General features: G+C 69.7%; 48 protein-coding genes (1 of these 48 running past the window's edge). 22 read left to right on the top strand and 26 right to left on the bottom strand.

Annotated elements, in window-relative coordinates:
- Positions 1-445, bottom strand: partial view of a hypothetical protein gene (locus MZC64_RS11505; protein ID WP_247757362.1) — the 5' portion only. 212 nt of this gene lie to the left of the window's left edge; 445 of the gene's 657 nt are visible here — the first part of the coding sequence; the start codon lies at positions 443-445; the stop codon falls past the left edge of the window.
- Between the two features lie 65 nt (positions 446-510).
- Between MZC64_RS11505 and MZC64_RS11500 the strand changes: the two genes are divergently transcribed.
- Positions 511-1044, top strand: coding sequence for a GNAT family N-acetyltransferase (locus MZC64_RS11500; protein WP_247757363.1), 534 nt, complete (start codon positions 511-513; stop codon positions 1042-1044).
- 25 nt (positions 1045-1069) lie between these two features.
- On the top strand, positions 1070-2926 hold the full coding sequence (locus MZC64_RS11495) for a hypothetical protein (RefSeq protein WP_247757365.1): 1857 nt from the start codon (positions 1070-1072) through the stop codon (positions 2924-2926).
- Positions 2927-3085: 159 nt separating this feature from the next.
- Here the strand turns inward: MZC64_RS11495 and MZC64_RS11490 are convergent, their stop codons facing one another.
- Positions 3086-3835, bottom strand: coding sequence for an IclR family transcriptional regulator (locus MZC64_RS11490; RefSeq protein WP_247757367.1), 750 nt, complete (start codon positions 3833-3835; stop codon positions 3086-3088).
- 101 nt (positions 3836-3936) lie between these two features.
- Here MZC64_RS11490 and MZC64_RS11485 point away from each other — a divergent pair, with 101 nt between their 5' ends.
- From MZC64_RS11485 to MZC64_RS11465, 5 genes are all read left to right on the top strand, one after another.
- Entirely contained in the window at positions 3937-5136 is a 1200-nt protein-coding gene (locus tag MZC64_RS11485; RefSeq protein ID WP_247757368.1) for a CaiB/BaiF CoA-transferase family protein, read from the top strand.
- Positions 5133-5879, top strand: coding sequence for an acetoacetate decarboxylase (locus tag MZC64_RS11480; RefSeq protein ID WP_247757370.1), 747 nt, complete (start codon positions 5133-5135; stop codon positions 5877-5879). Before MZC64_RS11485 ends, MZC64_RS11480 begins: the two co-directional genes overlap by 4 nt.
- Positions 5876-6805 carry a 3-hydroxyacyl-CoA dehydrogenase NAD-binding domain-containing protein gene (locus tag MZC64_RS11475; protein ID WP_247757372.1) on the top strand — a complete coding sequence of 310 codons (930 nt, stop codon included), beginning with the start codon at positions 5876-5878 and terminating at the stop codon, positions 6803-6805. Before MZC64_RS11480 ends, MZC64_RS11475 begins: the two co-directional genes overlap by 4 nt.
- Position 6806: 1 nt before the next feature.
- On the top strand, positions 6807-7976 hold the full coding sequence (locus tag MZC64_RS11470; protein ID WP_247757374.1) for an acyl-CoA dehydrogenase family protein: 1170 nt from the start codon (positions 6807-6809) through the stop codon (positions 7974-7976).
- A gap of 328 nt (positions 7977-8304) precedes the next feature.
- Positions 8305-12507, top strand: coding sequence for a sugar-binding domain-containing protein (locus tag MZC64_RS11465; RefSeq protein ID WP_247757376.1), 4203 nt, complete (start codon positions 8305-8307; stop codon positions 12505-12507).
- 46 nt (positions 12508-12553) lie between these two features.
- Here the strand turns inward: MZC64_RS11465 and MZC64_RS11460 are convergent, their stop codons facing one another.
- Positions 12554-13423, bottom strand: coding sequence for an AraC family transcriptional regulator (locus MZC64_RS11460; RefSeq protein ID WP_247757377.1), 870 nt, complete (start codon positions 13421-13423; stop codon positions 12554-12556).
- Positions 13424-13514: 91 nt separating this feature from the next.
- On the opposite strand from MZC64_RS11460, the gene MZC64_RS11455 reads away from it, so the two are divergent.
- Positions 13515-14426, top strand: coding sequence for an MBL fold metallo-hydrolase (locus MZC64_RS11455; protein WP_247757378.1), 912 nt, complete (start codon positions 13515-13517; stop codon positions 14424-14426).
- Entirely contained in the window at positions 14423-15889 is a 1467-nt protein-coding gene (locus tag MZC64_RS11450; protein ID WP_247757380.1) for a carboxylesterase/lipase family protein, read from the top strand. Before MZC64_RS11455 ends, MZC64_RS11450 begins: the two co-directional genes overlap by 4 nt.
- On the opposite strand, the gene MZC64_RS11445 is transcribed toward MZC64_RS11450, so the two are convergent.
- A complete protein-coding gene (locus MZC64_RS11445; RefSeq protein WP_247757381.1) occupies positions 15870-16586 on the bottom strand; it encodes a TetR/AcrR family transcriptional regulator in 717 nt (238 codons plus the stop codon). The two genes, MZC64_RS11450 and MZC64_RS11445, sit on opposite strands and share 20 nt — an antisense overlap.
- Positions 16587-16681: 95 nt before the next feature.
- On the opposite strand from MZC64_RS11445, the gene MZC64_RS11440 reads away from it, so the two are divergent.
- Positions 16682-17485 carry an NAD(P)-dependent oxidoreductase gene (locus MZC64_RS11440; RefSeq protein ID WP_247757383.1) on the top strand — a complete coding sequence of 268 codons (804 nt, stop codon included), beginning with the start codon at positions 16682-16684 and terminating at the stop codon, positions 17483-17485.
- Positions 17486-18453: 968 nt separating this feature from the next.
- On the opposite strand, the gene MZC64_RS11435 is transcribed toward MZC64_RS11440, so the two are convergent.
- From MZC64_RS11435 to MZC64_RS11425, 3 genes are all read right to left on the bottom strand, one after another.
- On the bottom strand, positions 18454-20835 hold the full coding sequence (locus MZC64_RS11435; protein WP_247757385.1) for a germacradienol/geosmin synthase: 2382 nt from the start codon (positions 20833-20835) through the stop codon (positions 18454-18456).
- A gap of 533 nt (positions 20836-21368) precedes the next feature.
- Complete coding sequence (locus tag MZC64_RS11430) at positions 21369-22433, bottom strand: iron chelate uptake ABC transporter family permease subunit (protein ID WP_247757387.1); 1065 nt, start codon at positions 22431-22433, stop codon at positions 21369-21371.
- Entirely contained in the window at positions 22430-23482 is a 1053-nt protein-coding gene (locus MZC64_RS11425; RefSeq protein WP_247757389.1) for an iron ABC transporter permease, read from the bottom strand. Before MZC64_RS11425 ends, MZC64_RS11430 begins: the two co-directional genes overlap by 4 nt.
- Positions 23483-23543: 61 nt before the next feature.
- Between MZC64_RS11425 and MZC64_RS11420 the strand changes: the two genes are divergently transcribed.
- Complete coding sequence (locus tag MZC64_RS11420; RefSeq protein ID WP_247757390.1) at positions 23544-25439, top strand: ABC transporter ATP-binding protein; 1896 nt, start codon at positions 23544-23546, stop codon at positions 25437-25439.
- Complete coding sequence (locus MZC64_RS11415) at positions 25436-27193, top strand: ABC transporter ATP-binding protein (protein WP_247757391.1); 1758 nt, start codon at positions 25436-25438, stop codon at positions 27191-27193. The genes MZC64_RS11420 and MZC64_RS11415 overlap by 4 nt, the downstream gene beginning before the upstream one ends.
- A gap of 349 nt (positions 27194-27542) precedes the next feature.
- On the opposite strand, the gene MZC64_RS11410 is transcribed toward MZC64_RS11415, so the two are convergent.
- From MZC64_RS11410 to MZC64_RS11395, 4 genes are all read right to left on the bottom strand, one after another.
- A complete protein-coding gene (locus MZC64_RS11410; protein ID WP_247757392.1) occupies positions 27543-28553 on the bottom strand; it encodes an iron-siderophore ABC transporter substrate-binding protein in 1011 nt (336 codons plus the stop codon).
- 32 nt (positions 28554-28585) lie between these two features.
- A complete protein-coding gene (locus MZC64_RS11405; protein WP_247757393.1) occupies positions 28586-29332 on the bottom strand; it encodes an ABC transporter permease in 747 nt (248 codons plus the stop codon).
- Positions 29333-29461: 129 nt separating this feature from the next.
- On the bottom strand, positions 29462-29668 hold the full coding sequence (locus MZC64_RS11400; RefSeq protein WP_247757394.1) for a hypothetical protein: 207 nt from the start codon (positions 29666-29668) through the stop codon (positions 29462-29464).
- The gene (locus MZC64_RS11395) at positions 29668-30285 is read right to left on the bottom strand and encodes a hypothetical protein (protein ID WP_247757395.1); all 618 of its coding nucleotides are present in this window, start codon (positions 30283-30285) and stop codon (positions 29668-29670) included. The genes MZC64_RS11400 and MZC64_RS11395 overlap by 1 nt, the downstream gene beginning before the upstream one ends.
- A gap of 208 nt (positions 30286-30493) precedes the next feature.
- Between MZC64_RS11395 and MZC64_RS11390 the strand changes: the two genes are divergently transcribed.
- Positions 30494-31711 carry a serine hydrolase domain-containing protein gene (locus tag MZC64_RS11390; protein ID WP_247757396.1) on the top strand — a complete coding sequence of 406 codons (1218 nt, stop codon included), beginning with the start codon at positions 30494-30496 and terminating at the stop codon, positions 31709-31711.
- Between the two features lie 176 nt (positions 31712-31887).
- Here the strand turns inward: MZC64_RS11390 and MZC64_RS11385 are convergent, their stop codons facing one another.
- The 10 genes from MZC64_RS11385 to MZC64_RS11340 form a co-directional block, all read right to left on the bottom strand.
- Entirely contained in the window at positions 31888-32292 is a 405-nt protein-coding gene (locus MZC64_RS11385) for a hypothetical protein (protein ID WP_247757397.1), read from the bottom strand.
- 316 nt (positions 32293-32608) lie between these two features.
- Positions 32609-33793, bottom strand: a complete 1185-nt coding sequence (locus MZC64_RS11380; protein WP_247757398.1) for an amidase domain-containing protein — start codon at positions 33791-33793, stop codon at positions 32609-32611.
- Between the two features lie 173 nt (positions 33794-33966).
- The gene (locus tag MZC64_RS11375) at positions 33967-34473 is read right to left on the bottom strand and encodes a DinB family protein (RefSeq protein ID WP_247757399.1); all 507 of its coding nucleotides are present in this window, start codon (positions 34471-34473) and stop codon (positions 33967-33969) included.
- Positions 34474-34520: 47 nt separating this feature from the next.
- Positions 34521-36068, bottom strand: coding sequence for a GMC family oxidoreductase (locus MZC64_RS11370; protein WP_247757452.1), 1548 nt, complete (start codon positions 36066-36068; stop codon positions 34521-34523).
- Positions 36065-37594: an APC family permease gene (locus MZC64_RS11365; protein WP_247757400.1), complete on the bottom strand. Its 1530-nt coding sequence runs from the start codon at positions 37592-37594 to the stop codon at positions 36065-36067. The genes MZC64_RS11370 and MZC64_RS11365 overlap by 4 nt, the downstream gene beginning before the upstream one ends.
- A 68-nt stretch (positions 37595-37662) precedes the next feature.
- Positions 37663-39135: an aldehyde dehydrogenase family protein gene (locus MZC64_RS11360; protein ID WP_247757401.1), complete on the bottom strand. Its 1473-nt coding sequence runs from the start codon at positions 39133-39135 to the stop codon at positions 37663-37665.
- A gap of 34 nt (positions 39136-39169) precedes the next feature.
- Positions 39170-40327, bottom strand: coding sequence for an aromatic ring-hydroxylating dioxygenase subunit alpha (locus MZC64_RS11355; protein WP_247757402.1), 1158 nt, complete (start codon positions 40325-40327; stop codon positions 39170-39172).
- Positions 40324-41466 carry an N-methyl-L-tryptophan oxidase gene (solA, locus tag MZC64_RS11350; protein WP_247757403.1) on the bottom strand — a complete coding sequence of 381 codons (1143 nt, stop codon included), beginning with the start codon at positions 41464-41466 and terminating at the stop codon, positions 40324-40326. Before solA ends, MZC64_RS11355 begins: the two co-directional genes overlap by 4 nt.
- A 19-nt stretch (positions 41467-41485) precedes the next feature.
- Positions 41486-43924 (bottom strand): FAD-dependent oxidoreductase, encoded by a 2439-nt coding sequence (locus MZC64_RS11345; RefSeq protein WP_247757404.1) that lies wholly within the window; start codon positions 43922-43924, stop codon positions 41486-41488.
- Positions 43925-44100: 176 nt separating this feature from the next.
- Positions 44101-44889: an IclR family transcriptional regulator gene (locus MZC64_RS11340; RefSeq protein ID WP_247757405.1), complete on the bottom strand. Its 789-nt coding sequence runs from the start codon at positions 44887-44889 to the stop codon at positions 44101-44103.
- 238 nt (positions 44890-45127) lie between these two features.
- Between MZC64_RS11340 and MZC64_RS11335 the strand changes: the two genes are divergently transcribed.
- Positions 45128-45445, top strand: coding sequence for a bifunctional 3-phenylpropionate/cinnamic acid dioxygenase ferredoxin subunit (locus MZC64_RS11335; protein WP_247757406.1), 318 nt, complete (start codon positions 45128-45130; stop codon positions 45443-45445).
- On the top strand, positions 45442-46587 hold the full coding sequence (locus MZC64_RS11330; protein WP_247757407.1) for an NAD(P)/FAD-dependent oxidoreductase: 1146 nt from the start codon (positions 45442-45444) through the stop codon (positions 46585-46587). The genes MZC64_RS11335 and MZC64_RS11330 overlap by 4 nt, the downstream gene beginning before the upstream one ends.
- Before the next feature lie 190 nt (positions 46588-46777).
- Here MZC64_RS11330 and MZC64_RS11325 read toward each other — a convergent pair whose 3' ends face one another.
- From MZC64_RS11325 to MZC64_RS11315, 3 genes are read right to left on the bottom strand one after another with little or no spacing between them, the layout of a single operon-like run.
- Positions 46778-47536: a hypothetical protein gene (locus tag MZC64_RS11325; protein WP_247757408.1), complete on the bottom strand. Its 759-nt coding sequence runs from the start codon at positions 47534-47536 to the stop codon at positions 46778-46780.
- On the bottom strand, positions 47529-49049 hold the full coding sequence (locus MZC64_RS11320) for a VWA domain-containing protein (protein WP_247757409.1): 1521 nt from the start codon (positions 49047-49049) through the stop codon (positions 47529-47531). Before MZC64_RS11320 ends, MZC64_RS11325 begins: the two co-directional genes overlap by 8 nt.
- Complete coding sequence (locus tag MZC64_RS11315) at positions 49046-50254, bottom strand: hypothetical protein (protein ID WP_247757410.1); 1209 nt, start codon at positions 50252-50254, stop codon at positions 49046-49048. The genes MZC64_RS11320 and MZC64_RS11315 overlap by 4 nt, the downstream gene beginning before the upstream one ends.
- Before the next feature lie 143 nt (positions 50255-50397).
- Between MZC64_RS11315 and MZC64_RS11310 the strand changes: the two genes are divergently transcribed.
- From MZC64_RS11310 to MZC64_RS11295, 4 genes are read left to right on the top strand one after another with little or no spacing between them, the layout of a single operon-like run.
- Positions 50398-50862 (top strand): GbsR/MarR family transcriptional regulator, encoded by a 465-nt coding sequence (locus MZC64_RS11310; protein WP_247757411.1) that lies wholly within the window; start codon positions 50398-50400, stop codon positions 50860-50862.
- Positions 50859-51716 carry an ABC transporter ATP-binding protein gene (locus MZC64_RS11305; protein ID WP_247757412.1) on the top strand — a complete coding sequence of 286 codons (858 nt, stop codon included), beginning with the start codon at positions 50859-50861 and terminating at the stop codon, positions 51714-51716. The genes MZC64_RS11310 and MZC64_RS11305 overlap by 4 nt, the downstream gene beginning before the upstream one ends.
- Positions 51713-52423 carry a fluoroquinolone transporter permease gene (locus MZC64_RS11300; RefSeq protein WP_247757413.1) on the top strand — a complete coding sequence of 237 codons (711 nt, stop codon included), beginning with the start codon at positions 51713-51715 and terminating at the stop codon, positions 52421-52423. Before MZC64_RS11305 ends, MZC64_RS11300 begins: the two co-directional genes overlap by 4 nt.
- Positions 52420-53151, top strand: a complete 732-nt coding sequence (locus MZC64_RS11295) for an ABC transporter permease (protein ID WP_247757414.1) — start codon at positions 52420-52422, stop codon at positions 53149-53151. The genes MZC64_RS11300 and MZC64_RS11295 overlap by 4 nt, the downstream gene beginning before the upstream one ends.
- Before the next feature lie 50 nt (positions 53152-53201).
- Here the strand turns inward: MZC64_RS11295 and MZC64_RS11290 are convergent, their stop codons facing one another.
- On the bottom strand, positions 53202-53687 hold the full coding sequence (locus MZC64_RS11290) for a carboxymuconolactone decarboxylase family protein (RefSeq protein ID WP_247757415.1): 486 nt from the start codon (positions 53685-53687) through the stop codon (positions 53202-53204).
- Between the two features lie 176 nt (positions 53688-53863).
- Here MZC64_RS11290 and MZC64_RS11285 point away from each other — a divergent pair, with 176 nt between their 5' ends.
- Positions 53864-54766 carry an RNA polymerase sigma-70 factor gene (locus MZC64_RS11285; RefSeq protein WP_247757416.1) on the top strand — a complete coding sequence of 301 codons (903 nt, stop codon included), beginning with the start codon at positions 53864-53866 and terminating at the stop codon, positions 54764-54766.
- 33 nt (positions 54767-54799) lie between these two features.
- Positions 54800-55714: a class A beta-lactamase gene (gene bla / locus MZC64_RS11280; RefSeq protein ID WP_247757417.1), complete on the top strand. Its 915-nt coding sequence runs from the start codon at positions 54800-54802 to the stop codon at positions 55712-55714.
- A 3-nt stretch (positions 55715-55717) separates the two neighbouring features.
- Here bla and MZC64_RS11275 read toward each other — a convergent pair whose 3' ends face one another.
- Positions 55718-56605 (bottom strand): AraC family transcriptional regulator, encoded by an 888-nt coding sequence (locus MZC64_RS11275; protein ID WP_247757418.1) that lies wholly within the window; start codon positions 56603-56605, stop codon positions 55718-55720.
- Between the two features lie 145 nt (positions 56606-56750).
- Between MZC64_RS11275 and MZC64_RS11270 the strand changes: the two genes are divergently transcribed.
- Positions 56751-57509, top strand: a complete 759-nt coding sequence (locus tag MZC64_RS11270) for an SDR family NAD(P)-dependent oxidoreductase (RefSeq protein WP_247757419.1) — start codon at positions 56751-56753, stop codon at positions 57507-57509.
- Positions 57510-57671: the final 162 nt, after the last annotated feature.

The raw sequence follows: 57671 nt of genomic DNA, 5'->3' as shown, positions 1-57671 counted from the left end.
CCTGCAGCACGCCCTTGAGCGGCTTCAGCGTGTACTTGACCAGCATGTCCGACTCCTTGAAGTCGTCGGAGACGGTGATCTGCCACGGCACCTGCAGGCCGTTGTAGGTGACCGTGCAGTCGGTGATCCCGCCGGCCTTGAACACGATCTTGTCGTCCTTGCAGGAGCCGGCGACCTCGCCGCGGAACTGCACCATGATCAGGGTCTGCAGGCGCAGCTCCTGCACCATCTTCTTCAGCGGCGGCGCGTCGAGCGGCTCGTCCGGGACGAGCTTGCGCGCCTCCTCCGACTTCAGCGGCGCCGCCTTGCCCGGTGTGATCAGCACGGCCCGCGGCGTGCCCTCGATCGGCACCGCCTCGGCCGCGCCCACGATGGCCCGGGTGCCGCAACCGGTCAGTGCCAGCAAGGCCAGCGCCAGTGCACCGGCGATCCCCCCATAACGCATGGTCAGAGCCTAGACGAAGGACCGGCCGAGCCGGCGCCGGGCACCCGGTGCGGGATACTGGACGCATGACCAGAAAACTTCCCGGGTACCTGACCGCGCGCGAGCCGGTGGAAGCCGATCACGCCAAGGTCACCGTGGCCCTGTCCACCTGGTGGGGCGGCCTGGGCGGGGCCGCCGGCGAGCAGCAGCGGGCGTTGCTGGTGCCCCGGCTGATGTTCCAGCACTTCGCCACCAGCAGCACGGTGCTCGAACGCGACGGGCGGATCGCCGCGTTCCTGATCGGGTTCCTGTCCCAGTCCCGGCCGGAGGAGAGCTACATCCACTTCGTCGGGGTCGACCCGGCCCTGCGCGGCCTGGGGGTCGGCGGCTGGCTCTACGAGCGGTTCTTCGCGCACAGCAGGGCCAACGGGCGCACCGTGGTGCGGGCGATCACCTCCCCGACCAACGCGGGCTCGCACGCCTTCCACACCCGGATGGGCTTCGTCACCGAGCCCGGACCGGCCGAGTTCGAGGGCCGCCCGGTGCAGCCCGACTACGACGGCCCCGGCCTGGACCGCCTCAGCTTCCGGCTCGACCTGGGCGATTCACCCGCGCCGTGACCCGAGGTCCGGGCACACTCAGCCGGTGATCATCCGAACACTGGCCGCCGCGGTCGCGCTGACCGCCACCGGCCTGCACCCAGCCGCGGCCGCCCCCGCGGCGATCGAACCGTGTTCCGCGGTCTCCGTCGGACCCGCCCAGGTCGTGGTGGACAACGCCACCCGGCTCGGCCTGGGCCTGAAGGGCTGGCCGGACACCGCCTTCGGGGTGCTGCCCGAGGGCGGCGGCCAGTACCGGTTCCTGTCCGTCTCCGCGCTGGTCCCCTCCGGCAACACCAACCAGAGCATCTCGACCACCCGCGGCACCCTGGACAATCCGGTGGCCGGCGGGGCCAAACACGGACAGGTGCAGAACATCCCGGCGGGCTACCAGTATGCGGGCGGCGGCCCGGTCTTCCGCGATCCGGGCAGTGGCCTGGTGCTGCAGATGCTGCACCTGGAACGCAGCCTGGACGGGCCGAATCACCAGTTCTACTCCGACCTGCACCTGGGCCTGCACGACCCGGCCACCGGCCACACCCGGCGGCTCGGCGAGATCATCGCCCCGGACATGGAGTTCGCCACCGCGCACCAGCACAAGCTGACCGCCGACATCGGCACGTCCAGCTTCGTGCTGCGCGACGGTTTCCTCTACGCCTACTTCCCGGATTACTCCTTCGACAACGGCAAGTGGGTCAACACCCCGCTGTCGGTGGCCCGCGCCCCACTGGCCGAGGTGATCGCGGCGGCCAAGCAGGGCAAGGCCAGCGAGTGGAAGAAGTACCACCAGGGCGCCTGGAACTCCCCCGGCCGCAACGGGCCTTCCAGCGCGGTCCGTGAGCAGGGCGTCGGCGCCTGGCACCCCAGTGTGGTCAAGACCACCCGCGGCGGCACGATCATGGTGGCGGGCAACAGCATCACCGAGTTCGTACTGGCCACCTCGCCGGACGGGATCACCGGCTGGTCCGGCCCGACCACCCTGTTCCGCGACCCCGAACGCGGCAACGCCTACCCCACCATCGTCGGCACCGGCGCCGATCCGTCCATTGTGGACAACGAGTTCTACCTGTACTACCTGCAGTGGGCCAAGGCCGGTGACTGGGCGAACGCGGTCGCGATGCGCCGGCACGTCACCTGCGTCGCGGGCCGCACCCTGCCGAGGACCACGCTGACCGGCTACGTCAACGGCGCCCAGCACCGCACCAGCACCGTCCTGGACCGCACCCCGGGCTTCGCACCCGAACCGGGTCGACTGTGGCAGCTGGACACCGCGGCGGCCCCGGGCACCGTGCCGCTGTATGGCTGCCGCAACGGCGCCGACCACTACCTGTCCCTGGCCGCGGGCTGTGACTCGCCGCAACACGCGGCACTCCAGAGCGAGGGCCGGATCTACACCGCACCCCCAGCCACGCCGTCAACCCCGTTGTACCGCTGCAAATCCGGCGGCGACCACTTCACCTCGACCGCGGCGGACTGCGAGGGCCGCGGCACCCAGGACCAGGTCCTCGGCCACGCCCTGACCACCACCCAGCGGGCGTTCAGCCGGTTCTACGACGGCCGCGAGCACTGGGACACCAGCGGCCCGGTCACCGCCAAGTACACCCTGGAACACCGCTGGTTCCTGGAAACCGCGGCCAAACCGGGGACCGTCGCGCTGTACGGCTGCGCCTACACCAGCGTGAAGGGCCGCAACCACTTCGTCTCCACCCAGTCCGGCTGCGAGAACCAGACCGCGCTGCGCACCGAGGGCTGGGCCTACCTGGAGCAGCCCAGCGCACCGTCGATCCCGCTGCACCGGTGCTACTGGCCGGAGCAGGACGACCATTTCCTGTCCCCGCACGAGAACTGCGAGGGCGTCCCCGGCGGCCGCAACGAAGGCCGCCTCGGCTACGCGCTGACCTGAGCCACACCCCGGTACCACTTGGGCCAACTGGTACGCCCACTTGAGCCAACCCGGCGTACCAGTTGGCCCAACTCGCCGGAAGATCGGCACGCCGTGGCGCCGCGGACGTGCCAGCCACCCGCCCCCGTCAACCCCGCCCGCAGTCTGCCGCTCCCCCACTCACCGCTCCGCCGGCCGCCCCGCCCACTCCCGCACCGCCGACACCAGCACCTCGGCCAGCTCCGCCAACCGCTCCCCCACGCTTTCCCGCCGCCCCGCCAGCGACACCGCCCCCACCACGGCTCCCTCGGCCCACACCGGCGCCGCCACCGCCGCGATCCCGCGCAGCATCGGCCCGCTGTCCCCCAGTGAGAACCCGTCCTCCCGGATCTCCGCCAGCTCCCCCAGCAACCCCAGCGCGGCCTGCGCCTCGCCACCCACGTGCGCGCTCACCACCTCGTGCCGCTCCCGCTCCGGCAGGTGCGCCAGCAGCACCCGCCCCACCGCGGTCTCCGGCAACGGCGTGCGCAACTGCCGCACCGTCAGGTAGTTGAACGGATCGTCCGTGCCCGCCCAGTCCACGTACACCGAGGCGTCCCCCAGCCGCACCGCCAGCACCGCACTGCACCGGTGTTCCCGGGACAGCGTCACCAGGTCCGCGTGCCGCACCACCCTGGCCGGCACCCGTCCGGCCCGCAGCGACAGCAGGTACGGCGCGGCGCCCAGGGTGAAGCGGTGGTCGGTTTCGTCCAGGTAGCCGACCGCGACCAGTCCGTTGACCAGCTTCTGGATCGAGGAGACCGGGGCGTCCAGGCGCAACGCGAGCTGGGTCAGCCCCAGTCCCTGGGGCTCGGTGGCCACGGTTTCCAGGATCGCGGCGATCCGGTCGACCGCGCGGTGATGTGGGCGTTTGGCGGCGAGATCGGACATCGCGACTCCTTACCTATATGGATAGCACCGTATCACATTGCGTAAGATCCTTAGCCTGCCTAAGTTCGGAGGTGACCGGAGCACAACGAGGAAGGACCGTGATGACCGAGAACAGGGGCGCGCTCGACGGGATCCGGATCATCGACCTCTCCACCGTGGTGATGGGCCCGTACGCGACCCAGATCCTCGGCGACCTGGGCGCCGATGTGATCAAGGTGGAGGCGCCGGCCGGGGACATGAGCAGGCTGTCCACCCCGGCGCGCAACGCGGGCATGGGCGCGCTGGCGCTCAACGTCAACCGGAACAAGCGGGCCATCGCGCTCGATCTCAAGCAGGCACAGGGCAAAGAGGTCTTCCTCGACCTGGTGCGCACCGCCGACGCGCTGGTCACCAACATGCGTCCCGGCGCACTCACCCGCCTCGGCCTGGGCTACCAGGACCTCACCGCGGTCAACCCGAACCTGGTGTACTGCAACGCCCAGGGCTTCCGCAGCGACTCATCCCTGGCCGGCCGGGCCGCCTACGACGAGATCGTGCAGGCCACCTCCGGCACCGCCGATCTGATGCGCCGCGCCACCGGCGCCCCCACCTACATGCCGACCATCCTCGGCGACAAGGTCAGCGGGCTGACCATCGTCTACGCGGTGCTCGCCGCGCTGCTGCACCGGCAGCGCACCGGCGAGGGCCAGCAGGTCGAGGTGCCGATGACCGACACCATGCTGGCCTTCAACCTGGTCGAGCACCTCGCGGGCCGCACTTTCGAGCCCGCGCAAGGACTCCTGGGCTTCCCGCGCTCACTCGCGCCCGGCCACCGCGCCGTGCGCACCGCCGACGGCTGGGCCTGCATCCTGCCCTACAGCCGCAAGAACCTCCTCGACTTCTTCACCGAGGCCGGCGCGCCCGAACTGGCCGAGGATCCCCGGTTCAGCACGGCCGAGTCCCTCGCCGAGCACTTCGGCGATCTCTACGAGCTGATCGAGAAGTTCGCCCTGCGACGCGACACCGCGGACTGGGAGGCGGCCTGCGCGCGGCTGAGCATCCCGTTCGCCCCGGTGCTGGACCTGGATCAGGTGACCGAGGACGGCTACGTCCGCGAGGTCGGCCTGCTGGAGACCGCCGAGCACCCCACCGAGGGCGCCTACCGGGTGATCGGCTCGCCGGTGCGCTTCTCCGCCACCCCGGCCGGTCTGCGCAGGCACGCGCCGCGGCTGGGCCAGGACAACGACGAGGTGCTGGCCGAACTCGGCTACCCGCCGGAACAGCGCCGCGCGCTCGCCGAGAACGGAGTCACCGCGTCATGAAGGCAGCCGATGTGGCCCGCAGGCTGGCCACCCCGCTCACCGCACCCGCCTACCCGGCCGCGCGCACCCGCTTCCGCGACCGCGAGTACCTGAACATCGTGTACCGCACCGACCCGGACGCGCTGCGTGCCGTGGTCCCGGAACCCCTCCAGATCGAGGAACCGCTGGTGCGCTTCGAGATCATGCGGATGAACCAGGCCAGCAACTACGGTCCCTACACCGAGGCGGGCCAGGTCATCCCGGTCCGCTTCGGCGCCGAACGCGGCGAGTACCTGCACCAGATGTACCTCGACAGCTTCGCCGCCACCGCCGCCGGGCGCGAACTGGCCGCCTATCCCAAGTCGATGGGCTCGCCCGCGCTCTTCACCGAGCACGGCGCGCTGGTCGGCACCCTGGACCTCGGCTCGCAGCGGGTGGCCACCGCGACCATGGGCTACCAGCACCGACCCTTGGACTTCGAGCTGGCCAGGGCCGAGATCGCGGTGCCCACGTACATGCTCAAGATCGTCCCCGGCTACGACGGCAAGCCCCGGATCTGCGAGCTGGCCCGCACCCAGATCACCGACCTGACAATCAAGGACGCCTGGACCGGTCCCGCCCGCCTGCAGCTCTTCGAGCACGTGCTCGCGCCACTGGCCGACCTGCCGGTCCGCGAGATCGTCTCGGCCAGCCACATCATCACCGACCTCACGCTCGCCCCGCTCCGGCCGGTGCACGACTACCTGCGAGGGAGCCAGTCATGAGCCGCACCATCGCGGTCGTCGGCGCCGGCGTCATCGGCCTGTCCTGGACGACCCTGTTCCTGGCCAAGGGTTTCCGGGTCCGGCTGTGCGACCCACGCCCCGACCTGACCCAGATCACCACCACCGCCATCCCCGAACTCGCGCCCACCGTCCCCGGCTTCACCGGCGACCCGGCCGAACTGCTCACCCGCCTGGAGTGCACCGCGGACACGCTCAACGCCGTGCGGGATGTGCACGCCGTGCAGGAGAACGGCCCGGAGGACCTGGAGTTCAAGCAGAACCTGTTCGCCGCACTGGAAAAAGCGGCCCCGCCGGACGCGCTGCTGCTCTCCTCCACCTCCGGCCTGGTGCCCAGCCTGCTCGGCGCGCGCATGGCCGACCCGGGCCGGATCCTGGTCGGCCACCCGTTCAACCCACCGCACCTGCTGCCCCTGGTCGAACTGGTCCCGCACCCGGACACCGCCGCCGAGCTGGTCGAGCGCGCCGCCGGGTTCTACCGCGACCTCGGCAAGGTCCCGGTCACCCTGCGCACCGAGAGCCGCGGTTTTGTGGCCAACCGGTTGCAGGGCGCGCTGTTCGCCGAGGCGGTCACCCTGGTCCAGGACGGCGTGGTCACCCCGGCCGAGCTGGACCTGATCGTGCGCAACTCCCTCGGCATCCGCTGGGCCGCGGTCGGCCCGTTCGAGGCCCTGCACCTGGGCGGCGGCCCCGGCGGCCTGCGGCACCTGCTCACCCACCTCGGCCCCGGCATGGCCCGCGGCTGGGCCCAGCGCCGCACCCCCGTCCTCGATGAGTCCACAGTGGACACTCTCGCCACCGCGGCCGACCAAGACTTCGGCAGCGCCGACTACCCCGGCCGCACCCGGCGCCGCGACGACCGGCAACTGGCGATCCTGGCCGCGCTCACCACCACCGAAGGAGCCTGACATGACCACCGAACCCGACCTGCTCACCGGCGACTTCTACGGCTTCCAGCACCTCCTGGACGACCGCGAGCAGGACATCGTGCGCCGCACCAGGGAATTCCTGGCCGCCGAGGTCGCCCCCATCGCCAACGCCGCCTGGGCCACCGCCGAATTCCCGCACGAGGTCGTCAAGGGCTTCGCCGGACTGGACATCGCGGGCCTGGCCTACCGCGGCGAACGCAGCCTGCTCACCGGTTTCCTGGCCATGGAACTCAACCGCGTCGACCCGTCCCTGGCCACCTTCTTCGGTGTCCACAGTGGACTGGCCATGGGCAGCGTCAACCGCTGCGGCAGCGAGGAGCAGAAGCAGCGCTGGTTGCCGGCGATGGCCCGGATGGAGCAGATCGGCGCGTTCGCCCTCACCGAACCCGAAGGCGGCTCCGACGTCTCCGGCGGCATGCGCACCACCGCCCGCCGCGAGGGAGACACCTGGATCCTCAACGGCGCCAAGCGCTGGATCGGCAACGCCACCTTCGCCGACCTGATCGTGGTCTGGGCCAGGGACGAGGCCGACAACAAGGTCAAGGGCTTCGTGGTCGAACGCGGCACTCCCGGTTTCACCGCCACCCGGATCGAACACAAGGTCGCCCTGCGCACCGTGCAGAACGCCGACATCACCCTCACCGACTGCCGGGTCCCCGAGGCCAACCGCCTGCAACGCGCCACCGGCTTCCGCGACACCGCCGACATCCTGCGCCAGACCCGCGGCGGCGTCGCCTGGCAGGCCGTCGGCGTGATGATGGGCGCCTACGAGAAGGCCCTGGCCTACGCCACCCAGCGGGAACAGTTCGGCCGCCCCATCGCCGGCTTCCAACTGGTCCAGGACCTCCTGGTCCGCATCCTGGCCAACGTCACCACCAGCCTCGCCCTGGTGGTCCGCCTGGCCCAGCTCCAGGACGAGGGCGTCTACCGCGACGAGCACTCCGCCCTGGCCAAGGCCGTCTGCACGGTCCGGATGCGCGAAGCGGTCGGCTGGGCCAGGGAAATCCTCGGCGGCAACGGCATCGTCCTCGACTACGACGTGGCCCGCTTCGTCGCCGACGCCGAGGCCATCTACTCCTACGAAGGCACCCGGGAAATGAACACCCTGATCGTCGGCCGAGCCATCACCGGCCACAGCGCCTTCGTCTAACCCACCCTCCCCGGCGTGTTGGCCGTTCTGGTACGCCACGTTGGCCGTTACGGACGCCGAGTTGGCCGTTACGGACGCCGGACCGGGCGGCTCAGCGCCGCGAGCACGCCCGAACAGACGCCCGCTCAAACACAGTCACCCCCGGCTAGCCTGATCGGATTACAACGTTGGCAGTCCATTTCCGGCCATAGTTCGGTCAGTTCTTGACTGCTCATGATCGGCTGCTGTTAATGGGAGCGGTTCCACATCGGGGTGGGCACGCTGCTCGCCGCCATGGCGCGCCCACCCCACCTTCGGTTGTGCTCCCCCGCCAGGAGGTAGGCGCCCCATGCCCCGTTCCCGATTGCGCACCGCTGCACTGGTAGCCGCGCTGGCCCTGGTCGCCGCCTCGGCGTCGACGATCACCCCACCGGCGGCCCAGGCGGCCCCGGCGGAGCGCACCGTCACCGGCCAGGTCCGCGACGCGGTCACCGGCGCCCCGGTGGCCGGGGCGGTGGTGCACGCGGCGGCCCAGAGCACCAGCGTGCGCACCGGCGTCGACGGCCGGTTCAGCCTGCCCAGGGTGCCCGCGGACGCGATCGGCGTGGTCGCGGCCAAACAGGGCTACGCCTTCCGCTGGCTGCCCCTGGAATCCCGCGGCGACACCGCGGTCACCCTGCGCCTGGACCGGGAGACCGCACGCTCGCTGCCGCACCCGGACTACCCGCGCCCCGACCTGGACCGCCGCGCCGGGGCGGACGGGAAATGGCTCAACCTCAACGGAACCTGGTCGCTGAGCTTCGACCCGCGCGATGTCGGCCGCACCGAGAACTGGGCCGCGGGCGGGCACGAATGGCAGCACGCCGTGCGCGTCCCGTTCAGCTACACCTCCCTGGCCGGCGTGGGCGAGGAGGCCCGCGCCAACAACCAGGTCTACGCCAGCCAGTTCGAGGCCAACCGGGGCGCGGTCTGGTACCAGCGCCAGGTCACCGTGCCCGCCGACTGGCCTGCCGACCGCAACGTGCTGCTGCGCTTCGGCGCGGTGGAGTGGAACGCCGTGGTGTTCCTGAACGGTGTGCAGCGGGCCGAACACGACGGCGGCTACTCCCCGTTCGAGGTCGATCTGGGCCGCCTCGCGCCGGGCTCCACCCATTCACTGGTGGTCCGCGCCTTCGCCCCGGACAACAGCGACCGCACGCCGTACCCGCAGGGCAAGCAGATGGGCTGGTACGCCGACACCGGCGGCATCTGGCAGTCGGTCTGGCTGGAACCGGCCGATCCCGCCCGCCTGGACACCGTGCACGTCACCCCGAAGCTGACCTTCGCCGGTGACCGCCTGACCAGTGCCAAGGCCGAGGTCGCGATCACCGGCAACCCCGCGGCGGCCGGGTCCACCGCGAAGATCACCATCCGCGAGCAGGCCGGCAAGCCCGGTGTCGAACAGCGCGGCCTGGACCTGCCCAAGCCGGTGGAACCCAAGGCGGGCCGGATCGTCGCCACCAGCACGCTGACTCTCGGCGGCAGCACCGGAAAGTCCACTGTGGACATCCCGGAGGCCCGGCTGTGGTCGCCGAACACGCCCTGGCTCTACCAGGTCCAGGTCGAACTGACCGGCGGCCAGGGCCGGGACGCCCTGCACACCTGGACCGGTCTGCGCACCATCTCCCGGGACTGGGCGCCCGGCCACTCCCCGGCCGAGCAGTCCGATCCCCAGCAGCAGTACCAATACCTGCACCTGAACAACAAGCCGATCTACCTGCGCTCCGCGCTCGACCAGGCGTTCAACCCCTGGGGCACCTACTCCTACACCGGCCTCTACCAGGGCGGCGACCTGCGAGCCGGCTCGGTTGGCGACCCACGCAAGGGATCGGTGCTCTTCGACCTCGCGCTGGCCAAGCAACTCGGCCTGAACTCCACCCGCCTGCACATCAAGATCAACGATCCGCTGTACTACCACTGGGCCGACGTGATGGGCCTGATGGTCTGGTACGACCAGCCGAACTTCGGCTACAACGGCTACCAGGCCCGCGCGGAGAAGCTGTTCGAGAGCGTGCTGCACGACGCGGTCAAGCGGGACTACAACCACCCGTCGATCGTGATCTGGGACGTCTTCAACGAGGGCTGGGGCATCACCGACGGCAACGGCATGCGTGAGGACGCCAAGCCGTGGGTGGAACGCATGGTGCAGCTCACCAAGCAACTCACCCAGGGCGGCAGGCTGATCGTGGACAACTCGCCCTGCTGCAACAACCACCACCCCAGTGAGAGCACGGACTTACTCGACTTCCACGGCTATCTGTCCACATGGGAGGAATGGAAGTCCACTGTGGACCACATCGTGCGCAACACCTATCCCGGCTCGACCTTCAACATGGAGGAGGGCAAGAAACAAGCTGGCCAGCCACTGCTGAACTCCGAGTTCGGCCCGTGGTCCGGCGGCCGGGAGAAGGACCAGGACGTCGCCGCGCCGTTCCGCTACACCACCGAACTCTTCCGCAACCAGCCCAAGATGAACGGCTACCTGTTCACCGAACTGGCCGACATCGAGTGGGAGTGGAACGGCTGGTCCGCCTATGATCGCACGCTCCAGGTGCCCGGTTACCTTGACGCCGAAGGGAAACAGGGCGGCGTGCACCTGGCCAACGCCGACGACGTGCTGTTCTTCGACGCCCGCCCGGTACAGCGGGTCACCCCGGGACAGCCGGTCTCGCTGACCGCGAAGTCCTCGCTGTTCTCCGGCCGCGACCTCGGCGCCACCGAGTTGCGCTGGCGGATCTCCGGCACCGACCAGACCGGCGCGCCGGTCCGCGGCACCGAGTGGGCGCGGAAACCGGTGTCCCCCAAGAAGTACACCACCAGCGACCTGGGCAAGGTCGAGGTGACCGTGCCCGCCGAGCTGACCCACGGCCGGCTGGACATCCAGCTAGTGCGCGGCCGGGACGTGCTGGCCACCGGCCAGACCTTCCTCGCGGACTGGAGCACCCGCACCGACCGGGCCACCGTGCTCGGCGAGCAGCGCACCAGTCCGTCCAGGGTGGCCGGCACCATCCGGCTGGATCCGGCCGCGGCCAAGGCGAACTGGCCGCAGGGCCACGACACCTTCCGCAACGACGGTTCCAGCGCCGCCTGGGGCTACGGCGACGGCGAGTTCCAGTGGGACGTCGAGTTGCCCGACGAGCTGCGCGAGGGCCGCTGGAACACCGCTCAACTGGTCCTGGAGGCATCCGCGTCCCGGCCAGGCTCGCCCCGCACCCGGTTCCCGCAGACCTCCGAACGCCGCTACCCCACCACGTTCCGGGCCTTTGTGGACGGTGTGTCCACCAAGGCCGTTGTGCTGCCGGATGATCCGGCCGACGCGCGCGGCGCGCTGTCCAACGAGTCCGGCTTCGACCCCGGCCAGTACGGCTACCGGGTGGTCCTGGACCTGGACGCGCGCACACTCAAGGAGGCCGCCGCCGACGGCAAATTCACCTTGTCCCTCACCGGTTCCGGCGGCGGGCTGACCGTGCACGGACCGCGCACCGGCCGGTTCGGGATCAGTCCGCAACTCGTGCTGTCCCAGGGTCGCGGCGTGTCCGGACCGCCGGTGCAGCAGTCGGAGTCCTATGTCGGCACCACCGAGGGCGCGGGAGTCAACACGCACTTCGTGCCGGGCACGCTGAAGGACGGTCAGGCCACCCCGGCGAGTGTGCTGGTGGTCAACGACTCACCGCGCACGGTCCGCCAGGTCCGCCCCGAACTGGTGCTGCCCGCGGGCTGGCGAGCCGAACCGGTCGGCGAAGTGTCCACAGTGGACCTCCGCCCCGGCGAGTCCACGGTGGCGCGGTATCGGCTCGTGCCCGGCAGTGTCGGCGAGTCCCAGGTGACCACCAGGGCCTTCTACAGCAACGATTCCGGGCGTCAGGTGGTCGACGAGCCGTGGCTGGTGACCGTGCCGGTGCCGGAACCGACCGAGGCGAACTACCCCAAGCGCACCATCCTCGACGGTTTCGACTCCGACACCAGCGCGCACTACCGCGGTCACCAGCCCTTCAGCGGCGAGGCAGCGCCAGGACCCACGGTGTCGGACTCCAAGCTGAAGGTCAGTCACCCCAGCCAGTTCTTTACCATGATCGGCTCCAACGCCACCCCCTCGGCCAATCCGGCGGTGACCATCGTGGAGGTCGGCGAACTGGCCGGCGGCAGCATGCGGGAGAACAGCCTGTTCACCGGTCTGGTCAAGGACAAGGACACCTATGTGGTGGCCTGGTACAACCACTTCCGCAAACAGACCGGCTTGGACATCCGGCTCAACGGCCAGTTCCTGCAAGGAAATCCGACCGCCCGCCTGGACCTGCAACCCGGTGACAAGTTCGCGCTCGTGGTGGCCGGGAAGTCCCTGGACATCTTCCACGGCCGCGACGGGCGCTGGACCTCGGTGCGCACCGGGTCGGTCGATCCGAGACTGAACCTGTCCGATCCCTCGGTGCTCAGCCAGTTCCGGCACGGCGTGGCCATGCGCGGCGACGGCGGCACCGTGTCCATCGACTCCCTGGAGGGCCGCACCCGCTGACCGGGCACCGGGCCGCCTCCGTCCACTTCGGACGGAGGCGGCCCGGTCAGCCCGGTCGCTCCCACTCCCCGATGTGCTCATGATCGGTCCGGCGCAACTGCCGGTACCGTCCCGCCGACACCCCGTACTCCCGCTTGAACGCGTTGGCGAAGGCGAACTGCGAACCGTAGCCACAGCGATCCGCGATCACCGCCAGGGTCGCATCAGTGGTGCGCAACATCCGCGCTGCCAAGGCCAACCGCCACCAGGTCAAGTAGCCCAACGGCGGCTGTCCGACCAGCTGGGTGAACCGGCGCGCGAACGCGGCCCGGGACAGCCCCGCCTCCGCACCCATCCCCTCCACTGTCCACGGAGCCGCCGGATCCTGGTGAATGGCTCGCAACGCCGTGCCCACCACCGGATCCCGCATCGCGGCATCCCAGTTCCGCCCGTCGCCGTGCTCGTCCATCCAGGCCCGCAACAGGTAGACGAGCAGCACCTCCAGCAACGACGGCAGCACCGCGTCCCGCCCCGCCCGCACCTCGGCCAGTTCCGCCCCCAGCACCGAGATGATCCCCTGCAACGGCGCGTGCTCACCGGGCCGCGCGGTCTGGACCAGCAACTCGGGCAACTCGGCCAGCAACGGGTGCGGCCGGGCCTGCTCCAGCTGGAACGCCCCGCACAGCAACCGGGTGCGCACCCCCGCGTCGACCAGCTCGTGCGCGGCGCCCCGCGGCAACACCACCGCGTCCCCCGGCCCCAGCAGCACCGGCTCTCGCCCAGGCAGCACCACCTTGATCGCACCGACCAGCACCACGTGCAGCCTGGCCCCGGCGAAATCGGGGAACGCCCGCGACCAGCGCCCGTCCGCCTCGGTCAACGCCGAGTACGGCCGGCCACTGCGCATGGCCGCGATCGCGTCACTGAGCACATCCATCCGCGGACCCCCGACGATCAAGACGAAGACGTAAACACCCAAGACCCTGGATCATTCCCGACCCGGCACCGCCGAACCTAGCGTGATCGGCATGAGCACCATCACCCTCGGCGACGTCGAGATCAGCAGGGTCACCGAGTGGCACGGCCCCTTCGCCCCCACCGCGACTCTCTTCCCCACCCTGTCCCGCGATCACTGGCAGGCCAACAGTTCCTGGCTCAGCCCCGACCACTGGGACCCCGCCACGGACATGTACCTGGCCCGCACCCAGTCCTGGGTGCTGCGCAGCGAGGGCCGGATCATCCTGGTGGACACCGGCATCGGCGATGACAAGGAGCGCCGGGTCCCCGCCTTCCACCACCTCCGGACCGGTTTCCTGGACCGCCTGGCAGCAGCGGGCGTGCGACCGGAAGACGTCGACCTGGTCGTCAACACCCACGCGCACGCCGACCACGTCGGCTGGAACACCCGCCTGCACCACGGCGAGTGGATCCCCACCTTCCCCAACGCCCAGTACCTGCTCAGCACCCCCGAGAACACTTTCGCCAACCCCGCCAACAACAGCCCCCGCCACTCCCCCTTCGGCGGCGCGGCCCGCGACGACGCCCAGATCCACCTCGACAGCATCGCCCCACTCCAGCACACCGGCCAACTGTCCACCTGGGACGGACCAACCCACCGCATCGACGCCAACCTGACCCTGGAACTCGCCCCCGGCCACACCCCGGGCTCCGCCGTGCTACGCCTGGCCTCCGGCACCGACCGGGCCCTGTTCATCGGCGACATCGCGCACACCCCACTGCAACTGATCGAACCCGACCACGAGCCCTGCCTCAGCGAGGACGAACCAGCCGCCATCGCCACCCGCCGCCGACTGCTCGCCGAGGCCGCCGACACCAACGCCCTGATCATCCCGGCCCACTTCGGCGGCAGCGGCGCGGCCGAGGTCACCCGCGACGGCTCGAAGTTCGCCATCACCGGCTGGGCGGCGTTCAGCAAATGAACACCGTGCACACAGCCCAGGGCCCCGTCCAGGGCGAGCACCGCGCCGAGGTGACCGTCTACCACGCCGTGCCCTACGCCGCCCCGGTCCACGCCACCCCACACGACCACCCTCCGGCCGCCCCGCCAACCCCAACCCACATCGCTGCATCGTCCAGCCCAACCCAGCTACCTCCCGGCAGCGCACGCCCTGCCACCACCCCATCTCTCGCTGAGCCGGACATCCGGGCCACCACACCCGACACCCGCTTCGCCACCCCAACCCCACCCTCTCCCCGCGTCGGCATCCACGACGCCACCACCCCCGGCTCCACCGCCCCAGCCCCACACCGCCTCACCCTCGGCCGCCTCAACCTCACCCCCCTCAACTCCCCCACCACCCCCGGCCCCGACTACCGCACCCTCACCATCTGGACCCCACCCACCGCCACCACCCCCCGCCCCGTCCTCGTCTTCCTGCACGGCGGCGGCTTCCAGACCGGCTCCGGCTCCGCCCCGCTCTACGACGGCACGGCCTTCGCCCGCGACGGCATCCTGCTGGTCACCGTCAACTACCGCCTCGGCGCGCCCGGCTGGCTGCACCTGCCCGACGCCCCGGCCAACCGCGGCCTGCTGGATGTCATCGCCGCGCTGGAATGGTTGCGGGACAACATCTCCGCCTTCGGTGGCGATCCGCACAACATCACCGTGGCCGGTCAGTCCGCCGGGGCGATGCTGGCCACCGGGCTGCTCGCCGCGCCCCGCGCACACGGACTGTTCCAGCGGGTGATCAGCCAGAGCGGCAACCCGGCCGCCGTGCTCACCCCGGAGCAGGCGTACCGGGTCACCGAGGCGCTCGCGACCGAACTCGGGGTCGCGGCGACCGCGGCCGGGTTCGCCGGCGTGGCGGATGCGGACCTCATCGCGGGCCTCGGCCGGATTCCGCTGCCGTCGGACGGTCCATTGCGTGGCATCACACCGTTCGGCCTGGTCCTGGACCCGGACACGCTGCCGCGGCCACCCACCGAGGCGGTGCTGCCGCCGGTGGACCTGCTGATCGGGATCAACACCGACGAGGCGAACCTCTACCTGGTCCCCACCGGCCGCCAGGCACCCTGGCTCACCACCGAAGCGCTCTTCGGCGCGGGCAGTCGGCAGCTGGCCCAAGCACACGCGACGCAGCTACCAGGTCGAACGCATCGGTACAGGTTCGCCTGGCGATCCGATGCCTTCGACGGGGCCCTGGGCGCCTGCCACTGCGTTGAATTGCCGTTCGTCTTCGCCAACACAGCCGTTCAGGAACTACACGGCGTCGAGTCCCTGCTCGGCCCGACCCCGCCCTCGCCGACGCTGGTGGCGCGCACGCACGCCGCCTGGAGCCGATTCGTCAGCACCGGCGATCCGGGCTGGCCCGCCTATACCGCCGCCACCCCGCACAGCATGCGGATCGACGAGCAGTGGACGCTCACCACTCCGGCGGAGTGAGTCCCAGCGAGACCACCAGATCCCGCAACTCGTAGCCGTACAGCTCGGCGCTCTGGCCGGTCTGCGCGCCCAGGTGGCCGTAGATCTCCAGGGCGACCAGGCCGTGCATCCGGCCCCACACCCGCAGTGCGAGGGCCACCCCGGCCGGCGGCAGCTTCGGGAAGTCGGCGCGGACCACACTCACCAGTCCGGAGTCGAAGTCGGCCCACCGGTACCCGCCCCCGCCCTGCCGGAGTTCCGCGCTGGGCCAGGCCGCCGCGACCAGCTCCACCAGTCCGGAACAGGCCCGGTGCGCGGGCCCGGGTGCGGCGCCGCCCTCCGGCACCGCGTAGCCCGGCACCGGGTCGCCGTAGATGAGCCGGAAGCCCTGTGGATTGGCCACCGACCAGCCCCGGAACGCCTCGCCCCACGCGATGATCCGTCCGGCCGTGTCCTCGGCCGGACGGGCGTCCCGCGCCGTCTCCACCGCGTCCACCAGGTCGCCGTAGACACCCTGGATCAGCGTGGTGATCAACTCGTCCCTGGTCGCGAAGTAGCCGTAGATCGCGCCAGCGGTCATGCCCATCTCGCGGGCGATGGCGCGCAGCGTGACCGCGTCCGGCCCACCCCCGGCCAGCAACCGCAGGGCGATCGCCTGGATCTCCTCGGTCGTCTCGGCCCGCAGCCGAGCCCGCCGGTTCCGCGTCACATCTCGCACCCTTGACACTCTAAGCCGTGCGGATAGTATCCACCGTGCACTTACTACACGCCGTTCAGTTCCCGAACAGCGTGTATCACACTGGGGAGACAATCATGCGCATCGGCGTGTTCGGCGCCACCGGCGTCATCGGCAGCCGCATCGTCCGCGAGGCGGCCACCCGCGGCCACGAGGTCACCGCCATCAGCAGATCCACCGCTCCCGCCGAGCCAGGCCCGGTGACCTGGCGACAGGCCGAGATCAGCGACCCAGCCGCGGTCGCCGAATTACTGCCCGGCATGGACGTACTGGTCAACGCGATCAACGCGGGCCGCGACATCGACGACACCATCCGCAACGCCGACGCACTGCCCACAGCGGCCCGTTCCCTGTTGCGCGCCTTGGAATCCCACCCACGCACCCGACTGATCGTCATCGGCGGCGCGGGCAGCCTGGAGATCAGCCCCGGTCACCAGATCGCGGACCTCGACGGCATCGCCGAGTCCCTCCCCGCCGACCTGGGCACCCCTCCGGAGTACCTCCGGGTAATCCACGCCCACCGCGAGGCACTCAACCTGTACCGCCTGTCCAACCGTGACTGGACCTACCTGAGCCCCTCGGCCCAGGCGGTACCGGCCGGGCGAACGCACCGGCCGGTACCGCCTGGGCCGCAACGAGCTACTGGTCCGCGCCGACGGCACCAGCGCGATCTCCGCGGAAGACCTGGCGGTCGCGGTACTGGACGAGGCCGAACACCCGCGGCACGTGGGCCTGCGTTTCACCGTCGGCTACTGAACAGGCGGACCATCCGGTTGCCCCGCGCGCACGGGAAAACCGGATGGCCACCCGTTTCGGCCGCCGTGTCCCACCATGGATCGCGTCGGCGCACGCACGGTACCAAGCCCCCGCACCCGACCTAACCACCTTCAGTCGTACCTAAAGCCCACCGCCGCCACCCCGGGAAGAAGGTCCGGAAATAGCGGAAGCCGCCCGGTCCGGCAATGCGGAGGGCGGCTTCCCGATGATGAACGGCGATCACGTCGGGGTAGCGCGGCAGGCGCAATGGCGTGACATCAGATCGACGCCAACGCCCGCGCAGCTCCCCGGAGCCGTTCATCGTAACGCTGTGAGGTGGAGTTGTTCTGCCACCAGAGTGACGCACCAACCCGGATGTCGCAACGTATTTACCAAAGTTAGTCACACAAGGTACCCCGCCCCCAGCCCGCCGACCGCCCAGCCAGGCCGCCGAAGGCCACCACGTCCCGCCGGATCCACGCCCGCAACACCCCACCCCGCGCCCCGGCGACCGCCGCCAGCCGCCCCTGTGACCAGCGACAGTGCCCGGCGCACTGCCCAGCAACCAGGTCACTCCAGTGCCATCGCAGCCGGTAGCGCCATCGCCGCTCCGGTCGGCTTCAGCCGAAACCGAGGGCCGTCGAGCCTCGGCTGCCTGCGACGCCGACCGCGCCAGCTATCCGCCCCATGCCCCATGCGGCGAGCGGCGGGTTCTGCGGTGAGGGTCCGCTCCACCAGGCCGTCGCCACCTGCTCGCCGGACCGGGAGCGATGCCGTCGTATCCCGTGTCGAGCGCACTCCGCCCCCGTGTCGGCTGGCCCCTCATCCACTCGGGCCGCCTGACCCTTGACTGGCGGCGCCTGTTCCTCGATCGCTGGACCGTGTGGTGCCCGCGCCGCCCACCGCTTTCTTCTGCGGTAACGAAACGATCAGCGGCTGAGGTTCCGCGGGCTGTTCTGCTATGAGCGAACAGCGGATCGGGCCCGCGTCTGGAGTCTGGATGGCAAGGGGCACAACGGGAACTGGGCATGCGACAACGTCGGCCACGCCCTGGGTGGGCGTGGCCGACGTTGGGGGTTGCGGTGTGGGGCGATCAGTGCGCCGGCTCCGTGAGGGGCTTCAGGCGGGCCGCGGAAGTGCCCAGGCCGGTGGGGCCGCCGAGCGACCGTGAACTGGTCGTGCTGGGTGCGGCGGTTGCCAGGGCGGCAGCGGCTGGCGGCGCTGAAACTGGCGGGGCTGGGATTGCCGGGGCCGGGGCTGAGAGAGCTGGGACTGGCGGGGCCAGGCCGGGGTGAGTAGTGGGAGTGGTTGCCGCAGGTTCGGCCGGGGCGTTGTGGCGGAGGAGGTCTGGTTCGTTGTAGCGGATGCAGTCCTCGTGCCAGATGCGGATGCCGGCCATCCAGCGTTTGAGTTCTTCGGCGTAGCCCAGGAGGACCTTCTGGGCTTTGCGGTCCAGCTTGTGGTCGCGGAACAGGGCCGGGAACTCGACGGCGAGGATGTGCTCGAACTGTTGCATGCGTTCGGTCATCAGCTTGTTGACCAGCTGCGCGGCGCGGTCGCGGTCACAGTCCAGGAAGTTCTGCACGACGAGCACCGCGTTGTGCAGCTCGCCCTCGAACTGGATCTCCTTCTGGTAGGAGAACATGTCGTTCATCATGCAGGAGTAGTCCTGGGCGGACTTCTCCAGCGCCTGCACCGGTCTGGAGCGGTAGATCTCCTCGGGCACGGCCTGGCCCAGTTGCAGGCGGCACAGCGCCATCGTCATGTCGGAGCCGAAGGTGGCGCGGCGCATCTCCACGTAGTCGACCGGGTCCGGGATGCGGTTGGCGAACTGGTTCTCCAGTTCCCACACCCAGCTCTCGGTCATGTCCTCATTGGCCTTGCGGAAGACCTTGCGGTGCGCAGTGGTCATCGGCCCCGCGGTGCGGCTCCACAGGTCGGCCAGACCGCGTTCCATCGCGTTGACCGGGGTCTCGGTCTGCACGGCGTCCAGCGGCATGAACAGCTTGAAGCGTTCGGTCTGGACCCGGGCGGCGGCCAGGTTGCGCGGGTGGCCGAAGGCCAGGGGGTAGCAGTCGTCGCCGTAGGTGCCCCAGGCCAACCAGGCGGAGCTGATGTCCAGACCCTCGGGGGTGGCGTCGGGGTGGATGCCCGCGGCGCACAGCGGCAGGTCGTAGTCGCGGATCTTCTGCTCGCTCCACACGGTCCGCTCGGGCCAGAGCGGGTGCGGCTCGTCCAGGATGCCCATCTCCTTGGCCCAGCTGACCACGTTCTCCCTGGCCTGGTCCAGATGCGGGCTGAGGGTGGTGTTGAACGGCAGGTAGAAGTCCGGGCGCGGGAGCGGGCCGCATTGCTGGAATGGCACATTGGCGAAGCTGCGCAGGCGTTGCGGCATGGTGCGCGCGATGGACGGGATGATCTGCGCCGCCGAGGTGCCCAGGCCGTTCGGACCGCTGAAGGCCGACGGGGACGCCTTGCCGCCCTTGTTCATGTACCGGCTCGACCGCATGTGCCACTCGTGCCCGCCGGACTGCCAGTCCTGCAGCCCCTTCACATACGCCAGCACCTCCAGGCGCTGCTGCGGGGTGACCGCGAAGCGCTCGAACAGCGGCGGCAACTCGACCAGCGCGGTGTGCTCGAACTGGTGCAGCCGCGAGGTGAGCAGGTCGTTGACCGCCTCGGCCGCCTCCTGGGTGGGGATCTCCAGGAACCGCTCGAACACCAGCACGCCGTTGCTGAGTTCGCCCTCGTCGAGCACCTCGCGCTCGTAGGAGAACAGGTCGTTGCGCAGGTGCACCGCGTCGGAGAAGGTGTCCCGCAGCACTTCCAGCGGCCGCGCGGCGGCGATGATCTCGGGCACCTCGACCCCGGCGGCGTGTTCGATCAGGTTGGCCGACCAGGGCGCGCCGCCGACCTTGCGGCGCATCTCGATGTACTCGATCGGGTTGGACACCCGCTCGGCGTTGATGTTGGACAGTTCCCACATCGACTCGTCGAGCAGGTTCTTGGTGCTTTCCACGAACCGCCGCCGCCAGTCCGCCGAATGCGAGGGCACCGTGCGGTTCCAGAGGTCTTGCAGGCCCTTCTCCACCGGGTTGGTCGGTGTTTCGGTGATCGGCCCGGTGATCGGCATGAACAGGCGCAGCCGGTCGAGGTAGTCGACCGCGTTCTGCATGTCGTGCGAGCGCTTGTACATCTCCAGGAAGTGGTCGTCGAAGTAGAAGACCCAGACGTACCAGTCGGTGATGAGGTTGAGCGTCTCGGTGTCGCAGTCGGGGTGGGTGTAGCTGCACAGCAGGGCGTAGTCGTGCGAGTCGAGGTCGTGTTCGTCCCAGATGGGCACGCCGTGCTGGGGCACGTCGATCATGTCCATCTCATACGCCCACGCCTTGCTGTGGACGCGCGCCGCCTCCAGGCTGGGGTTCAGCCGGGCAGGGTAGGGCATGTAGAACTCAGGCAGCTCGAATGGCTGCATAACCTCGCACCTTTGCCTTCTTGCGCGGACGACCGGAACCGGCGACGCAGGGTTCGCCTGGGGCCAGGCAACCAGCCGGGTCGGCCGGTCTCAACCACTCCAGGGCGGTTGCACACTTTCGGGAGTGGTGATCGCTCGACCAGCCCAACCGGCGGTCATGGCGATGACGGAAGGTGCCGGGAGTGGACCTCAGCTGTCCGGCTTTGATCATGCAAAACCCACACCAGGTGGCGGTACCAGAGGTGTTTACCCAGGTCGCCCGTTTCTGGGACGGTCACCTGTTCGGTGTGAGCAAGGTGGCGCCCCGCGAGACGGGGGCGCGGGCGCGGGGCGCCACCTGGGTCAGGGATCCGCAATCGTTGGGGCCGTGCGGAAACGCTGGGAAGACCATGACTCACGAACGGCCTGGGTGATTGCTCCCGCAACACGTTCGTGTCCTGATCGAGGCGGCCGCGCAGCCTGCGGTTGCGGTCGTGTCCACGGTTGCCCAGTTGCTGTTCGCTGTTGTTGGACACGATGTTAAATCAACGCCGCTACCGGCCCCGGCGCCACTCGTGGACCAGCAGCCACACCAGGTACAGCCCGCCGATCCCGCCGGTGATGATGCCCACCGGGAGCTGCACCGGCGCGAAGATCCGTTGCACCGCAAGGTCGCTGACCAACAGCAGCGCGGCGCCCATCAGCGCGGAGGCGAACAGGTTGGGGCCCGGCGCGGCGGTGAGTCGGCGGGCCAGCTGCGGGGCGGCCAGTGCCACGAACGCGATCGGCCCGGCCGCGGCGGTGGCCAGCGCGGCCAGGGTGACGCTGATGCCGAGCAGCACCAGGCGGGTGGGTTCGACCCGCACCCCCAGCGTGGCCGCGATCTCATCGCCCATCTCCAGCGCCGACAGCCTGCGCCCGTAGTACAGCGCGACCGGCAGCAGCACCGCCATGGCCACGATCAGCGGCAGCAAGTGGTTCCAGGTGCGGCCGTTGAGGGTGCCGGTCTGCCATGCCTCCGCGGCCAGCGCCAGGTGCAGGCTCGCGCTGGTGATCAGGTACAGGTTGACCGAGAGCAGCAGGCTGCTCAGCCCGATGCCGACCAGCACGAGCCTGAATCCCTGCACGCCACGGGAGAACGCGAGCAGGTAGGCGACGACCATGGTCAGCCCGCCGCCGACCAGCGCGCCGAGGGAGATCGCGGCCATGCTGCCCTGGAACCAGACGATGACCAGGATGGCGCCGGTGGCCGAGCCGGTGGTGAACCCCATGAAATCGGGGCTGCCCAACGGGTTCCGGGTCAGGCTTTGCAGCACCGCGCCGCTGACCGCCAGCGCCGCGCCGACCAGCAGTCCGGCCACCACCCTGGGCAGGCGCAGGGTCACCACGATGAACTCGGTGGGACCGTCGCCCAGTCCCAGCAGGGCGTTGACCACCTCGCCGGGGGTGAGCGGGAAGTCGCCGGTGGTCATGCCGAACACGCCGGCGGTGGCCATGACGAAGGCGAGCAGCAGGCACATGAGCAGCGTTCGCGGGGCCACCCGCACCGACAACCAGCCCCTGTGGATACGCAACACCCGGCCCCGGATCGGCGTGGTACGTTCCTGAAGGCGGGTCATGAGTGCACCAGCTTCCGGCGGCGGCACAGGGCGAGGAACACGGGCGCGCCAAGGAAAGCGGTCACGATCCCGACCGCCAGCTCGGCGGGCGCGACGAGCAGGCGACCGAGGATGTCCGCGCCCAGCAACAATATCGGCGCGAGCACCGCGGAGTAGGGCAGCACCCAGCGCTGGTCGGCGCCGACCAGCAGCCGGGCCAGGTGTGGCACGGCGAGGCCGAGGAAGCTGATGGGTCCGGCCGCCGCGGTGGCCGCGCCGCACAACACGGTGATGGCGAGCGCGCCGAGCCAGCGGGTCCGTCCCATGTGGACGCCGAGGGCGCGGCCGGTCTCCTCGCCGAGGGCGAGTCCGTTGAGCGGGCGGGCCAGTCCGAGGGCGAGCAGGATGCCCGCGCCCAGGAACGGGGCGACCACGGTCAGCACGTCCATCCGGCGGCCGGCCAGCGAGCCCGCGTTCCAGTAGCGGAACTGGTTGAACGAGGCCGGGTCCAGCAGCAGCACGGCGGTGTTGAAGGCGAGCAGCACCGCGGTGATCGCCGCTCCGGCCATGATCAGCCGGTCCGGCGTGACCGCGGCCCGGCCGGTCGAACCGAGCACGTAGACAACGAGGGAGGCGATAGCGGCGCCGGCGAAGCCGAGCACGATGGAGCCGGTGGTGCCGGACACACCGAGGAAGGCGATGCCGATCACCACCGTGGTGGAGGCGCCCATGGTCACCCCGAGCAGTCCGGGATCGGCCAGGGCGTTGCGGGACAACGCCTGCATCAGGGCGCCGGAGAGTCCGAGCGCGGCGCCGACGAGCAGGCCGAGCAGCGTGCGCGGGATGCGCAGCTCGTGCACGATCACCGCTTCGGCGCTGCCGTTGTTGTGCCACAACACCGACCAGATCTCAGCGAAGGGAATCGACTTCAGCCCGAACCACACACTGAGCAGGCAGACCACCGCGAGCGCGGCGAGCGCGAGCAACAGTCCACCGGCACGCACCGCGATCCCGCGAGCACGGGCCGTGCGCGGCGGCGAACTCCCGTGTGTGGCGAGCACCTCGACCATTTGATCTCCATCCCCAGTCGTACTCCGTTACCGTAGCCTTACCTAACTGGGAGGTGACGGGGTGCCCGTCGGAACAACGTCGGGCCGCGCCGTCCTGACTCGCGCGATCCTCGGCCAACGCGGCTTGACCGGGTCCTCCGCCGTGCTGGCGGCCAGCCATCAGACCGGCGAGGCACTGGTGCCGGTGCTGATCGGCGTGGTGATCGACCAGGCTGTCTCCACCGGTTCGCTCAGCACGCTGCTGTGGTGGCTGGGTGTGCTCGTGCTGGACTTCGTGCTGCTGTCGCTGAGCTTCCGGTTCAGCGCGCGGCTCGGCGAACGGGCAGCGGAGCGGGCCGCGCACCGGCTGCGGATCGAGTTGACCGAGCGGGTGCTGGACCCCCGCGGCGGCGCGGAGACCGGGCGGTTGTCGGGCGAGCTGACCAGTGTGGCGACCGGGGACGCGCAGCGGGTCGGGGCGCTGAACATGGGTCTGCCCGCCGGATTGGCCGCGGTGGTGGCGCTGGTGGTCGGCGCGGTGGCGTTGCTGCGGGCGTCCTGGATTCTGGGCGCGCTGGTGCTGGTGGCCGCGCCGTTGTTGCTGTGGGCGGCGCGGGCGCTGGGACGGCCCCTGGAACGACGCAGCCACGCCGAGCAGGACCGGGCCGCGCTTGCCTCCGGGGTCGCGGCGGATCTGGTGGCCGGGCTCCGGGCGTTGAAGGGCATCGGCGCCGAACAGGCCGCGACCGCGCGGTACGCCACGATCAGCGGCGAGTCGATGGCGGCCGCGGTGCGCGCGGCACGGGCGCAGTCCTGGCTGGACGGTTCGATGACCATGCTCACCGGGATTTTCCTCGCGGTGGTCGCCCTGGTCGGGGCGAACCTGGCCGCGAACGGGACGATCACCGTCGGCGAACTGGTCACCGCGGTCGGACTGGCCCAGTTCCTGTTGTGGCCGTTGACGTTGTTCTCCTGGGTGAGCAAGAACTTCGCCCAGGGCCGGAGTTCGGCCGACCGCATCGCGGCAGTGCTGTCCACTCCCCCGCTGCTGCCCGCCGCGACCGCCGTGCTGCCGGCGAATCCGGCCGGTTCGCTGGCTGTGGACAGCCGGAGTGGATCACTGGATTTCAGTGCTATCGTCAAGGCGGGCGAGTTCCTGGGCGTGGTGGCCGTGGACCCGGCCGAGGCGGCGATGCTGGTGCGCTGCTTGGGTCGTGAGGTGGAACCCGAGTCGGGCGAGCTGTGGCTCGACGGGGTCGCACTGTCCACTGTGGACGCTCGACTGGCGCGGTCGGCGGTGCTGGTGGCGGCGCACGACGCGGAGCTGTTCGAGGGCACGGTGCTGGAGAACGTCCAGGCCGCGGCCGCGACGAAGCCGGGCTCGGCGGGCGCCGTGGCGGCTCCGGCTGCGCCGGGTGTCCGGGCGGTTCCCGACCCGCCAGGTGCCGTGGCGGTTTCGGCCACGCCGGGTGCTGTGGCAGTTCCCGCCGCACCGGATGTCCGGGCGGTTCCCGCCGCGCCGGGTGCTGTGGCGAATTCGGCCGCGTCGGCACCGGATCCCGTTGACGGTGGGTCGATTCCGCCTGAGCTGGCCAGGGTATTGGTCGCGGCCGGAGTGGACAGCGTGGCCGAGGTGTTGCCCGCGGGGCTGGACACCCCGGTGAGTGAGCGTGGGCGGTCGTTGTCGGGCGGGCAGCGGCAGCGGGTCGCGCTGGCTCGGGCGCTGGCGGCGGATCCCGTAGTGCTGGTGCTGGACGAACCGACCACCGCGGTGGACGCGGTGACCGAGGCTCGGCTGGCGACCGGGATCCGGGACGTGCGGCGCGGGCGCACCACGGTGGTGGTGGCGTCCAGTCCGGCGTTGCTGGCCGTGGCTGATCGGGTGTTGCTGGTGACGCGGGGGCGGGTTGTGGCGCAGGGGCGGCATGTGGAGCTGGCGGCGGGTAACGCCGACTACCGGGCGGCGGTGCTGGGATGAGGGAACTGCTGCCGGTCGCGGATGGGCGGCGGACCTGGGCCGCGGTGTGGGGTTTGCTGCGAGCGCACCGGGGGCTGGCCCTCGGCGGGTTCGTGGTGTTGTTGCTGGGTACCGCGGTCGGGTTGGTGACGCCCTGGTTGCTGGGGCGGATCGTCGACCTGGTGGCGGGGCGGGATCCGGCCGATGCCATCGCCTGGTCGGTGGGGTGGCTGGTGGTGGTGGCCCTCGTCCAGGGGGTGGCCACCGCGGGTGGGGTGGCCATGGTGGCGCGGCTGGGCGAGGGCATGCTGGCCCGGTTGCGGGAACGCTTTGTCGCGCGGGCCCTGGAGCTGCCACTGGGTGAGGTGGAGCGGGCCGGGTCCGGCGACTTGACCGCCCGGGTCACCCGGGATGTGGCCGTGGTGGCGGACGCGGTGCGCAACGCGGTGCCGGTGCTGGCCAAGTCGGGGCTGGCGATCGTGTTGACGCTGGCCGGGTTCGCGGTGCTGGACTGGCGGTTCCTGCTCGCCGCCTTGCTCGCGTTGCCGGTGCAGGTGCAGGCCGTGCGCTGGTACGGCGGGCGGGCGTTGCGGGTCTACGCCGAGCACCGGGTGGCGGTCGGGGCTCAGCAACAGCAACTGCTGGACACCATTGGCGGGGCTTCGACGGTGCGGGCGCTGGGAATGGGTGGTCAGCAGCTCGGCCGGGTGCGGGAGCGGTCGGAGTCCGCGGTGTCGCTGGCGTTGCGCGGGATCCGGTTGGTCACGCAGTTCTACGGTCGGGTCAACACGGCTGAGCTGATCGGGCTGGGCGCGGTGCTGGTGACCGGATTTGTGTTGGTGGCACAGGGATCGGTGTCGCTGGGCACGGCGACGGCGGCCGCGTTGTACGCGCACAACCTGTTCAACCCGGTGGGCGCGGCACTGGCTTTGGCCGACGACGCGCAGTCGGCGGCGGCGAGCCTGGCCCGGCTGGTGGGCGTGGCGGACCGACCCGCGGTGGCAGAGCCCGCGGGGGCGGTGGTTCCGGTGGACACCACGGTCAAGGTCAGCGGCGTGACCTTCGGGTATGTCCAGGGCCACGAGGTGTTGCACGGAGTTGACCTGGAACTGGCGCCGGGTGAGCGGGTGGCGCTGGTCGGCGAGAGCGGGGCGGGCAAGACCACCCTGGCCAAGTTGATCGCGGGAGTGCGCGAGCCGACCGGCGGCACGGTGACGGTGGGCGGATTGCCGTTGGCCGAGCTGGCGTTACGGCGGACAGTGGCCCTGGTGACCCAGGAAGTGCACGTGTTCGCCGGGTCGCTGGCGGCGGATCTGCGCCTGGCCCGGCCCGAGGCGTCCGAGGCGGAGTTACGCTCGGCGCTGGCTCGGGTGGGCGCACTGACGTGGGCCGAGGGACTGCCGGACGGACTGTCCACTGTGGTCGGTGAGGGCGGCCATCGCCTGACCGTGGCCCAGGCCCAGCAGCTGGCACTGGCCCGACTGGTGCTGGCGGACCCACCGGTGGTCATCCTGGACGAGGCCACGGCCGAGGCGGGCAGCGCGGGCGCCCGGGTGCTGGAGCAGGCGGCGATGGCGGCACTGGCCGGACGGACGGCGCTGGTGGTGGCGCACCGGTTGACGCAGGCCGCCGCGGCGGACCGGGTGGTGGTGCTGGCCGGCGGACGGGTGGTGGAGTCCGGGGCGCACGCGGAGTTGTTGCGGGCCGGTGGTCGGTACGCTGAGTTGTGGGCTGCCTGGTCGGACGGGCGCGGTGGTGACGGGAGCGCGGCTTAGCCGGGTCTGGACGATGGTGCGGCGAGGGTGAGCTGCGGGTTTGGGGCTGTTCGCTCAGAGCAGAATCGCTCGCGGAACTTCGGTCGCTGATCGTTTCGTTCCGCAGATAGAAGCGGTGCGCGGGGCGGGGCGAAGTGGCCGGCCGGAGTGAAGGCCAGCCGGGCCGGGCCGTGGCGCGGTGGAGACGGAAGCGGTGCGCCGGGAAGCCGGCAGCGGCACGCCGACCCGGAGCCAGCCGGCGCGAAGGTGGAAGCGGTGCGTGGGCTGGGCTGGTGTGGATCCGGCTGCCGGGCCGCGGCTGATGCGCTGGCCGGCAGCCGGATCCACGGTGGTTACGTCCTCGCGGTGGTTACTTCTTCGCGTTCACGAGCAGGGGCACCAGGTGTTCCAGGGCGTAGGGCATGCTCAGGACCGTGTTGAAGGAGATGGCGGCGCCGATGGGGGGTTCGTTGTAGGGGACGTACATGTCGCGCTTGTCCTGGAAGACCTTGAGGCGCTGGTAGACCGGGTCGGCCTTGACCTTCTTCTCCAGGTTGGCGTCCTCGGTGAGCCAGATCAGGCGGTCGACCTCGAACAGGTCGGGGAGGCCTTCGGAGCCGATCTCGATGATGTTCTGTTCCTTCGGGGCCTGGCGCAGGCGGTCTGGGGTTTGGAAGCCCAGGTCCAGGAGGAACGCGAGCTTGGGGTCGTGGGCGGCGAAGGCGGCGTAGACGCCGGGCTGGGCGGTGTCGGCGACCAGGGCGGTTTGCTTGGCCCACTCGGGGTGGTCGGCGCGGATCTTGGCGAAGCGGTCCTTCAGCGCGGTGATCTTGGCGTCGAGTTCCTTGTCCTTGCCCAGGGCCTTGCCGATGGTGCGGGCCATCTCCTCCCACGGCGTGGCGTAGTCGGGGTGCTTGGCCGACTGGGCCACCACGGGGATGTTGAGCTTGGTCAGGGTCTCGTACTGCTCCTTCTTGATTCCCGAGTAGCCCGCGATCACCAGGTCCGGGCGCAGCGAGGCGACCTTCTCCATGTTGATGTCGTCGCGTTCGCCGACGATGGTGGGCTCGGTGCCGGCCCACTTCTCCTTCTGCCACGGGAAAACGCCGAAGGGGCGTTCCTTGAACCAGTCCACGACGCCGACCGGCTTGACGTCCAGCGCCAGCGCCGTCTCGTGGTCGGACAGGCCCAGGGTGACCACGCGCTGGGGGCGCTTGGTGATCTCGGTGGTGCCGTACTTGTGCTCGATCTTCACCGGGAAGACGCCGTCTCCCCCGCCCTGCTCCGCCGGGGAATTCGTACCCGCCGATCCGCAGGCGCCGGCCACCAACGTGGCAGCCAGGGCGAGGGCCACGGCGGGCAGGGTTGTTCTCTTGGACATGTGCTTCCTCCCAGTAACGTGCTTAGGGAAGCCTAACCTTTGACTTGGGGTGCGCCGAGGTGGCCCCGGGCGATCAGTTCGACCGTGACCAGCACCGCGATCGCCTCCACCGCCAGTAATCCGATGAGCACAACCAGTTGGGTGGCACCGGCTGCCAGCGGGGTGGCGCCGCCGAGCAGCATGCCGACGAACGCGCCGGGCAGGGTCACCAGGCCGACCGTGCGGGTCTGGTCCAGGGCGGGCAGCAAGGCCTGGCCCGCGGTGGGGCGGCACAGTTCGAGGACCGCGTCGCGGGGTGGCAGGCCCAGGGCGAGGGCGGCTTCGTACTCGCCGTGCCGGGTGTGCCACTCGTGCCGGGCCCGCCGGCCGGCCAGGCTGGTGGCGGTCATCGCGCCGCCGATGAGGATGCCGGCGGTGGGCAGCACCGCGATCGGTTGCGGCGGCACGATTCCGGTGAGCACCAGCAGGATCAGCACCGGTAGCGCGCCGCCGGCGATGGCCAGGGCGAGCCAGCCGCTGTGCCGCAGGCCGCCGAGTCGGCGGGCCGAGGTGAGCACCGCGACCGCGCACATCACGGTGATGAACAGCGCGGTCCAGCCGGTCGAGCGCAGCACGGCCAGCAGCACCAGCGAGATCAGCGTGAGTTGCAGGACCGCGCGGGCCGCGGCGGTGAGCACCGGGCGGGCCGGGCCGAGGCCGCCGAGGCGGACCACCGCGGCGGCGGCCACGGTCAGCAGCAAGAGCACGACCGCCAGTGACGGTCCGAGGTCAACGCGCACCGGCGCAGTCTCCCGCGCCGGGTCTGATGGTCGCGGCAGGTCAGGCGATCACTCCGGGGCAGACGGCGCGCCGGGCCAGACGCTCACGGCGGGGCGAACGGTCTCGCCGGGCCGGACGGGCGCGCCGGGTCAGACCGTGAGGAAGCCCTCCGCCCACTGGTCTGAGTTGACCCGGTACTCCGCGATGTGGAAGCCGCTGGGCTCCTCCCGGAAACCGGGTAGCGCGCGCGAGCGCTCCACCCTGGCCTCGGCCTCGGTGCGGGTCGCGTAGACGCCCAGCAACTTCTCGTCCCGGCCACCGAAATGACTGGTGTGCCACAACAGGTAGACGTACATCAGTGGGTGCGTCCCCTTCCGGACGGGGGTGGCGGTCCCTGGTACGGCGGCCAGGCCACCGCGGGTGGGTAGGGTGGTGGTGTCTGCGACACCTCGGATGCGCGGCGCTCGCGCCGGCGGCGTTGCCACCACAGCAGGCCGATCACCCCGAGTGCCAGCGGCACGAAGGCGATCAGCGCGAACAGCAACCAGGATCCGAGGCCACCGTCGCCGGTGTCCTCCTCAAGTGCCGGGTTGCGTTCGCCGAGCCGGTCGATCAGCTCAGCCCGGTCGGCGCGGGCGACCAGCATCCCGTCGAGGGTGATCTCCAGCTCGTCGATCCGGCGCGGGAAGGTGTCCCAGACGACCTTGGCGATGCTCTGCGCGGTCTGTTCCGGGTCGGCGCGCCGGTCCCGCTGCTGTGCCTGGACGCGCAGCCGGAGGAGCCCAGTCGACTCGGTGGACTGGTGCGTGGAGACCTGCTCCACGCCGGCCTTCTCGATTCGCTGGCTCAGTTTCACCAGTTCGGTCAGCGCCGCACAACCGGTGATTGTGAGCGCACACAACGCCACCACCAGGCCGAGCAGCCGGCGGAAACGGCCGGGGCGCTCGGTGATCGACGGCGTGGGTGTGGACACGGCACCAGTGTTACCGGGGAAATGGCCCGGACGCTTGTGTTGGGGTCATAGGGAAAGCGGCACGAGATCGGACCGTCATCTTTCGGGCTCTCAGGCGTGCCGCAACACCGATCGGCAAAGTTTGCGTCGCGGTACGGACACGTATGGACCTTTTTCCCGCTTCCAGGACGTAAGCCTCTAGCTCTGGACGAGCCCCAGGAGGACACCCGTGCCGGTCCACGGTCTGTGCACCCCGCGTTTCGCCGGGGTGCGCGCCGAGTTCGAGCGCAATCTGGCCGAACGCGGCGAGGTGGGCGCCTCGGTGCACCTGACCGTGGACGGGGAGACCGTGGTCGACCTGTGGGGCGGGCTGGCCGATCCCGCGCAGGGCAGACGCTGGACGGACTACACCTTCACCCACGTCTGGACCGCCACCCAGGGCGCGACCGCGTTGTGCGCACACCTGCTCGCGGTGCGTGGTCAGCTCGACCTGCTCGCCCCGGTGAGCCGGTACTGGCCGGAGTTCGGCAAGGGCGGCAAGGACTCCGTGCTCGTCGGCCAGCTGCTCGACCACCAGGCCGGGTTGCCCGGGTTGCGGGAGGTGTTGCCGCGCGGGGCCTTCTACAACTGGGAGCTGATGACCGAGCGGCTGGCCGCGGCCGAACCGCTGTGGACCCCGGGCGCCCGGCACGGTTTCCACGCCTTCACCTTCGGCTTCCTCATCGGCGAACTCGTCCGGCGGATCACCGGCGGCTCCCTGGCCCAGTTCTTCGAGCGTGAACTCGCCGGGCCACTCGATCTGGACTTCTGGCTGACCCTGCCGCCGGATCTGGACGAGGCGGCCGCGCCGATGGTTCCGCAGCCGCAGTTGTCCGAGCTGATCCCCACCATGCAGCTGACCGCCATCACCGATCCCGACTCCCCTGCAGGCCGGGTGCTGCTCAACAACGGCGGCTACCTGGCCCCCGGCGAGGCCGACTCGCGGGCCGCCCGCGCGGCGGTGCTGGGCGGCACCGGCGGACTGACCAACGCGCGCGGCCTGTCCCTGCTGTACCGGCCACTCGCGGTGGGCGGCAGCGTGGACGGGTTGCGGTTGCTGGACCGGGCCGCGGTGGCACGGGCCGGGGCGGTGAGTTCAGCCGGGTCCCTGGACGCGGTGACGCTGGTGCCCAGCCGGTACTCGCTCGGGTTCAGCAAGGCTTGCGACAACCGGCATCTGCCGCCCGCGGACCGGGAGGGGGTGCTGTGGTCGGAGCAGGCGTTTGGCGCCTGCGGGATGGGCGGGGCGGTCGGCTTCGCCGATCCCGGGGCGCGGATGTCGTTCGGGTATGTGATGAACCGGCAGGGGCCGGGGCTGGGCGTGAACGAACGCGGTCAGGCGTTGATCGACGCGGCGTACCGGGGGCTGGGGTATCACCGGGTGAACGGCGGGATCTGGTTCCGCTGACCGACCCAAACCCGCAGCCAGTGCTAGCCGTTGTCGTACGGGCTGTTGGCCGAACTGACACGCGGTCTCCACGTCAGGCCAAGGCCACCGGCACGTGGCGGCCAAGCCGGGGTACGACGTCGGCGAACACGGCATGCCGGATCGGCCAGCGCTCCGGAACAGTCAGGCGTCAGCGCCTAATTCGGCCGGAATTCGGGTCTGGTCACCAGATCGACGACCTGGTCGGCAGTTAGTGGCACCCGGCCCAGGGGCTTCCCACCATGCCAGAAGATGGCTCGGGCAGGGTCGGCACGGTCGGTGGCCCGTGCGCTGGCGACAAGGTAGGACTCGGTGTTGAAGCGCTCGGCCGAGATAGTCAGGCCCGCCGTGTCCATGCCGAGGGCGCTGCGATCGGTGAGCGCCACCGCACCCTCTTGACGATCGAGGATCCGGCACACCTGCTTGTCCGGCGGCAGACAGCCTGGCGTGCCGCGAGTAAACGGCGGCGCGGCGAAACTCACCGTCACAGAGCCAAATCCACCCTCAGCGTCGCCTACCAGTGCGCCGACCTGGTAGCTGGCCGAGCCGCCCACGCGCTGCACCGACGAGGCTAGCTTCGCCACTCGGACTACCGACTCCAGTACCGCGCGGAGCCGGGCTTCCAGCCATTCCGCACGGGTGGAATCAGGAACTGGCGGCACGTCAGCCACAGCCGTGGGCCAGGGCTCAGACCAGCGACCGGCGACCGGTTCGGACACGGTGCGAGTGGGCCGATCAGCCTCGCTTCCCGGGCCGGGACCCGTACAGGCCGCCAGCACGGCGACGAGTGTAAGAGCAGTCCCGACCCGGGAGAACGACATGCCTACCTACCCTGGAAATGCGTCATGATGCTTCGTGAGACCACGGTACCGGGTTTGTTCACGTCCGGAGGCCGTAGTAGTTCGCCCGACTCAACGGCGCGGCCGCCAGCACCAAGGAAAGTGGGTGATCGAACCGGTCTTCGGTGTGATATGTCAGCAAGATCTGATTCGGAGAGGTTCCCTCCTTGCGACTGACCATCATTGTGTGATCAAGACGCCCGTCCGGGGCCGGCTGCCCTTCCGCGTTATTCCAGTCAGCCTGCAAGATATCACCAATGGACAGTTCCTCAAAATAGCGCAGAGGAGTCGCTCGACGCGATTCGTCACGAGCGAAGAAGTACAGCTCGTGCGAAATAGACCACGTGCGACTCCAGTAGTGAATCGCAGAAGATTGATAATGATACCAGTTCTTCGGATCCCTTGCCGGATATCCCGAGGATGGGTCCAGCGCAATCTCCCAACCTCCGGCACGCAAAGCTTGGGAAACAAAGTTCGCACAGTCATTGTCAAACCGTGGATATTGCGGGTTTCTTGCGTACGCCCACTGCCGGGCGTAGTTCACCATGGCGGTGTAGTCATATCCCAGTTTGGCTTGGCCGGTCGGTGGCTCGGCCGAGGTGGAACGGTCCCACAACTTCATCGACTGGTCCGTAATCGCCCGCGTGTTCAACCGCTCGCTCAGCGGTGTCGCCCGGCCCTGCGCCACATAGGTGAACGGCGAAAGCGGTCCGCCTGGCAGGTTGACGGAGTCAGCATCCAGCACCCACGCGCCGTGCTCGCGTACAACGGAGAAACGGTGACTCAGCGTGTAGTCGAGATGCTGAGGAGCCTGATCACTACTGGGATTCCGATAGTGCAGCCGGGTCTGTTCAAGCAGGGTAACGGCAGCAGCCGCCACGCCGAGGTGGTTGACGAGAACGTCGCGAACTCGCACCTCAGCGCGCTTGAAGGCGCCGCCAAGTTCGAGATATCTACTGCGCCGGGCATCCAACTCGGCAGCTTCGGCCGCGAGTCTTCCTCCTAGCAGCCGACTGACTGTTACCGAGGTCAGCCTGGCCGGGTCATTCGGTACCGCAAGCGTGCTGCTTTGCGTAACCCGGTTCGCCCGGTCAGCGAGGTAAACCGTCAGCAATCGCTGGATTTGCCCACGATCCTTTTCGGCAAGATCAACCAAGGCTGCCGCAGACCCTGCGGAGCCAACAAGAAAACCAGCAGCAAGCACCAAACTCAGCGCATGCCGCAATGGACGTCCCCGTAGGAACATAGTCCCCCCTTATTGAGTTTTCTTCCCCCTTCTCCACCTAAGGAAATGTGGCGGAGAGTTGGCGAAGACAATATTGCCGACGCCACTGCTCGCCGTACCACCATCCAGGTGATGATGACTCGCTGTTCAGATCCCGCATGTGCAGGCTGCGATCACGCGCCGGTGACGCCGTCGATGGCCTCGCGCAGGAAGTCGGCGTGGCCGTTGTGCCGGGCGTACTCGTGGATCATGTGCAGCATGATCATCCGCAGCGACACGTGCTCGCCCCAGCGCGGCTGGTAGCCGGTGACCTCCAGGGATTCCGCGGCCAGTTCGATCCGCCGGGAGTGCTCGATTTCGTTCTCCCAGGCGGCGAATGCCTCCTCCCGGGTGCAGTCGGTGGCGTCGTAGGCGGCTTGGAAGTCGAAGCTGTCCGACCACACCAGGGGGATGTCCTCGGCGTTGATGACGCGGCGGAACCAGGTGCGTTCGACCTCGGCCATATGCCGCACCAGACCCAGCAGGGACAGGGTCGAGGGTGGGGAGGATTGGCGGCGGAGGTCCTCTGTGGACAGATCCGCGCATTTCATGGCCAGGGTGGCGCGGTGGAAGTCCAGGTAGACGCGCAGGGTTTCGCGTTCGTCGCCCTGGCGGGGCGGGTCCGGACGTTCGGTGATCACGGGGGCAGGGTAACCGGCGGCGCCTGCGGGCGCCGCCGGTTTACCGCTCAGGCCGCCTTGATCAGGTCAGCGCACTTCTCGCCGATCATCATGGTGGTAATGCACGGGTTGACGGTGACCAGGAACGGCATCACCGAGCCGTCCGCCACCCGCAGGCCCTCGATCCCCTTGACCCGCAGCTGCGGATCGAGTGGGGCCTGGGTGTCACCGGGGGCGCCCATCCGGACCGTGCTGGAGGGGTGGTAGACGGTGTTGTGGGTGCGGCGGATGTAGTCGAGCAGTTGCTCGTCGGTGGTGTTGTCCGGGCCGGGGAACAGTTCCGGGCCTGCCCAGGCCGACATGGCGGGCTGGTCGACGATCTTGCGGGCCAGGCGCAGGCCGTGGTTCATCACGCGTTCGTCGTGCGGGTGGCTGAAGTAGCGTGGGTCGACCATGGGCTTGTCCCGGAAATCCCTGCTGCGCAACCTAACCGTGCCCAGGGATCGGCTGCGGGTGACGTTGGGAGTCAGGCAGAAGCCGTTCTCCGTGGTCGGGTAGCCGTGCCGCAGCGTGTTCATGTCGAAGGGCACCGAACCGTAGTGGAACATCAGGTCCGGCCGGTCGAGGCCGTCCTCGGTGGTGGTGAAGATGCCGATTTCCCACCACTGGGTGGATTTCTGGGTCATCGGCTGCTTCGCCTGCCACTGGATCACGCCCTCGGGGTGGTCCTGCAGGTTCTCCCCCACCCCCGGCGAGTCCACCAGCACGTCGATTCCGTGCCGGCGCAGGTGATCGGCCGGGCCGATGCCGGAGAGCATCAGCAGTTTCGGGGTGTCGATGGAGCCGCAGCTCACCACGACCTCCCGGCGGGCGTGTGCCTGGAGGCTGTGCTGCCCGTCCGCGGCCAGGTATTCCACGCCGGTGCACCGCTTCTGCTCGTCGATCAGCAGGCGCTTGACCCGGACTCCGGTGCGGATCTCCAGGTTGGGCCGCCGGCCGATGATCGGGTGCAGGTAGGACACCGAGGAGGAGGCGCGGACGCCTTCCTTGGTGGAGTTGATCTGGAACCAGTTGGCGCCGTTGACCACGGTGCGGCCGCTGTTGAACGGTGTGGTCGGAATCCCGGCCTGGGCACAAGCTTCCAGCAGCGCGGCGCCGCACGGGTCCTCGCCGGGCACGGTCATGATGTTGACCGGGCCGGAGCGGCCGTGGTGCTCGCCGGGGGCGTCGTTGGTCTCCAGCCGTTGGTACAGCGGGAAAACCTCGGCCGCGCTCCAGCCGGCGCAGCCCATGGACGCCCACTCGTCCAGGTCCTCCGCGGGCGCCCAGAAGGCGATGCAGGAGTTGTGCGAGGAGCAGCCGCCGAGCACCTTGGCGCGGGCGTGCCGGAGGAAGGAGTTGCCGGTGGACTGCGGTTCGACCGGGTAGTCCCAGTCATAGCCGGACTCCAGCAACGACATCCACTTGTCCAGCCGCAGGATCGCCGGATCGTCCACATCGGACGGTCCGGCCTCCAGCAGGCAGACCCGGACATCCGGGTTCTCCGAGAGCCGGGCGGCGACCACCGCACCGGCCGTGCCGCCGCCCGCGACGACGTAGTCGAACTCCTCCATCAGCGCACCTCCGGCACTGCGGCGGCCTCGGTCGGCGTGTGCGCGTGGTCGGCCAGCACCCCGCTGCGGTGGCGCTGGACGAACCAGTAGTACGCGAAGCCGACGAGCGTGACCGCCCCGACGAACAGGACCGCGCCCCACTGCAGGTACCAGTGGAACGGCGGGCTCGGGTTGTAGATGGCCTGTCGTGGCCACAACAGGTTCACCACCATGGCCGCGCCCCACAGCACGGCGACGATGTTGATCGGCAAACCCCACTTGCCAAGCCCGAAGCGGGGTTCCTGACCCTCCACTGTGTCCAGTGGCCAGCGCCCGCGCAACCGGGCGATCAGCAGTGGCACGGTGACGAGCAGGTAGGCCAGGTAGATCAGGATGATCGCGATGCTGGTGACCACCGAGAAAATCTGCGGCTGACCGATGTTGATCATCAGGAAGGCGATGCCGAAGGCGCCGATCAGCAGTGCGGGCAGCACCGGGGTCTGGAAGCGCGCGCTCACCTTGGCCAGTTTCTGGCCGCCGGGCAGGTTGTTGTCCCTGGCCATGGCGAACATCATCCGGATCGCCGCGGTGTGCACCGCCAGCACGCACACCACGATCGCGATGGCCACGGTGACCAGGAAGATCTTGCCGACCACCGGGCCGAGCACGTCCAGCACGATGTACTGCAATCCGACCGTGCCGAGTTCCGGCGCGTTGATGTCGCGCACCGCCATCAGCGCGAACAGCAACAGCAGTCCGCCGATGAGGAAGGAGGCGATCACCGCGCGCAGGATGGATTTGGGCGCGTTGCGGGTCGGGTCCACCGACTCCTCACCGAGCGAGGCCGCGGTGTCGAAGCCGTACATCACATACAGCGAGGCCAGCGAGGCGGCCAGGAATGCGCCCATGTAGCCGAGCGAGTGGCCCTCGCCGGTGCCGTGGGTTTCCAGCACCACCTCGGGTCCGCGCACCGCGAAGGCGGCCAGCACGATCACCATGATCACCGCGGCGATCAGTTCGATGAGCACGCCGGCGCTGTTGATCCGGGCCATCAGCTTGACCCCGCAGGCGTTGATCGCGGTGGTGAACACGATCAGGATGCTGGCCAGCAGCACCGCGTTGGTCGGGTTGTCCGACACCAGCTGGAAGCCGTCCCAGATCTGCGGCAAGGTGATCTGCAGGGCCAGCGCGGTGGCGGAGACCGTGGTGGCGGAGGCGGCCAGCATCAGCCAGCCGGCCAGCCAGGACACGTGCGGGTTGCTGAGCCGTTTGGCCCAGTTGTAGATCGAGCCCGCGATCGGGTAGCGCGCGGCCAGTTCGGCGAAGCAGAGCGCCACCATGAGCTGGCCGGCGAAGACCATCGGCCAGGACCACCAGTAGGACGGGCCGCCCTGGGCGAAACCCAGGTAGAACAGTTGGAACGTGCCGGTCAGGATGGAGATGTAGCTGATCCCGGCGGCGAAGGTGTGGAAGTTTCCGAGTGTGCGCTTCAGTTCCTGGCGGTAGCCGAACTCCTGCAGTTCAGCATCGTCGGAGCGGACGGTCGTCATGGCAACCTCCGGGCGTGGTGGGAAGCGGGGATGCGGGCATGGGCCTCCGGTCATTCACCAGGGCAGGGTCACTCGCCGGAGAACCACTTCTGTGGCGCCGGCCGAAGGTTGTGCCAGATGTGCTTGGGCTCGCGGTACTCGCTGAGTCCGCTCGGGCCTAGTTCGCGGCCGATGCCGGACCGCTTGAAACCACCCCATTCCGCCTGCGGCAGATACGGGTGGTAGTCGTTGATCCAGATGGTGCCGTGCCGCAGTCGCGCGGCCACCCGCTCGGCCCGGCCCGCGTCACCGGTCCACACCGCGCCGGCCAGGCCGTAGTCGGTGTCGTTGCCGATCCGGATCGCGTCTTCCTCGTCGGTGAAGGTCTCCACCGTGAGCACCGGACCGAAGGATTCCTCGCGCAGCACCGACATCCCGGAGGTGCAACCGTCCAAAATGGTCGGTGGGTAGTAGTAGCCGTCGGCCAGCGCCGGGTCCTCCGGACGTTTGCCGCCGCAGCGCAGCACCGCGCCCTCGGCGATCCCGGCGGCCACGTAGGCCTCGACCTTGTCCCGGTGCGCGGCGGAGATCAGCGGGCCGGTCTCGGCGCGTTCGTCGAACGGCCCGCCGAGGCGGATCTTGTTCGCCCGTTCGACCAGGGCGTCCACGAACCGGTCGTGCCACTGCTCCTGGATGATCAGGCGCGCACCGGCGGAACAGACCTGGCCGGAGTGCAGGAAGATCGCGGTGAGCGCGTAGTCCAGCGCGGTGTCGAAATCGCTGTCGGCGAAGACGATGTTCGGGTTCTTGCCGCCCAGTTCCAGCGCGACCTTCTTGACCGTGCCCGCGGCGGTGGCCATGATCCGCTGCCCGGTGGACAGGCCACCGGTGAAGGACACCAGGTCCACATCGGGGTGTTCGGCCAGCGGCGCGCCCGCCTCGGGGCCCGCGCCGAGGATGAGGTTGCCCGCGCCGTGCGGCAGTCCGGCCTCCACCAGCAGGCGCATCAGGATGATCGCGGTGCTGGGGGTCAGCTCGCTGGGCTTGAGCACGAAGGTGTTGCCCGCGACCAGCGCCGGGGCCACCTTCCACGCGGTCTGCAGCAGCGGGTAGTTCCACGGGGTGATCAGCCCGCACACGCCGACCGGCTCGTAGACGACCTTGCTGGTGGCGTCCGGGTTGCCGGTGTCGACCACCCGGCCCGCCTCGCCCGCGCCGATCGAGCCGTAGTACCGGAAGGTGTTGGTGACGTCGTCGATGTCGTACTCGGCCTCGACCAAACGTTTTCCGGTGTCCATGGACTCGGCGCGGGCCAGCGCCACCTTGTCCCGTTGCAGCAGATCGGCCACCCGGAGCAGCAGCCGAGCGCGTTCGGCGGCCGGGGTGCGCGGCCAGGGGCCGGTGTCGAAGGCGGTGCGCGCGGCCTGGATGGCCAGCTCGGTGTCCGCGCGGCTCGCCTCGGCCACGGTGGCCACGACCGAGCCGTCCGCGGGGCACCGGATCTCCCGCCGGCCCCCCTGTTGGGAGTCCAGCCATCTGCCGCCGATGAACAGCTCGGCCATACAACCTCCTAGAGATGTCTGGCCGCTATCTAATTCAATCTTCGCGCTGAGCGCACCCCGAAGAGGGAGGGAAGTTGCCGATTCGCGCCTGAACCCACTGGTGAAAGGCCCCGATGTGATGTTCGCTTGGCACGAGTACGCCACCGCCGCGGTAGGCGCGGGAGGACATCGCGGGCTGTGTCCTTTCGCATGCCTCGAAGTCCTGCTCGTTCACCCGGTGGAACAACTCGACCGAGCGCGAGACGTCCTTGCCTGCGGCCACCACCTCGTTGGTGTAGAGCCAGTCGCATTCCACCACCGTGCGGTCCGCGGCCAGCGGGAACATCCGGTGGAAGATGATGTGGTCGGGCACCAGGTTGATGAAGACCTGGGGTTTCACCGTGATCGCGTAGTAGCGCCGGTCCTGATCCTCCCCCAGCCCTGGCAGCGGGTCGAACCCGGGGCTGCCGTCCACGGTGAACCCCTGGATCTCCGCGCCGAACTCGGCGCCGTGGCCCACGTAGTACTGGGCGGCGTAGCCGTCGGCGAACTCGGGCAGCACCTCGGTGAGTTCGGGGTGGATGGTGGCGCAGTGGTAGCACTCCATGAAGTTCTCCACGATCAGCTTCCAGTTCGCGCGCACCTCGTAGACGATGCGACGGCCCACCGTCAACTGGTCGATGGTGTAGGAGTCGATGGCCGCCAGGGAACCGAGGCGTTCGGTGACCGCCTGCTGCACAGTGTCCGCAAAGGACGGTGGTTCCGGCGCGAGGCACACCCAGAGGTAGCCCAGCCATTCCCTGACATGCGCGGTGACCAGGCCGTACTCGACGCGGTCGAGGTCGGGCATCTTGGTCAGGTTGGGCGCGGCGATGAGCTTGCCGTCCAGGTCGTAGGTCCAGGCGTGATAAGAACACTGGAAATTGCGTTTGACCGCACCCTGTTCCTGGGTACAGATCCGGGCTCCTCGGTGGCGGCAGATGTTGAGGAAGGCCCTGGGCTGCCCGGCCCGGTTGCGGGTGACGATCACGCTCTCCCGTCCGATCTGGACGGTGCGGAAGCTGCCCGGACCGTCCAGATCGGACATTCGGATCGCGCAGAACCACATCGTCTCGAACAGTTTTTCCTGTTCGGCGGCGAAGGTGGCCGGGTCGGTGTAGGCGCTGCCGGGCAGGGTGGCCAGCAGGCTCGGGGGCAGGCCGGTGGTGGTCACGGGGTCACCTCGGCGAGTCGCTCGGGACGGAACAGGTCGATGGGGTGCGCGGTCGTGCCGGTGAGCGCGAGATCGGCCAGGATCTCGCCCACCACCGGCACGAACTTGAAGCCGTGCCCGGAGAATCCGCAGGCCACGGTGACCTGCTCGTGCGCGGGGTGGGTGGCGATCACGAAGTGCTCGTCGGCGGTGTTGGTGTACATGCAGGTGGCCGCGCGCAGGAACTCCCCCGGCAGGCTGGGGATGCGCGGCAGCATTTGTCCGCGCATGGCCTCGACCTCGTGCGGGTGCACGGTGCGGTCGATGGTGTCGGGGGTGCAGGTCTGGCCGCCGCGGAAGAAGGCGACCTTGGCGCCGCCGTCGGGTCCGTCACTGGCCGGGAAACCGTAGGCCTGGATGCCGTCGGCGGCCTCCCAGATGTAGATGGGGTGCACGTCGGGCTGGAACGGGTCGAGGCCGCCGGTGGGGGCGAACCAGTACTGGACCTGGCGTTCGATCACGAACGGGATGCCCAGGTCGGCGAGTAGTTGCGGGGCCCAGGCGCCGGGGCAGATCACCAGTTTTTCCGCGGTGTACTCCCCCGCCGCTGTCCGGACCCGGACACCGGTGGCGGTGCTGGTCCAGTCCAGGACTGGTTCGTGGTAATGGAGTTCGGCTCCGGCCTGGTCGGCCAGGTCGAGGTGTGCGCCCACTGTCGCTTCCGGACGGACGAAGCCGGCCTTCTCCTCGTACAGCGCGACCTCGTCCGCGGCCGGGGTCAGGGTCGGGAAGCGACGGCGGATTTCCCGCGCGTCCAGCATTTCGTGCGGCAGGTTCCAGGTCTCGGCGGAGAGTTTGCTGCCCGCGACGGTGAGGCAGTCCGGGCGGCCGATCATCACCCCGCCGGTCACCGTGAGCACCTCGCGGCCGGAGTCGTTGGCCAGCTTGTCGAACAGTTCGTAGGAGCGCAGCAGCAGTGGCACGTAGGCCGGGTCCTCGAAGTAGGACTGGCGGATGATCCGGGAGCCGCCGTGGCTGGATCCGTTGCTGTGCGCGGGCCCGAAACGGTCCAGGCCGAGCACCCGGCTGCCGCGCGCGGCCAGGTGGTAGGCGGCGGCGCTGCCCATGCCGCCGAGGCCGATCACGATCACGTCGTACATCGGGCTGATCTCCCTCACGTCACCGGCGGATGCGGGCCATCTCAGGGTCGAACAACGGTTCGGCGGCCACGGTGGCGTTCAGCCTGCGGCCGAAGTACTCGATCTGCACCGCGGTGCCGGGGGTGGCGGCGTCGGCGGGCAGCCAGGCGTAGGCGATCGGACTGTCCACTGTGTACCCGTAGGCGGCCGAGGTGACATAGCCGACCGGCTTTCCTTGGTGGAACACGGGTTCTTTGCCCAGGACGTTGGCGCCGCGGTCGTCCAGGGTGAGGCAGGACAGGCGGCGAGCGGGCTGTTCGGGGTCAAGCTTGGTCAGGGCTTCGCGGCCGAGGAACTCGCCCTTGTCCATGCGGACGGCGAAGGCGAGGCCGGACTCGTAGGGGTCGTGTTCGTCGGTCATGTCGGTTCCCCAGGCGCGGTAGCCCTTTTCCAGGCGCAGGCTGTTGAACGCGCTGCGCCCGGCGGCGATCACTCCATGTTGCCGGCCGGCCTGCCAGAGGTCGTCCCAGAGGCGCAGGCCGAGTTCGGCGCTGGTGTACAGCTCCCAGCCGAGTTCGCCCACATAGGACAGTCGCAGCGCGGTCACCGGGATCATCCCGACGTGGATCTTCTTGGCCCGGAAGTAGCCGAATGCCTTGTGCGCCAGGTTCTCCCGGACCAGTGGCTGGAGCAGCTCGCGGGCCAGCGGGCCCCACAGGCCGATGCAGCAGGTGCCGCCGGTGATGTCCTTGATCTGCACGGTGGGATCGGTGTTCTGCCGGAGCAGCCAGTCCAGGTCGAGGTTTCCGTTGGCGCCGACCTGGAAGTGATCCGGACCGAGCCGGGCCACGGTGAGATCGCTGCGCACGCCGCCGCTGTGGTCCAGCAGCAGGGTGTAGGTGACCGCGCCGGGTTTCTTGTCCAGCTGGTTGGTGGTCAGGCGCTGCAACAGTTCCAGTGCGCCGGGGCCGGTGACCTCCAGGCGTTTCAACGGAGTCATGTCGTACATGGCCACGTGTTCGCGGGTGTGCCGGGCCTCGGCGGCGGCGATCGGCGACCAGTAGCGGGCGGCCCAGTCGTCGCGCTCGGGCAGGTCGATGCCCTCGGCGAGGTGCGCGTTGGCCTCGTACCAGTGCGGGCGTTCCCAGGCCGCGGCCTCCAGGAAGAAGGCGCCCAGCTCCTGTTGCCTGGGGTAGAACGGACTGGTGCGCAACGGACGCGGGTGTTCCATGGGCTGCAAGGGGTGCAGCACGTCGTAGACCTCGACGAAGTTCTGCGCGCCGCGGGCCTCGATGAAGTCCGGGCTGAGCTGGACCTCCTCGAACCGGTGCAGATCGCATTCATGGAGGTCCAGCTCGGATTTGCCGTCGATCAGCCATTGCGCGAGTGCGCGGGCCACGCCGGCGGAGTGGGTGACCCAGACCGCCTCGGCCGTCCAGAATCCCTTGACCTCGCGGTGTTCACCCAGCAGCGGGAAGCCGTCCGGGGTGAAGGAGAACACCCCGTTGAATCCTTCGTCCACTGTGGACTGACCGAGGGCGGGCAGCAGGTCGACGGCGTCGGCCCAGGCCGGGTCGAAGTCGGCCTGGGTGAAGGCCAGCATCGAGGGCATCTCGGACTGGTCAGGGCCGGGCAGCTCGTCCAGGCGGACCGGCATCGGGCGGTGCGCGTAGGAGCCGATGCCGATCCGGTCGGTGTGCTCGCGGAAGTACAGATCGCGGTCCTGGTGGCGCAGAATCGGCCGGATCGCCTCGTCGGCCGGGTTGATGGTTCCGGCCAGTTCGGGCAGGGCGGAGGTGCGGACGTATTGGTGCGCAAGGGGAAGCAGCGGCACGGTGAGTCCGACGAGTGCGCCGATCTTGGGGCCCCAGAACCCGGCCGCGCACACCACGATGTCAGCCGGGAACTCGCCCTGGTCGGTGCGCACCCCGCTGACCCGGTCGCCGGTGGTCAGGATCTCCAGGACCTGGTGGTGGGCCAGGAACTTCGCGCCGCGGTCCATTGCCCGGCGGGCCTGGGCCTCACCGGCCCGCAGGGCGCTGGCCAGGCCGTCATCGGGCACATGCAGGCCGCCGAGCACCCGCTCGCGGTCCAGCATCGGCCACAGCTTGAGGCATTCCTCGGTGTCCAGCAGCCGGGACTCCACCCCCCAGGCGGTGGCCCAGCCCTGCTTGCGGTGCAGGTCAGTCCAGCGTTCGGGCGTGGTGGCCACCTCCAGGCCGCCGACCTTGCGGAAGCACCACCGGTCGGCCAAGGTCAGCTGGTCGTACTTGCGCACCGTGTAGGCGGCGAAGGCGGTCATCGTCTTTGCCGGATTGGTCTGGAACACCAGGCCGGGGGCGTGCGAGCTGGAGCCGCCCGCGGCGAACAGGGGTCCCTGTTCGAGCACGGTGACCGAGGTCCAGCCGCGTTCGGTCAGCTCGTCCGCGAGGGCGCAGCCCACGATCCCGGCCCCGATGACGACCACGTTCGGCTGCACGGCTCACTCCTCTCCGCCCGGTGGCGGGGTGGTGGATGGAGTTGCGTATTACGCATCGGGTTGTGCGATGCGAAACACGGTGCGGCCGCGCGGGCGTGCTTGTCAAGACCGGATCGCGCTGATGGCGCAGCGATGCCCAGTGAGGTGAACAGCCTGTAACAGCAACAGGATGCGGGTCAGGCCCAGCCCATCCGGCGGGAGACCTCGGCGCCGGCGGCGACCACCTGTTCGGCGACTTTCGGAAGTCGGTCCGGGGTGAGTCGATAGGACGGGCCGGAGACGCTGATCGCGGCGATCACCGCGCCCTCATAGGACCGGATCGGGGCGGCCAGGGCGTTGAGCCCGATCTCCAGCTCCTCGACACAGGAGGCGAACCCGCGTTGCGCGACGACGGCCAGCTCCGCGCGGAGCTTGCGGGTGGAGGTGATGGTCGCGTCGGTGAAGCCCTCCAGCCGACGGCCCAGCACCCGGCGCACCTCCTCGGGGCGCATGTGCGCGAGCAGCACCTTGCCGCTGGAGGTGGCGTGCAGCGGAGTGCGCCTGCCGACCCAGTTCTGGCTGGTCACGGCGGCGGTGCCGCGGGCCTGGGTGATGTTGACCGCGGCCGCGGCCTCCAGGTCGGAGATGGCCACGTTGACCGTCTCGCCCAGGTCGTGGGCCAGTTCGACGCACACCTCGCGGCTTTCCAGGGTGACGTCCAGCCGGGCCGCGGTGGCCCCGGCCAGCCGGATGATGCCCAGGCCCAGGTGGTATTTGCCGCGGTCCTCGGTCTGCGCGACCAGTCCGCGCTCCTCCAGCACGCCGAGCAACCGGAACGCGGTGGACTTGTGCACGCCCAGCTCAGCGGCTATCTCGGTGACCCCGACCTCGCCCTCCCGGGCCAGGATTTCCAGCACACTCACCGCCCGGTCGACGGACTGCACGGAACTCGCGGCACGGGGTTCCCGGTCGCAATCGCTGGCCATGGTCCCCACGGTAACCACTCTGCCGAACGGACGCCGTCCGAACGCGCAACGCGTTGGCAACACATTTCCCCGGTTTCACCTCTTGACGGAACCCGGCATCGGGACCGACTCTGTTGCGTATAGCACATCGCGTCGCGCACTACGCAACAACTCAACCTCGCCTCGACGCCGTCCCGCCGGTCGCGTCGGACCGAGGAGCTGTACTCCCCGAGCCGTTTCACACCGCATGGAGGGCGTGATGATCGCCGTCTGCCGCCTCGACGAACTGCCACCCGGAGAGGCCGTGCGACTGCTTGCCGACGTGCCGGTCGCCGTGTTCAACGTCGAAGGCGAGTTCTACGCCATCGACGACACCTGCACCCACCAGGACGCCAGCCTGTCCGAGGGTTACCTGGAGGGCTGCCTGGTGGAATGTCCGCTGCACGCGGCCAGTTTCGACCTCCGGACCGGCCGGCCGACCTGCCTGCCCGCGAAGAAACCGGTGCGCACGCACCAGGTCACCGTGCTGGACGGAATGATCTACCTGCACACCGCCGCCGAGCAGGAGGTGGCATGAGATCCGTCGCGGTCATCGGCGGCGCGCTGGCCGGCCTGTCGGCGGCCAGGGCGTTGCGGGACCAGGGTTTCCAGGGCCGGCTGACCGTCATCGGGGCCGAACCGCACCAACCATACGACCGGCCGCCGCTGTCCAAGAACTTCCTGCTCGGCACGATCGGCGCGGCTGATCTGGCGCTGGCCGAGGAGTCGGATCTGGCCGAGTTGGAGGCCGAATGGCTGCTCGGCCAGAGCGCCAGCCACCTCTCCCCTGGGCTGGGCTCGGTGGAGCTGGCCGATGGGCGGCGGTTGCGCTGCGACGGGGTGGTGCTGGCCACCGGCGCGACGCCGCGGAGCTTGCCAGGGGCGGAGTTTCTGGCCGGGGTGCACGTGTTGCGCACGCTGGACGACGCGATCGGGTTGCGGGCGGATCTGGTTGAGGGGTCGCCGCGGGTGGTTGTGGTGGGGGCCGGGTTCATCGGGGCCGAGGTCGCGGCGACCTGCGCCACGTTGGGGCTGCACGTGACCATCGTGGAGGCGGCGCCGTTGCCGCTCGCGCCGGTGCTGGGGCGGGAGATGGCGGCGCATTGTCTTGGGCTGCATGCTGATCATGGGGTTCGGCTGATCTGCGGGGTCGGGGTTTCCGCGTTGCTGGGGCAGGGGCGGGTGACCGGGGTTGAGCTGAGTGACGGGCGGCGGTTGCAGGCCGATGTGGTGGTGGTCGGGATTGGGGTGCGGCCCAATACCGGGTGGTTGGCGGGGTCGGGGCTGGACCTGGACAACGGGGTCAGCTGTGATGCGGGTGGGGTGACCCGGGTGCCCACTGTGGTCGCGGTGGGGGATGTGGCCAATCTGGGTGGGCGGCGGGTTGAGCATTGGACGAACGCGGCTGAGCAGCCCGCGGTCGCGGTGGCCAACCTGCTGGCGGGGCGGACTGTGCACACCGGGCGGGCCGCGCCGTATTTCTGGTCGGATCAGTACGGGGTGCGGATTCAGTTCGCGGGGCATACCCGGCCGGGAGATCAGGTTCGGATCGCCGAGGGCGAACCGGATTCGCGCAGCTTCCTGGCCATCTACGAACGGGACGGGCAAGCGGTCGCGGCCCTGGCCCTCAACCGGGCCAAACCCTTCACCCGGATCCGCCGCTCCCTGGCCCCCGCCTAGCCCCGCCCGGCGACTTGGGCCAACTGGTACGCCGGTTTTGCCCAAGCGGGCGTACCAGTTGGGCCAAGTGGTACGCGAGAGCGGATCGCGCCGCCGATTCGGCGGCAGGGCCGTGCGACAACGGCCAACGTGGCGTACGAGAACGGCCAACTCGCCGTCCGCAACGGCCAACACGCGGGGTGGGGTGGGGTTATTGGAAGATGGCTATGGGGAGGACTGTTAGTTCTTGGGTTTCGGGGTGCCAGGATTGGACTTTGCCTAGGCAGCGGGCTTGGAACCAGCCTTCGGGGACCTGGTCGTAGCGGAGGTCGTCGGGGTGGCAGTCCAGGCGCATGGTGGCTGTGATGGTGGTGGTTTCGGGGGTGCCGTAGGCGGCCTGGAAGGTGGCGGGGGCGCCGGTGCGGTTGAGTAGGCGGAATTGGCCTCGGATGGAGACGTAGCGGTCCAGGTGGCGGAGTTGGGTTTGGTTTGGGATGTGGTCTGGGTCGAGGCTGGATAGGGCGTTGGACAGGGCTTCGTTGCGGCGGATGGTGCCTCGGCGGAGGTCTACGTGGACTACGCCGTTGGCGGATTCCAGGGCGCGGAGGACGTCGCCGATGACGGCGATGGGCTGGTTCTGGGCTATGTAGCGGGTGACCACCTCGCGGCCGGCACTGTTGTTGGCGCCCGCGCCGGCGCGGAAGAGTTTGAGGCCGAACCAGCGGGATTTCGCGGTGTCCACCTTTTCCTGGACCTCCCGGCGCAGGGCGTCGCCGTAGCCGCCGGAGAGGTAGAGGTTCATCACCGACTTCTCGTGCAGGTAGAAGGCCAGGTCGGGGAAGGCCGCGGGGCGGCGGTTGGCGCGTACGGCCAGGGCCAGGGTGACCAGCATGATCAGCACTGCCGCGGCGGCGGCCAGCCAGATCATCGCCCAGATGCCCCAGACCGACCACCACAGTTCGTTATCCACAGCCCCGGATCTCCTTCACCGCCGCGAGCAGGGAGGTCTGGGCGGCGTCCACCATCCGGCCGCCGGTGGCCTGTGCCGCCCTGGTCAGTTCCACCGGATCGGCGGTGCCGAACCGGATCGCGTACGTGCGCAGGGGCTTCCCGCCGGGCGACTGCTCCCGGTTGCGCAGGAACTCGGCCAGGCCGATGCCCGCGTTGTTCTCGCCGTCGGTCATCAGCACGATCGAGGCCTCGCCCTTGACCGTGCGGTAGGCGTGTTCCAGCGCGGACCAGATCGCGGTGCCCTTGCCCAGTTCCCCGGTGGCGAGCAGGCGGTTCACCGTGTCCAGATCCCCAGGGCCGGACACGGTGACCGTCTTCTCCTCCAGCACCTGCCCGGCGAAGCGGAGCACGGTGATGGTCTCGCCGCGGTGGAAGCGGTCGAAGCCGCCCGCGCCGCTGAGTTCCTTGAACGCCGCCCGCAGCGCCTCGATCCGGCCGCCCGCCATGGAGGCGGAGAAGTCCAGCACGAACACCACCTGCCTGCCTGCCCCGCTGGTGGCCCGGTCGTAGGCGGCGAGCAGGGTGTCCAGGACTTCCTGGCGGTCCGGGAAGTACAGCGAGTTGCCGATCTCCGGGCGGAGTTGTTCGGTGCGGGGCAGTGCGGGGTCGATGGGGCGCCGGGCGGTCCGCTCCATGATCATCCGTTGCGCCCGTTCGGACCGCAGCCATTCGGTCAGCCGGTCGTAGGCGGCGCGTTTGTCGTTGTCCAGCAACAGGAGTGGGTAGTCGGCGAGGACGATGCCGTCCCGTGGGTAGAGGATCTCCAGGGGCTCCTTGAGTTTTCCGGTGGAGTGGAGGGAGAGCAGTACTGATTCGTAGCTGATGACGGCGTCGACCTCGGCCTGGCGCTTGACGTACTCCTCGGTCAGGGCGGGGGTGCTCTGTGCGGTGAAGGCCCGGCCGGTGAAGAAGCCGCGTAGCTTGTCGCAGGCCACGTCCTCGGGTCGCAGGGAGACCCCGGTGCCGGCGGCGGCGGTGGCCACGCCGATCAGTGCGGCCAGTCCGCTGCCGGTGACGTGCGGGTCAGCCAGGCCGAACCGGAACTCGCCCGCCGCGGCCCGCGCGGCCAGATCGGCCCAGGTGGGTTGGCCGCCGGGCACGCTCTCCCGCAGTTTCTTCGCCTTGCTCGCGGGCAGGCCGACGACCAGCGGGGACAGCATGGTGCGAGTCGCCAGGGGGGCCGGGCCGTGGTTGCCGGTCTTGCGGGTGCGCAGCTGGAAGAACCGGTCGGAGGACAGCCAGGCCAGGTCGTGTTTGTACTGGCCGGGGGTCAGCGAGTTGCCGGCCTCGACCGTGCCGCGGTAGTCCATGGCCAGGTCGATGCCGGTGTCCTTCTTCAACTCGGCCAGCACCGGCGCGAGATCGGCCAGCTCGGAGCTGGCCAGCACGGACAGCCTCACCGGCTCAGGTGCGCTGCCGGTGCACCCGGCCACCAGCCCGAGCACGAGTCCGGCCGCGAGCAGTCGTCTCACCGGGGCACCTCGGGGCACTCGCCGACCCGGGTGATCATCTTCTCCAGCAGGGGGACCGAGGGCAGGAAGGTCTCGGTGTCGCCGACCCCGGTCAGCGGCACCGGTAGCCCGCTGCGGCTGAGTTGTTCGGAGAGCTGGCCGTTGGACAGCGTGCCGTCGGGTTCGAGTACCCGCAAGCCCAGCGCCAGGGCGCGGGCGCGCAGTTCGGGCAGGGTCGCGATCAGCTCGCCGAGCCTGGCCCCCTCGGGGGTGAGCGCGATCAGCTCGGGCACGGTCTGCAGCTGCGCCTCCGGGTAGAGCAGCACCCGCTGCTCGTCCAGGGCGCCGGTCTGCTCCTTGACCCGCATCTGGTGGGCCAGGAACTGGTGTTCGTAGATCACCGCCACCGGGGCCAGGCCACGGCCCTCCGGCGCGAAGTACAGCCGGGCGACCTCCTCGTTGGCCAGGCCCTGGCTGGTCAGCCAGGGTTTGATCCGGTCGGCCAGTCGGAGCGCCTCGGCCTCGGTCACCGGGACCTGGTTGCCGTTGGCCACGAAGGCGATCAGCCCCAGGTACACCCCGGCCGAGTTGGACCAGCACACGTCCGAACTCTGCGCCAGCACCCGGTTCCCGTTGGGCAGCCCCAGATCCGCCCAGGTCCGCCGGTCCTCCATCAGCCCGACGAACTTGGCCACGTTCAGGTTGAAGTAGTACTCCTTGGCCACCTCCGGCCCCTGCTGGCCGGTGGCCGCCTTGCCCACCGCTGCCAGCTTCTCCGCGTAACTCCGGAAGGTGGCCAGGATCAGCGGGCTGAAGAAGGGCTTGAACACCTTGAAGTACTGCTTGTCCCGCTGCCGCTGGTTGCGGATCAGCACCGCGGCGGGCTGGCCGGAGGGGAAGACGAAGTCGTAGCCGCTGACGTCGTTGTTCGCGATGTCCCGGGAGCCCGCCTTGGTCAGGTGGACCTGGAGGCCGTGCCGCATCAGGATCCGCTGCACCTCCGGGTCAGCGAAGAACTCCGACTTGGAGGCCAGTTTGCCCTCCAGCACCACCGTCCGGTTGAACGGCAGCGTGATCGCGCCGGAGATGACCAGCGTGATCGTGCCCGCGAGGGCGATCAGGGCGGCCGCCCAGAAGGGCACCAGGAAGCGTCGTCGCCGGAAGGCCGACCGGGGCGGGTCGACAATGCGCAGGGCCGGATCATCGGTTGTCGTCTGGTTCGCCACCACCAACTCCCCCAAGGGATTGACAGTCCCGGCTGAGCGTCGTGTGGCCGAGGCTATCCGTTACCCCCGACAGCCAAACCGACATCTCCATCAACTTTCAGAACTGTTTGAAACTTCAGATCGATAGGCGTACGGTAGGCCGGGTGAAGCGCACGGAGTTGCACGAGTACGCCGACGAGGTGGGCCTGTTCTTCCAGGAACAGGGCGTGCCGCTGATGCCGGGACGGGTGCTGGGCTGGCTGCTGGTGTGCGATCCGCCGCAGCAGTCGGCCGAGGAGATCGCCGAGGCGGTCCAGGCCAGTCGCGGCGCGATCAGCATGGCCATGCAGATGCTGCAGACCGCGGGCGCGGTGGAGCGGGTGAAGGTGGCCGGGACCCGGCGGATCTTCTACCGGCTGCGGCCGGGGTTCTGGCTGCGGGAGGCCGAGGAGAAGGCCAGGGTGGCCAGGGACTGGCACACGCTGATGGCGCGCGGGCTGAAGCTGATGGGCGAGCAGGACGAAGAGCAGCGGCAACGGGTGCGGGAGGCGCACGACATGTACGAGTTCCTGGCCGCGGAGTACAGCCAGATCAAGGACCGCTGGGCGGCCCGGAGGGCGGAGTCGTGAACGTGATCGAGGTCAGCGACCTGACCTTCGGCTACCCGAAGACGGCCGAGCCGACCGTGCGCGGGATGAGCTTTTCCGTTGCCAGGGGCGAGGTTTTCGGGTTCCTCGGGCCGAGCGGGGCGGGCAAGTCGACCACGCAGAAGATCCTGATCGGCCTGCTCACCGGGTACGGCGGGCAGGTGTCGGTGTGGGGGCGCAGCCCGGTGGACTGGGGTGCGGAGTACTACCGGCGGATCGGGGTGTCCTTCGAGCTGCCGAATCACTACCAGAAGCTCACCGCGCTGGAGAACCTGGAGTTCTTCTCCTCCCTCTACAATGGACAGACCCAGGACCCGATGGCGGTGCTGGAGATGGTGGATCTCACCGCCGCCGCGCACACCAGGGTGAGCGCGTTCTCCAAGGGCATGCAGATGCGGCTGGTGTTCGCCCGCGCGCTGTTGCACCGCCCCGAACTGCTGTTCCTGGACGAGCCGACCTCCGGCCTGGACCCGGTGAACGCCCGCCGGGTCAAGGACATCGTGCTGCGGCTGCGCGCGGAGGGCACCACGGTGTTCCTCACCACGCACGACATGGCCACCGCGGACGAGCTGTGCGACCGGGTCGCCTTCGTCGACCAGGGCGTGATCGCGGCCCTGGACTCCCCCGCCGAGCACAAGGTCCGGCGCAGCCGCCGCACCGTCCGGGTCACCTACCGCGAGGACGACGGATCGTTGCGGGACCAGGACTTTCCCCTGGACGGGTTCGCCGACGACGCCGGTTTCCGGGCGCTGGCAGCGCGGATCGAGGCGGTGCACAGTCAGGAAGCCAGCCTGGAGGACGTGTTCGCCGATGTCACCGGAAGGTCGCTGGTATGAGCGCGACCACCGCCGCGCTGCGGCTGGACCTGAAGTTGCAGCGGCGCTACGGTTTCCTCTACGCGGCGGCGTTCGCGGCCGTGCTGTGGATCGTGGTGCTCAACCTGTTGCCCGCCAAGGTACTCGGCGCGGCACTGCCGTACGCGCTGTTCGGGGACCTGGCCATCGTCGGGTTCTTCTTCATCGCCGGCGCGGTGTTCTTCGAGAAGGGCGAACGCACCCTGTTCGCCTTGCTCAGCACGCCGTTGCGGTTCCGCGAGTACCTCCTGGCCAAACTCGGCACGCTCACCATGATCGCGGTCGCGGTGAGCCTGGCGGTGGTGATCTCGGTGCGCGGCCTGGACTTCCACCCGCTGACCTTCCTGGCCGGGATCGTGCTGACCTCGCTGCTGATGATCCTGCTCGGCTTCGTCACCGCCGCCCCCTACCCCTCGGTCAGCGAATGGCTGATGCCCGCGCTGGTGCCGCTGGTGATCGTCAACGTGCCGCTGTTGAGCTACTCGGGGGTGTGGCCGGAACCGTTGCTGTACCTCATTCCCACCCACGGTTCGCTGCTGCTGCTCGGCGCGGCCTTCGACCAGATCGCGCTGAGCTGGCCGCAGTTGCTCTACGCCCTCGGCTACCAGCTGCTCTGGATCGCCGGGCTGTTCTTCTTGGCGCGCAAGGTGTTCGAGCGGTTCGTGATCTCCAGGGAAGGCGCGTCATGACCACGCTGATCCGCAGCTTCGGCCGCAACGACCTGCGTGCCATCCGCGGCGACACCGTGCTGGTGACCGTGTTGCTGGCCCCGGTGCTCTACGCGGTGAGCCTGTGGGCGGTGCCCGCGGTCACCCGCTTCGCCGCCGCCACCTGGGACTTCGACCTGACCCCGTACCACCCGCTGCTGGTCAGCGCCTTCGGCGTGCTCGGCCCGGCCATGGTGCTGGGCAGCCTGTGCGGCCTGCTGCTGCTCGACGACAAGGACCAGCGCACCCTGCTCGCCCTCCAGGTGACCCCGGCCCCGCGTGCCGCCTACCCGGCCTACCGCGCGGGCGCGACGATCCTGCTGGTGACCATCGCGGTCGAGGCCACCCTCGCGCTGTCCGGCCTGGTGACCGGCGCCGCGCTGGCCAAGGGCCTGGCGATCGGAGTGCTGACCGGTCTGCTGTCCGTCCTCATCGGACTGACCATGGGCACCCTGGCCGGCAACAAGGTCGAGGGCATCGCGATCCTCAAGGGCCTCGGCATGCTGGTCTCGGCGATCCCGCTGATCCCGTTCTTCTTCCTGGATTCCCCGTGGCAACTGGCTTTCGGCCTGCTGCCCTCCTACTGGCCGGCCCGCGCGCTGTGGGCGGCGATGGACGGCGGCGTGTTCTGGCCGTACCTGCTCGGCGGGCTGGTCTACAACTCGCTGCTCGCCGTGGTGCTGCTGCGCTGGACCGCCCGGCGCGGGTAGCGCGGGCCCGGCCCGGATCACCCGATCCTGGGCCGGACCGCACCCGCCGATCAGCTCATCACGCGCTCGAACATGCCCGGCTGGTAGGAACCCGCCGGGTTGCGCACGATCACGTTCAGCCGGTTCGCCGCGTTGATCAGGGCGACCATGATGACCAGCGCGGCGACCTGGTCCTCGTCGTAGTGCTCGCGCACCGCGGCCCAGGTCGCGTCGGAGACGCCGTCGTGCGTGTCGGCCAGCCGGGTGCCCTCCTCGGCCAGCGCCAGCGCGGCCCGTTCGGCCGGGGTGAACACGGTGGCCTCGCGCCAGGCGGCGACCAGGTGCAGCCGGACCGCGGTCTCCCCGGCGGCGGTCGCCTCCTTGGTGTGCATGTCCAGACAGAATCCGCAGCCGTTGATCTGACTGGCGCGCAACGACACCAGCTCCCTGGTGGACCGCGGCAGCGTCGTCTCCTCGAGCAGCAGGCCCGCACTGGCGAACCGCTTGGCGAACTTGACTGCGATCTCGTTGCCGAACAGGTTGAATCGAGCGCTCATGATCTTGTCCTCACTAGTGGTGCCAGGTGAACGAACACGAGATGCCGGTGCCCCGATCCCTGTGACACCCCGGGAACGTGACCTACGCCACCGCAATGCCGGGCCGCCGGGTGTCACAATCCGGCGGGCTCCGGCGTCAGGTGGGTGAGCAGGCGCAGCGAGCAGAGGAGCCAGTCATGGCAGGCAGCCAGGAGGACCGTCCGGACCTCGCCACCGAGGTGTTCCTCGCCCACCGCAACCTGCTGTTCACCGTCGCCTACGAGATGCTCGGCTCGGCCGCCGACGCCGAGGACGTGCTGCAGGAGACCTGGTTGCGCTGGGCCGCCGTGGATCTGGCCGAGGTGCGGGAACAGCGTGCCTACCTGGTCCGGATCACCACTCGCCTGGCGCTCACCCGGCTGCGCACGCTGGGCAGGCGCCGGGAGTCCTACGTCGGCACCTGGCTGCCCGAACCGCTGCTGACCGCGCCCGATGTGGCCGAGGACGTCGAGCTGGCGGAGAGCGTCTCGATGGCGATGCTGCTGGTGCTGGAGACCCTCGCGCCGACCGAGCGGGCGGTGTTCGTGCTGCGCGAGGTGTTCGACCTCGGCTACCCGGAGATCGCCGAGGCCGTGGGCAAGAGCCCGGTCGCGGTCCGCCAGATCGCGCACCGGGCGCGGGCGCACGTGGCCGCGCGCCGGCCGCGCGGGGTCGCTTCCCCGGCCCAGACCCGTGGTGCGCTGGCGGCCTTCCAGCACGCGGTGCGCACCGGCGATCTGCGGGGCCTGCTCGACCTGCTCGCGCCGGAGGTCGTGCTGCTCGGTGACGGTGGCGGCGTCAAACAGGCCGTGCCGCGTCCCATCGTGGGCGCGGACAAGGTGGCCAGGGTGCTGACCGCCGGACTGGGCAGGCTGGCCGCCACCGCCTCGCTGCAGCCGGTGCAGGTCAACGGCCACCCGGCACTGTTGCTCCGGTTCGACGGCGAGATCGACACCGTGCTGGCGCTGCGGGTCGAGGACGGCCTGATCACCGGGCTGTACGCCGTGCGCAACCCGGCGAAGCTGTCGCATCTGGTGCGGGAGACCACATTGAGCCGCTGAACATCCGGTGATCATGTGTGTAGCCTCGGGGCCATGACGCCCTCGCCTCCGGTCCTGTCCCGCCGTCTTTTCCTAGGCGCCGCAGCACTTCTGCCGCTGGCCGGATGCGCCCAGAGCCCGTCACCCGCCGCTCCGCCGCCCTCCGCCGCGCCCAGCACCATGGCGGCCGAGCGGCACGACAAACTCGTTGAGCTGGAACAGAAGTACGGTGCCCGCCTGGGCTTGTACGCCCTGGCCACCGGCAGCGGCAAGGCCATCGCGCACCGGGCGGACGAGCGGTTCGCCTTCTGCTCCACCTTCAAGGGCCTGGCCGCCGCGGCGATCCTGCACCGCAACCCGATGTCCCACCTGGACACCGTGGTCCGGTACGGCAAGGAGGACCTGCTCAAGAACGGGGTCATCACCAAGAACAACGTCGGCACAGGCATGACCATCCGGCAGCTCTGCGACGCCGCGGTGCGCTACAGCGACGGCACCGCGGGCAACCTGCTGCTGCGGGATCTCGGCGGCCCGGCCCAGCTCACCGCGTACGCCCGGAGTCTGGGCGACGAGGTGACCCGGATGGACCGGATCGAACCCGCGATCACCGAGGCCACCCCGGGCGATCCGCGGGACACCACCTCGCCCCGCGCGTTCGGCGAGAACTATCGCAAGATCGTGCTGGGCGACGCGCTGCCGCCGGAGCAGCGGGCGTTCCTGCGGGATCTGTTGGAGCGCAACACCACCGGCGGTGAACGCATCCGGGCCGGGCTGCCCAAGGACTGGAAAGTCGCGGACAAGACCGGCACCGGCGACTACGGCACGCTCAACGATTTCGGCATCGCCTGGCCGCCCGGCGGCGAGCCCCTGGTCATCGCGATCATGTCCAGCAAACCGGACCGGGAGGCCAGGTACCAGCAGAGCCTGCTCGCCGAGGCCGCCGCCTATGTGGCCGCCACGCTGCGCTGAGGCTCAGGGCGGGGTGAGCGCGCGCAGCCGGGCCGCGTCCTGGCTCGGCGGCGCGCCGAACTGACGCCGGTACTCCCGGCTGAACTGCGACGGGCTGTCATAGCCCACGCTGTGCCCCACCCCGGCCACATCCCCTGGCCGGGTGGCCAGCAGCAACCGGGCCTCCTGCAACCGGATCTGCTTCTGGAACTGGATCGGGCTCATCGCGGTGACCGCCTGGAAGTTGCGGTAGAACGCCGACACGCTCATGCCCGCGCGCCGGGCCACGTCCTCCACCTGGAAGGACTGCCGGTAGTGGTCGCGGATCCAGCCGACCGCGCGGGCGATGTGCGCCAGACCGCTGTCGGCCAGGCCGAGCTGGCCGACCGTGGCGCCCTGCTCGCCGGTGATCAGCCGCCACAGGATCTCCCGCTTGTACAGCGGGGCCAGCACCCCGCGGTCCCGCGGCTCGTCCAGCAGGCGCAGCAGCCGGAGCACCGCGTCCAGCAGCTCGTCCGAGGCGGTGCTGACCGCCAGACCGAGTGGCGGGATGCCGCTGACCCGGGGCAGCTCCGCCGGTTCGGCGCGCAGCAGCAGCTCGGCCACCGAGGCCGGGTCCAGGGTCAGGCCGAAGCCCAGCGCCGGGTGCTCCGCGCTGGAGTCGATGAAGTGGCCGTTCACCGGCAGGTCGACCGAGGCCACCAGGTACTGCCCGGCCTCGTACTCATACACCCGGTCCCCCAGCGCGATGCGTTTCGCGCCCTGGGCGATCAGCGCGAACACGGTGCCGGACATCGACGCCGACGGTTCGGACGGCCGGTCGATCCGGGAGATCAGCACGCCGTCGATGGCGGTGGTCCCGTCGGGTCGCGCGTGCCGGTCCAGCAGCGTGCGGAGTTGATCCAGGAGCATGCCCAGATTCAAACATCCGAGCCAAATTCATTCCTGCCGAGTGGAGGATCAGGCAAGAGCGCGGGAGCATCGATCTATGGTTTCCGCAGGTCGCGGTGATGTGATGGAGCGGTCCGATTCCCACAGATGAACAGGTAGGCAAGCCATGCGGATCGCCCTCGTCACCGGCGCCAGCTCCGGTATCGGCCAGAGCGCGGCTGTTCAACTCGCCCGGCGCGGCACCGGTGTGATCCTGACCTACGGCGCCAACAAGGCCGGCGCGCAGGACACCGTCAGCGCCATCGAAGCGGCCGGCGGCACCGCGGTCGCGCTGCCGCTGGACCTCGGCGAGGCCGGCGCCTTCCCGGCCTTCCGCGAGGCGGTGACCGCGGCACTGCGCGAGCAGTGGGGCCGGGACAGCTTCGACGTGCTGGTCAACAACGCCGGTTTCGCCGAGTCCGCGCTGTTCGCCGAGACCACCGAGGAACTCTTCGACCGGCTGCACCGGGTGCTGTTCAAGGGCCCGTACTTCCTCACCCAGACCCTGCTGCCGCTGCTCGCCGACCACGGCGCGATCATCAACATCGGCAGCAACTCCGCGCTGAACTCGGGCATGGAACCGGGCTACTCGGCCTACGCCTCGATGAAGGGCGCGCTCACCGTGCTGAGCCGCTACCTGGCCAAGGAGCTGAGTCCGCGCGGCATCCGGGTCAACTCGATCTCCCCCGGCGCCACCCGGACCCGCCTGGGCGACAACGCTTTCGAGCGCTTCCCCGAGGTGGTCCCGATGATCGCGGCCCGCACCGCACTCGGCCGGGTCGGCGAACCCGACGACATCGGCATGATGATCGCCGTACTCGCCTCCGAAGAAGGCCGCTGGCTCACCGCCCAGGACCTCGAGATCGCCGGCGGCTACAACCTCTAACCCGTGTTGGCCGTTCTCGTACGCCGAGTTGGCCGTTCCGGACGGCGAGTTGGCCCAACTGGTACTGACGTGCCCCGAAAAATCCGGACTCGACCCAAAAGGAAAATATCACGCCGCCGACTGGTTCACAAACCACCCGGCCAGAACCTCCGCAGGAGGTCG

The sequence above is a fragment of the Crossiella sp. S99.2 genome, from assembly GCF_023094165.1.
GTDB lineage: Bacteria > Actinomycetota > Actinomycetes > Mycobacteriales > Pseudonocardiaceae > Crossiella.
The sequence above is the reverse complement of the archived record's forward strand: the minus strand, read 5'-3'. Positions and strand labels throughout refer to the sequence as shown.

Bases quoted from the DNA above. Each gene is read 5' to 3' on its own strand.
- MZC64_RS11500 (WP_247757363.1), top strand. From the start codon at position 511: ATGACCAGAAAACTTCCCGGGTACCTGACCGCGCGCGAGCCGGTGGAA.
- MZC64_RS11425 (WP_247757389.1), bottom strand. From the start codon at position 23,482: ATGGTCGAGGTGCTCGCCACACACGGGAGTTCGCCGCCGCGCACGGCC.
- MZC64_RS11475 (WP_247757372.1), top strand. From the start codon at position 5,876: ATGAGCCGCACCATCGCGGTCGTCGGCGCCGGCGTCATCGGCCTGTCC.
- MZC64_RS11410 (WP_247757392.1), bottom strand. From the start codon at position 28,553: ATGTCCAAGAGAACAACCCTGCCCGCCGTGGCCCTCGCCCTGGCTGCC.
- MZC64_RS11430 (WP_247757387.1), bottom strand. From the start codon at position 22,433: ATGACCCGCCTTCAGGAACGTACCACGCCGATCCGGGGCCGGGTGTTG.
- MZC64_RS11450 (WP_247757380.1), top strand. From the start codon at position 14,423: ATGAACACCGTGCACACAGCCCAGGGCCCCGTCCAGGGCGAGCACCGC.
- MZC64_RS11435 (WP_247757385.1), bottom strand. From the start codon at position 20,835: ATGCAGCCATTCGAGCTGCCTGAGTTCTACATGCCCTACCCTGCCCGG.
- MZC64_RS11365 (WP_247757400.1), bottom strand. From the start codon at position 37,594: ATGACGACCGTCCGCTCCGACGATGCTGAACTGCAGGAGTTCGGCTAC.
- MZC64_RS11300 (WP_247757413.1), top strand. From the start codon at position 51,713: ATGAGCGCGACCACCGCCGCGCTGCGGCTGGACCTGAAGTTGCAGCGG.
- MZC64_RS11465 (WP_247757376.1), top strand. From the start codon at position 8,305: ATGCCCCGTTCCCGATTGCGCACCGCTGCACTGGTAGCCGCGCTGGCC.
- MZC64_RS11440 (WP_247757383.1), top strand. From the start codon at position 16,682: ATGCGCATCGGCGTGTTCGGCGCCACCGGCGTCATCGGCAGCCGCATC.
- MZC64_RS11330 (WP_247757407.1), top strand. From the start codon at position 45,442: ATGAGATCCGTCGCGGTCATCGGCGGCGCGCTGGCCGGCCTGTCGGCG.
- MZC64_RS11455 (WP_247757378.1), top strand. From the start codon at position 13,515: ATGAGCACCATCACCCTCGGCGACGTCGAGATCAGCAGGGTCACCGAG.
- MZC64_RS11490 (WP_247757367.1), bottom strand. From the start codon at position 3,835: ATGTCCGATCTCGCCGCCAAACGCCCACATCACCGCGCGGTCGACCGG.
- MZC64_RS11295 (WP_247757414.1), top strand. From the start codon at position 52,420: ATGACCACGCTGATCCGCAGCTTCGGCCGCAACGACCTGCGTGCCATC.
- MZC64_RS11270 (WP_247757419.1), top strand. From the start codon at position 56,751: ATGCGGATCGCCCTCGTCACCGGCGCCAGCTCCGGTATCGGCCAGAGC.
- MZC64_RS11340 (WP_247757405.1), bottom strand. From the start codon at position 44,889: ATGGCCAGCGATTGCGACCGGGAACCCCGTGCCGCGAGTTCCGTGCAG.
- MZC64_RS11460 (WP_247757377.1), bottom strand. From the start codon at position 13,423: ATGGATGTGCTCAGTGACGCGATCGCGGCCATGCGCAGTGGCCGGCCG.
- MZC64_RS11485 (WP_247757368.1), top strand. From the start codon at position 3,937: ATGACCGAGAACAGGGGCGCGCTCGACGGGATCCGGATCATCGACCTC.
- MZC64_RS11290 (WP_247757415.1), bottom strand. From the start codon at position 53,687: ATGAGCGCTCGATTCAACCTGTTCGGCAACGAGATCGCAGTCAAGTTC.
- MZC64_RS11470 (WP_247757374.1), top strand. From the start codon at position 6,807: ATGACCACCGAACCCGACCTGCTCACCGGCGACTTCTACGGCTTCCAG.
- MZC64_RS11335 (WP_247757406.1), top strand. From the start codon at position 45,128: ATGATCGCCGTCTGCCGCCTCGACGAACTGCCACCCGGAGAGGCCGTG.
- MZC64_RS11285 (WP_247757416.1), top strand. From the start codon at position 53,864: ATGGCAGGCAGCCAGGAGGACCGTCCGGACCTCGCCACCGAGGTGTTC.
- MZC64_RS11415 (WP_247757391.1), top strand. From the start codon at position 25,436: ATGAGGGAACTGCTGCCGGTCGCGGATGGGCGGCGGACCTGGGCCGCG.
- MZC64_RS11400 (WP_247757394.1), bottom strand. From the start codon at position 29,668: ATGTACGTCTACCTGTTGTGGCACACCAGTCATTTCGGTGGCCGGGAC.
- MZC64_RS11480 (WP_247757370.1), top strand. From the start codon at position 5,133: ATGAAGGCAGCCGATGTGGCCCGCAGGCTGGCCACCCCGCTCACCGCA.
- MZC64_RS11360 (WP_247757401.1), bottom strand. From the start codon at position 39,135: ATGGCCGAGCTGTTCATCGGCGGCAGATGGCTGGACTCCCAACAGGGG.
- solA (WP_247757403.1), bottom strand. From the start codon at position 41,466: ATGTACGACGTGATCGTGATCGGCCTCGGCGGCATGGGCAGCGCCGCC.
- bla (WP_247757417.1), top strand. From the start codon at position 54,800: ATGACGCCCTCGCCTCCGGTCCTGTCCCGCCGTCTTTTCCTAGGCGCC.
- MZC64_RS11275 (WP_247757418.1), bottom strand. From the start codon at position 56,605: ATGCTCCTGGATCAACTCCGCACGCTGCTGGACCGGCACGCGCGACCC.